Annotated in this window: 49 protein-coding genes and 2 pseudogenes (2 of these 51 cut by a window edge); 16 read left to right on the forward strand and 35 right to left on the reverse strand. The window is 40.3% G+C overall.

The genetic code is table 11. The features are described from left to right. From O3611_RS00280 to O3611_RS00305, 6 genes and pseudogenes are all read right to left on the reverse strand, one after another. Positions 1-665 (reverse strand): annotated as a pseudogene (locus tag O3611_RS00280) (SIALI-17 repeat-containing surface protein); its annotated part reaches 4,579 nt to the left of the window's first position; the annotation flags it as partial. A gap of 240 nt (positions 666-905) precedes the next feature. Further along, a pseudogene (locus tag O3611_RS00285) lies at positions 906-1,013 on the reverse strand (YSIRK-type signal peptide-containing protein); the annotation flags it as partial. Between the two features lie 170 nt (positions 1,014-1,183). Beyond that, complete coding sequence (locus O3611_RS00290; RefSeq protein WP_371607444.1) at positions 1,184-9,232, reverse strand: SIALI-17 repeat-containing surface protein; 8,049 nt, start codon at positions 9,230-9,232, stop codon at positions 1,184-1,186. Positions 9,233-9,469: 237 nt separating this feature from the next. After that, positions 9,470-10,324 (reverse strand): bifunctional methylenetetrahydrofolate dehydrogenase/methenyltetrahydrofolate cyclohydrolase, encoded by an 855-nt coding sequence (locus O3611_RS00295; RefSeq protein ID WP_371607445.1) that lies wholly within the window; start codon positions 10,322-10,324, stop codon positions 9,470-9,472. A 132-nt stretch (positions 10,325-10,456) separates the two neighbouring features. Further along, on the reverse strand, positions 10,457-11,191 hold the full coding sequence (locus tag O3611_RS00300; RefSeq protein ID WP_045762888.1) for an amino acid ABC transporter ATP-binding protein: 735 nt from the start codon (positions 11,189-11,191) through the stop codon (positions 10,457-10,459). Next, a complete protein-coding gene (locus O3611_RS00305; RefSeq protein WP_075231557.1) occupies positions 11,191-11,874 on the reverse strand; it encodes an amino acid ABC transporter permease in 684 nt (227 codons plus the stop codon). Before O3611_RS00305 ends, O3611_RS00300 begins: the two co-directional genes overlap by 1 nt. Before the next feature lie 196 nt (positions 11,875-12,070). Here O3611_RS00305 and O3611_RS00310 point away from each other — a divergent pair, with 196 nt between their 5' ends. From O3611_RS00310 to O3611_RS00330, 5 genes are all read left to right on the forward strand, one after another. Continuing rightward, positions 12,071-12,301: a DUF1797 family protein gene (locus O3611_RS00310; RefSeq protein WP_000443576.1), complete on the forward strand. Its 231-nt coding sequence runs from the start codon at positions 12,071-12,073 to the stop codon at positions 12,299-12,301. 533 nt (positions 12,302-12,834) lie between these two features. After that, positions 12,835-15,087 carry an AAA family ATPase gene (locus O3611_RS00315; protein ID WP_371607446.1) on the forward strand — a complete coding sequence of 751 codons (2,253 nt, stop codon included), beginning with the start codon at positions 12,835-12,837 and terminating at the stop codon, positions 15,085-15,087. An 88-nt stretch (positions 15,088-15,175) separates the two neighbouring features. Then, complete coding sequence (locus O3611_RS00320) at positions 15,176-15,625, forward strand: NUDIX hydrolase (RefSeq protein ID WP_371607447.1); 450 nt, start codon at positions 15,176-15,178, stop codon at positions 15,623-15,625. Between the two features lie 63 nt (positions 15,626-15,688). Further along, positions 15,689-15,988 carry a DUF1827 family protein gene (locus tag O3611_RS00325; protein ID WP_049528781.1) on the forward strand — a complete coding sequence of 100 codons (300 nt, stop codon included), beginning with the start codon at positions 15,689-15,691 and terminating at the stop codon, positions 15,986-15,988. Positions 15,989-16,106: 118 nt separating this feature from the next. Next, entirely contained in the window at positions 16,107-17,492 is a 1,386-nt protein-coding gene (locus O3611_RS00330) for an IS1182 family transposase (protein WP_371607448.1), read from the forward strand. 128 nt (positions 17,493-17,620) lie between these two features. On the opposite strand, the gene metK is transcribed toward O3611_RS00330, so the two are convergent. Together metK and O3611_RS00340 are read right to left on the reverse strand one after the other, a co-directional pair. Continuing rightward, a complete protein-coding gene (gene metK / locus O3611_RS00335) occupies positions 17,621-18,811 on the reverse strand; it encodes a methionine adenosyltransferase (RefSeq protein ID WP_000003967.1) in 1,191 nt (396 codons plus the stop codon). Positions 18,812-19,047: 236 nt separating this feature from the next. Further along, a complete protein-coding gene (locus O3611_RS00340; RefSeq protein ID WP_371607449.1) occupies positions 19,048-19,746 on the reverse strand; it encodes a GntR family transcriptional regulator in 699 nt (232 codons plus the stop codon). Positions 19,747-19,886: 140 nt separating this feature from the next. Here O3611_RS00340 and guaA point away from each other — a divergent pair, with 140 nt between their 5' ends. After that, the gene (gene guaA / locus O3611_RS00345) at positions 19,887-21,449 is read left to right on the forward strand and encodes a glutamine-hydrolyzing GMP synthase (RefSeq protein ID WP_371607450.1); all 1,563 of its coding nucleotides are present in this window, start codon (positions 19,887-19,889) and stop codon (positions 21,447-21,449) included. 70 nt (positions 21,450-21,519) lie between these two features. Here the strand turns inward: guaA and O3611_RS00350 are convergent, their stop codons facing one another. The 8 genes from O3611_RS00350 to rpsO form a co-directional block, all read right to left on the reverse strand. After that, positions 21,520-21,720 carry a hypothetical protein gene (locus tag O3611_RS00350; RefSeq protein WP_316599594.1) on the reverse strand — a complete coding sequence of 67 codons (201 nt, stop codon included), beginning with the start codon at positions 21,718-21,720 and terminating at the stop codon, positions 21,520-21,522. Between the two features lie 182 nt (positions 21,721-21,902). Continuing rightward, positions 21,903-23,246 (reverse strand): DEAD/DEAH box helicase, encoded by a 1,344-nt coding sequence (locus tag O3611_RS00355; protein ID WP_371607451.1) that lies wholly within the window; start codon positions 23,244-23,246, stop codon positions 21,903-21,905. Between the two features lie 156 nt (positions 23,247-23,402). Continuing rightward, complete coding sequence (locus tag O3611_RS00360) at positions 23,403-24,098, reverse strand: alpha/beta hydrolase-fold protein (protein WP_075231219.1); 696 nt, start codon at positions 24,096-24,098, stop codon at positions 23,403-23,405. Then, entirely contained in the window at positions 24,079-25,089 is a 1,011-nt protein-coding gene (locus tag O3611_RS00365; RefSeq protein ID WP_371607452.1) for an ABC transporter substrate-binding protein, read from the reverse strand. The genes O3611_RS00360 and O3611_RS00365 overlap by 20 nt, the downstream gene beginning before the upstream one ends. A gap of 23 nt (positions 25,090-25,112) precedes the next feature. Then, complete coding sequence (locus O3611_RS00370) at positions 25,113-25,868, reverse strand: ABC transporter ATP-binding protein (protein ID WP_371607453.1); 756 nt, start codon at positions 25,866-25,868, stop codon at positions 25,113-25,115. A 1-nt stretch (position 25,869) separates the two neighbouring features. Next, on the reverse strand, positions 25,870-26,916 hold the full coding sequence (locus O3611_RS00375) for a FecCD family ABC transporter permease (RefSeq protein WP_371607454.1): 1,047 nt from the start codon (positions 26,914-26,916) through the stop codon (positions 25,870-25,872). A gap of 151 nt (positions 26,917-27,067) precedes the next feature. Continuing rightward, the gene (locus tag O3611_RS00380; RefSeq protein WP_371607455.1) at positions 27,068-27,688 is read right to left on the reverse strand and encodes a CadD family cadmium resistance transporter; all 621 of its coding nucleotides are present in this window, start codon (positions 27,686-27,688) and stop codon (positions 27,068-27,070) included. 738 nt (positions 27,689-28,426) lie between these two features. Then, complete coding sequence (gene rpsO / locus O3611_RS00385) at positions 28,427-28,696, reverse strand: 30S ribosomal protein S15 (RefSeq protein WP_001018251.1); 270 nt, start codon at positions 28,694-28,696, stop codon at positions 28,427-28,429. A 205-nt stretch (positions 28,697-28,901) separates the two neighbouring features. On the opposite strand from rpsO, the gene O3611_RS00390 reads away from it, so the two are divergent. Together O3611_RS00390 and thrS are read left to right on the forward strand one after the other, a co-directional pair. Further along, on the forward strand, positions 28,902-29,393 hold the full coding sequence (locus O3611_RS00390) for a hypothetical protein (RefSeq protein ID WP_371607456.1): 492 nt from the start codon (positions 28,902-28,904) through the stop codon (positions 29,391-29,393). Between the two features lie 200 nt (positions 29,394-29,593). Beyond that, positions 29,594-31,537: a threonine--tRNA ligase gene (gene thrS / locus O3611_RS00395; protein WP_371607457.1), complete on the forward strand. Its 1,944-nt coding sequence runs from the start codon at positions 29,594-29,596 to the stop codon at positions 31,535-31,537. Positions 31,538-31,742: 205 nt separating this feature from the next. On the opposite strand, the gene O3611_RS00400 is transcribed toward thrS, so the two are convergent. The 5 genes from O3611_RS00400 to O3611_RS00420 all read right to left on the reverse strand — a co-directional run bounded on the left by O3611_RS00400 (position 31,743) and on the right by O3611_RS00420 (position 35,461). Further along, positions 31,743-32,792 carry a DUF389 domain-containing protein gene (locus O3611_RS00400; RefSeq protein ID WP_371607458.1) on the reverse strand — a complete coding sequence of 350 codons (1,050 nt, stop codon included), beginning with the start codon at positions 32,790-32,792 and terminating at the stop codon, positions 31,743-31,745. After that, positions 32,789-33,112 (reverse strand): potassium channel family protein, encoded by a 324-nt coding sequence (locus tag O3611_RS00405; RefSeq protein ID WP_001253404.1) that lies wholly within the window; start codon positions 33,110-33,112, stop codon positions 32,789-32,791. Before O3611_RS00405 ends, O3611_RS00400 begins: the two co-directional genes overlap by 4 nt. 13 nt (positions 33,113-33,125) lie before the next feature. After that, positions 33,126-33,467 carry a hypothetical protein gene (locus tag O3611_RS00410; RefSeq protein ID WP_000397556.1) on the reverse strand — a complete coding sequence of 114 codons (342 nt, stop codon included), beginning with the start codon at positions 33,465-33,467 and terminating at the stop codon, positions 33,126-33,128. Further along, positions 33,392-33,694, reverse strand: coding sequence for a TMEM175 family protein (locus O3611_RS00415; RefSeq protein ID WP_075231213.1), 303 nt, complete (start codon positions 33,692-33,694; stop codon positions 33,392-33,394). The genes O3611_RS00410 and O3611_RS00415 overlap by 76 nt, the downstream gene beginning before the upstream one ends. Positions 33,695-34,411: 717 nt before the next feature. Then, positions 34,412-35,461: a DUF389 domain-containing protein gene (locus O3611_RS00420; protein ID WP_153225430.1), complete on the reverse strand. Its 1,050-nt coding sequence runs from the start codon at positions 35,459-35,461 to the stop codon at positions 34,412-34,414. A gap of 536 nt (positions 35,462-35,997) precedes the next feature. On the opposite strand from O3611_RS00420, the gene O3611_RS00425 reads away from it, so the two are divergent. Next, a complete protein-coding gene (locus tag O3611_RS00425; protein ID WP_371607459.1) occupies positions 35,998-36,183 on the forward strand; it encodes a hypothetical protein in 186 nt (61 codons plus the stop codon). Here the strand turns inward: O3611_RS00425 and O3611_RS00430 are convergent. From O3611_RS00430 to O3611_RS00445, 4 genes are all read right to left on the reverse strand, one after another. Continuing rightward, positions 36,151-38,142: an FtsX-like permease family protein gene (locus O3611_RS00430; protein ID WP_371607460.1), complete on the reverse strand. Its 1,992-nt coding sequence runs from the start codon at positions 38,140-38,142 to the stop codon at positions 36,151-36,153. The genes O3611_RS00425 and O3611_RS00430 overlap by 33 nt on opposite strands. A 1-nt stretch (position 38,143) precedes the next feature. Next, positions 38,144-38,902, reverse strand: coding sequence for an ABC transporter ATP-binding protein (locus O3611_RS00435; RefSeq protein ID WP_006152604.1), 759 nt, complete (start codon positions 38,900-38,902; stop codon positions 38,144-38,146). 326 nt (positions 38,903-39,228) lie between these two features. Next, positions 39,229-40,203 carry an ATP-binding protein gene (locus tag O3611_RS00440; protein ID WP_315639394.1) on the reverse strand — a complete coding sequence of 325 codons (975 nt, stop codon included), beginning with the start codon at positions 40,201-40,203 and terminating at the stop codon, positions 39,229-39,231. Then, a complete protein-coding gene (locus O3611_RS00445; protein ID WP_000548968.1) occupies positions 40,196-40,873 on the reverse strand; it encodes a response regulator transcription factor in 678 nt (225 codons plus the stop codon). The genes O3611_RS00440 and O3611_RS00445 overlap by 8 nt, the downstream gene beginning before the upstream one ends. 95 nt (positions 40,874-40,968) lie before the next feature. On the opposite strand from O3611_RS00445, the gene O3611_RS00450 reads away from it, so the two are divergent. Next, positions 40,969-42,045: a DUF2974 domain-containing protein gene (locus tag O3611_RS00450; RefSeq protein WP_315639395.1), complete on the forward strand. Its 1,077-nt coding sequence runs from the start codon at positions 40,969-40,971 to the stop codon at positions 42,043-42,045. Positions 42,046-42,149: 104 nt separating this feature from the next. Beyond that, complete coding sequence (locus O3611_RS00455; RefSeq protein WP_315639396.1) at positions 42,150-42,779, forward strand: MBL fold metallo-hydrolase; 630 nt, start codon at positions 42,150-42,152, stop codon at positions 42,777-42,779. Between the two features lie 104 nt (positions 42,780-42,883). Here O3611_RS00455 and O3611_RS00460 read toward each other — a convergent pair whose 3' ends face one another. Continuing rightward, a complete protein-coding gene (locus O3611_RS00460; protein WP_153225436.1) occupies positions 42,884-43,648 on the reverse strand; it encodes a hypothetical protein in 765 nt (254 codons plus the stop codon). An 87-nt stretch (positions 43,649-43,735) separates the two neighbouring features. Beyond that, positions 43,736-45,628 carry a M13 family metallopeptidase gene (locus O3611_RS00465; protein WP_371607461.1) on the reverse strand — a complete coding sequence of 631 codons (1,893 nt, stop codon included), beginning with the start codon at positions 45,626-45,628 and terminating at the stop codon, positions 43,736-43,738. Between the two features lie 178 nt (positions 45,629-45,806). Here O3611_RS00465 and O3611_RS00470 point away from each other — a divergent pair, with 178 nt between their 5' ends. The 5 genes from O3611_RS00470 (at position 45,807) to O3611_RS00490 (ending at position 49,691) form a co-directional block, all read left to right on the forward strand. Next, positions 45,807-46,529: a metal ABC transporter ATP-binding protein gene (locus O3611_RS00470; protein ID WP_075231208.1), complete on the forward strand. Its 723-nt coding sequence runs from the start codon at positions 45,807-45,809 to the stop codon at positions 46,527-46,529. Beyond that, positions 46,526-47,374: a metal ABC transporter permease gene (locus O3611_RS00475; protein WP_075231207.1), complete on the forward strand. Its 849-nt coding sequence runs from the start codon at positions 46,526-46,528 to the stop codon at positions 47,372-47,374. The genes O3611_RS00470 and O3611_RS00475 overlap by 4 nt, the downstream gene beginning before the upstream one ends. A gap of 31 nt (positions 47,375-47,405) precedes the next feature. Beyond that, positions 47,406-48,335, forward strand: a complete 930-nt coding sequence (gene psaA, locus O3611_RS00480) for a metal ABC transporter substrate-binding lipoprotein/adhesin PsaA (protein WP_315639398.1) — start codon at positions 47,406-47,408, stop codon at positions 48,333-48,335. Between the two features lie 121 nt (positions 48,336-48,456). Continuing rightward, entirely contained in the window at positions 48,457-48,951 is a 495-nt protein-coding gene (gene tpx, locus O3611_RS00485; RefSeq protein WP_315639400.1) for a thiol peroxidase, read from the forward strand. An 89-nt stretch (positions 48,952-49,040) separates the two neighbouring features. Next, entirely contained in the window at positions 49,041-49,691 is a 651-nt protein-coding gene (locus tag O3611_RS00490) for a metal-dependent transcriptional regulator (RefSeq protein WP_315639402.1), read from the forward strand. Positions 49,692-49,734: 43 nt separating this feature from the next. Here the strand turns inward: O3611_RS00490 and dtd are convergent, their stop codons facing one another. From dtd to O3611_RS00530, 8 genes are all read right to left on the reverse strand, one after another. Then, positions 49,735-50,178 (reverse strand): D-aminoacyl-tRNA deacylase, encoded by a 444-nt coding sequence (dtd, locus tag O3611_RS00495; protein ID WP_049530966.1) that lies wholly within the window; start codon positions 50,176-50,178, stop codon positions 49,735-49,737. Positions 50,179-50,208: 30 nt separating this feature from the next. Then, positions 50,209-52,425: a bifunctional (p)ppGpp synthetase/guanosine-3',5'-bis(diphosphate) 3'-pyrophosphohydrolase gene (locus O3611_RS00500; RefSeq protein ID WP_371607462.1), complete on the reverse strand. Its 2,217-nt coding sequence runs from the start codon at positions 52,423-52,425 to the stop codon at positions 50,209-50,211. Between the two features lie 144 nt (positions 52,426-52,569). Further along, positions 52,570-53,700, reverse strand: a complete 1,131-nt coding sequence (locus O3611_RS00505) for an ABC transporter ATP-binding protein (protein WP_049504000.1) — start codon at positions 53,698-53,700, stop codon at positions 52,570-52,572. A gap of 113 nt (positions 53,701-53,813) precedes the next feature. Continuing rightward, positions 53,814-54,683: a helix-turn-helix domain-containing protein gene (locus O3611_RS00510; protein WP_371607463.1), complete on the reverse strand. Its 870-nt coding sequence runs from the start codon at positions 54,681-54,683 to the stop codon at positions 53,814-53,816. 2 nt (positions 54,684-54,685) lie between these two features. Further along, positions 54,686-55,072 carry a Mini-ribonuclease 3 gene (locus O3611_RS00515; protein ID WP_045763483.1) on the reverse strand — a complete coding sequence of 129 codons (387 nt, stop codon included), beginning with the start codon at positions 55,070-55,072 and terminating at the stop codon, positions 54,686-54,688. Further along, positions 55,065-56,408 (reverse strand): cysteine--tRNA ligase, encoded by a 1,344-nt coding sequence (gene cysS, locus O3611_RS00520; protein ID WP_371607620.1) that lies wholly within the window; start codon positions 56,406-56,408, stop codon positions 55,065-55,067. The genes O3611_RS00515 and cysS overlap by 8 nt, the downstream gene beginning before the upstream one ends. A gap of 228 nt (positions 56,409-56,636) precedes the next feature. Then, on the reverse strand, positions 56,637-57,398 hold the full coding sequence (locus O3611_RS00525; RefSeq protein ID WP_371607464.1) for a nucleoside phosphorylase: 762 nt from the start codon (positions 57,396-57,398) through the stop codon (positions 56,637-56,639). A 3-nt stretch (positions 57,399-57,401) separates the two neighbouring features. Continuing rightward, positions 57,402-57,671, reverse strand: the 3' end of a protein-coding gene (locus O3611_RS00530) for a GNAT family N-acetyltransferase (protein WP_371607465.1). 597 nt of this gene lie beyond the right edge of the window; 270 of the gene's 867 nt are visible here — the last part of the coding sequence; its start codon lies beyond the right edge, outside the window; it ends in the stop codon at positions 57,402-57,404.

The following is a 57,671-nucleotide window of genomic DNA, read 5'->3' on the forward strand; positions in this document are numbered from 1 at the left end:
GTTAACTTCAAGTCACCACCATAGCGCATCAACTCTTCACGGTTTTCCTTGGTCCAAGGATTTCCGTAATACCCTTCGATAAAGCCACGGTTCTTCACTTCTGCATAGTCTTCTACGGTCACATCTCGAAGAACTGGAACAGGACTCTCCTTCAGCATCTGTTTCAAGGTTGTTAGTCCAAAGAAGACAGCATCCGTATCCTTTCCGACGATCGAAATTTTATTGTCCTTCACACGCAAGACATAGGCATCAATTTTATCGTATAGACCAGACGAAATATCTTGGACTTCTTTTTCTGCCAGAGGAGCTTCCCCACGCACTCCAAGGAAAATGTTGGTTGCCCCTTCTGTAGCTTTTGTACTGGTAGTGTAAGACACATTACTAGCTTGGAGAACTTCTTTGGCACGGTTACGTGTATAGATATCTAAGCCATCGCTAAAGACAAGATTTACCTTTCCTTCTAGAGCAGTAACCCCATCGCCATAAGTAACCTTTTGAGGTCTTGGAAATACCGTATATTCCTTTTTAGCTACTTGAGATTTTGCGGCATCAATTTCTGCTTTACTTGCAGGTTTGTCTGCTGTAAATGAATCAGCTTTCTCCACCGTTCCATTTACTTCAGCTGGTTTCGTAGGTTCTGTTACTGCATTGGTCTCAGTAGGAGCTACTTCTGTAGAAGCATTTTCTACGGTGGTACTTTTCTCCTCTACTGTAGAATTTTTAGTTTCTACTGGTTTTGAAGAAGTTTCTTCGAGAACTTGGGACTTAGCCACTTTAGTCTCTGAAACAAAGTCTGCCTCTGCACTTTTAATAGCGCCTGCCAATTCTGGTGATAACTTATCCTCTGGTGGAAGCTGTGTAAGACTTGTTTCTGCTTCTAGTGCGGGCTCTGTCTCTGCAGCTTGTACCATACTGGCTCCAAAGATACTCGCGCCAACCATAACTGAAGCTGCTCCTATTGCAAATTTTCGAATGCTATAATGACAACGTTTCTCAAAAAATTGATGATCCATCTTTCTTCTATTCCTTTCCTCCAACCACTCATCTAAGCGGTTTCATCCCTATTTAAAAAAATGGAGAGAACCTAGAGGTCCTCTCCATATGGTTGTAGCATTTTTCCATCCTATCCACTGGGATAGTCCAAGTATTTCTACAATCAATCAGCAATGTAGAGTTCCAAACTCTATTTTTCTTTACGTTTAACAGTTAGTAGAGCTACTGATAAAACAAGACTGAGACTTGCTAGGAAGGCAGCTGTATCAGATCGACTTTCACCTGTTTCTGGAAGTCTTGCTGCACTTGCTTTTCCTGGATTATTTCCAGAAACCTCCCCATGAGCTTGTTCTACTGGTTCTTGGTTTTGTTCTTTATAGACAATCGCATAAAGTCCTAGATCTTTGGTGACAAATTCAACTGTGTCACCTACAAGCGTCACCTTTTGAACCTGCAAGCCTTGATCTAAGCTCATGTGATAAACTCCTTGAACCTGACCCTTAACTGGTAATCTCACTAGGACAGCACCTTTTGGATCAACCATTTGGCTATCTTTATCCAGCAATTTCACTTGATAAGCATCGTAGTGTTTGACAGCTAATTCTTGGCGTAGAACCTTTTGAACTTGAAGCTTGAGATTAGCATCCAAGTCTTGAGATAGTCCTGCTACCAATACTCCAGTTTCCTTATCAGATAAGATTTGAACCTCTTCGGCTGGTTTTTCCACACTTGGAGCTGGATCATTTCCCACTGTAGCCAATGTTCCTGTATATTCTGGTAATTCATTCTTAGCGGCTTCTACCGCGTTAACCCCACCATCAAATTCTGGGACTTCTACCACTGGAGCTGGTGCGTCGCCTACTGTGCCGATTACATCTGTGTATTCTGGCAACTCATGCTTAGCGGCTTCTACTGCATTGACACCATCTGAAAATTCTGGGACTTCTACTACTGGAGCTGGTTCGTCACCTACTGTGCCGATTGCTTCTGTGTATTCTGGCAACTCATTCTTAGCCGCTTCTACTGCATTGACACCACCTTCAAATTCTGGCACTTCTACTACTGGAGCTGGTTCGTCGCCTACTGTGCCGATTGCTTCTGTGTACTCTGGCAACTCATTTTTAGCGGCTTCTACTGCATTGACACCACCTTCAAATTCTGGCACTTCTACTACTGGAGCTGGTTCGTTGCCTACTGTGCCGATTGCTTCTGTGTATTCTGGCAACTCGTTTTTAGCGGCTTCTACTGCATTGACTCCGCCCTCAAATTCTGGCACTTCTACTACAGGAGCTGGTTCGTCGCCTACTGTGCCGATTGCTTCTGTGTATTCTGGCAATTCATTCTTAGCGGCTTCTAGAGCATTGACGCCACCTGTAAATTCTGGGACTTCATTCTTAGCTGCCTCTACTGCATTGACACCACCCTTGAATTCTGGGATTTCTACTACTGGAGCTGGCTCATCGCCTACTGTGCCAACTGCCTCTGTGTATTCTGGCAACTCGTTTTTAGCGGCTTCTATTGCATTGACGCCGCCCTCAAATTCTGGAACTTCTACGACTGGAGCTGGCTCGTCACCTTTGCTAGTAGTAATGACAGGTTTGACCTTAACTTCAACAATTCGATCTTGCGCCTCAGTCGTATCTGTATGAACAGTTGTACGGTTAGATCCTAAGACTTCAACATAATCAACTCTTTCACCGTTCTTACCTTCTGAGATTACACGACGTTCATCTTGATCTAAATCATTGTTTTCACGTATGATTTCTTTAAATAGAATTGGAGTCTTCACAACTTCTAGACTTGGTCGTTCGAGAACAGGACTTTGGTCGCCTTCTTCAGGAACTATACGGTGACTAGGTTTGAAGTGAATACGATATTCCTTGACAAGACTACCATCCTTAGCAAGAAGACGGACAAGAGTAGGAAGGTTATCCTGACTAGACTCAACAACCGTTGTCACACCGTGACCACTTGCTTGAGCAGTCACCTGTGGTTTAGTTCCATTTAAGTTCACTGTATAATCTGAAACCTCAGGATCAAAGTTTTCTAATGCTTTTCCAGCAACCGAAATGGATACTGAAGGAGTTTCCTCATCTCTTACTTTAGCAGGAGAGTAAGCACTAAATTCGACCATTGCTAGACCATTAGTTGTAGATTTACGAGTCATGCGTGCTCGAATAGCTGTTGTCTGAATCGGATCAAAGGTAAATTCGATTGGTTTACCAGCCACGATTTCTCCAGATGCTTTATAAGGAATTTCTTGCCAGTTTTCTGCTTTATTAAATGGATGATCCGCATTTTCTTCATAACGAGAAATGGTACTTGGTTCTGTATAGGCAGGCCCAACATATCTTTCTAATACCATTGTCGCTGGTGTGTCTGTTCCACTGTCTTTAAAGAACTGAATAGCTACTTTTCCAACAGACTGAGGTGTAATCTGACCATTCTTCTTAAAGAGAATTCCCACAGAAGTTTCTTGGTCTTTCGGAGTTCGAGACCAGTTAGTCCAACGTCCATCCTCGTTAAAGTGACCATCGTTGATATAGAAAATTTTATCCCGAGAAGCTGCTTGTGTATCATTTGTAGTAGACGCAAAGGCTTTAGAATCTGTCGCATTATTGCTTGGATTTTCTGAGATAACTTGATTACCTTTTGTAACAACTGTTACTTGCATCTTGGTTGTTAAGTCTGTTCCTAGAACATGACCAAGCACTTCAAAGTTACCTTCTTGGGCAGTCGCATGTTCTGGAATTGCATCCCATTGGACAGCAAGTTTAGCTTTAACCCAGCCATCTTGTGATGGATAGTAGACTGTTACTTCGGCAGGCAATTGAAGTTGATCGCCAACATTCAAGGTCTGGGCACTATTTTCCGCAGCTACTGGTTGTGTTGACTCTTTTTCGTCATCACGGAAGATACGATATTCTTTAAGAACAGTTCCATCCTCAGCTTTCAAAATAAGACGTGTCGCACCTTTTTCACTTGTTGCAGGAACAACCGTTACCAAACCGTTGTTGCTGGCTGTGGCAGTGATTTCCTTGCTTGTTTGAGGAATATAATAATCTGTCTTAGATGGATTGAAATGTTCGAGCTTCTTACCATCTACTTGGATAGAAATTTCTGAGCTGGTAGCACTTGGAACCTTACTTCCTAAAATAGTGATTTCTGTCAAACCGACACCAGCAGTTCCATCTGCCTTCTTCATACGCATACGAACAGCATAAGTTTCAACCTTGTCAAATGTAAAGTGGTTTGTTTGACCTGCAGATAATTGTCCAGGAGCGTGAAGATTTTCTACAGCCTTCCAGTTGGCAGCATTGTTGAATGGATGCTTGGTATCTCCTTGAGCATGATTGACATCGTTTGGAAGATCTGGAACTTCTTGACCAACATAATATTCGATGACATATTCTTTTGGAAATCCGATAGCTCCGTCTGTGTAGAAATCAACGGATAGATTGTCGACAAAGCGTTTAGTCAAATCTCCTGAATTACCAAACAAGATAGACGCCCAATCATTATCTGTGCCTGTTTGCCATGTAGTCCATCGATTCTTAACATCTGTAGGCGTTCTTGACACAGTCAAGTCGTTCAAAGTATTCGCCGAATCATCACCACCCGTATTGGATACAATAGCAGCTGGCAATTGAGAACCAGTCCACTGTTTAGAGATATTATTTCCAGCAACAACTTGACTAGAAACACGGACATGGGCCTTGGTAGTTAGATGGCTACCCACTAATTGACCCTTGATTTCATAGATGCCTTCAGTCTGACTAAAGTTTTCAGGAACCTTATCCCAAAGGACATCTTTATAGACAGTTGTTCCATTAGAATGATAAGCACGAACACTAGCAGGTAATTGAACAGTTTCACCCTTAGGAAGAGTGAGGCTGATTTCTTCTGCAACCTGCAAACCTTCAACAGTTACATTTGCTACAGCTTCAATATCTGTACCTTCGACATGACCTTTAAGGGTAAAGCTATGATAGTAACCAAGTTCTTTGGCATCTACCTTGTCCCAAGTTACAGTTACCTTACGAGGCAAGCCCTTATCAAATTCTGCTCCGATTTGATCAGGCAAATTCGGTTGCTGATTGATATCTGTAGAGATAGAAACAGGATGTAGTTTGACAATTTTCTTGTCTACTGTATTTTCTTTTATCACAAGTTCAGTTGCTACAGACTGAGTCTTATCAGTTTGATTGTCAATACGAGGAGTGAGGGTTACGCTACCTTTCTTGTAAAGAAGTAAGTTCTGACCATTCACCTCAAGATGTCCACCATCAGCTGACTTAGCTTCCAAATGGATATCTGACGCTGAAAATTCAGTTTGTGAACCATCTTCGTAGTGCCCAATGACATGATAAGGGAGAACTTGGTCTTCTGTTGCAGTCTCTTTTCCTTCAACGCTTACTTCCAAGCGTGTCAAGGCAGGCGCTTCTTTCACAAATTGAATCAAGTAAGTTTGAACCAATTCACCCTTTTGGTCACTCAAAAATACAGAAGCCTGATAATCATTAGCTGCTGAAGCTTGTTGAACTGTAACCTGATAGCCTCTTGTCTGTGCTCCAACACTTGGGATTTTAGCAGTATAAGGAAGGGATACTCGATAATAGGTCTTTCCAGACTCAAAGTTTTCAAGAACCTTATCACCAACAGTGAGACCTGTAACAGTACTTTCTGTTTCCTTATCACTTGCGATAAAGGTTGCCGTCACCTCATAGTCATTGCCTTCCAATTTACCTGTTGCTTCAGTACGTCCACCTTCTTTTGTCAAGGCAGATGGATCTTTCAAGGTCCAAGAAACGACATTCGCATCAACCAAGTTACCATCTGACAAAACAGCCGTTACCGTTTTATCCAAATCTTCTGCTGCTGTTCCCACTGGGACAGTCGCAACTTTAGGCAACCACTTATCGAGTGCAACCACCTTAACAAGGGCTTCAGCCTTGGCTTCGAGTCCTTCCACACTACCAAGGACTTTTTTCTCACCAGCACTTGAAAGGAGATCTTCTGGGATGTCCCAAGTCACAGCTTTTTCTTCGACACTACCATCGCTATAAATAGCTGTCACAGTCTCTGGCAATTTTGGATCCTCGCTGACATCAGTTCTTGCCTTAACTGGAGCATAGGCTACAAAGTGACGATTTTCTTTCTTGCCTGAAACGGTTGTGACTGTTGCCTGATCTGAAGCCAAGCCTGCAGAATCCGCATAAAGAGTGAATTTACCTTCTTTTTCAGTAGATTTTACAATGACAACACCTTTACCATTGAAGGCTTTTCTTTGCCATGTACCATCTTTCTGAGCCTTATAACGTTCACGGCTAGCTTGTTCCCCATTGTCCACACCAACGATTTGGCCTTGGCCATGAAGATTGAAATGAACAAGATTATTGGCAGTTGGTACAACATTGCCGTCTTCATCAACGATTTCATAATGGATATAAGACAAATCTTTGCCATCTGCAGTGATGACATGCTCTTCCTTGGTGAGACGAACTCTAGCTGGCTCCCCTGCTGTTGTCACACTATCACGCGCAATCTCTTTACCATTTTCATCACGAGCAATAGCAGTTAAGGTACCTGGTTTATAGTCCACCAACCACTCAAGATATAATTCACTTGGTTTAGCTCCCTCGTGATAAGGGCGACCATCTTCAGTTGTTTTCTTAACAAATTCTTTCTTACCGAGGGACTCATTGTTCAAGAACAATTCTACACTAGCGGCATTTGAGAAGGTCCGAACTGGAACCTTACCATTGACCAGCATATTACGTTCCTTGAGCGTTTCTTCAGTCCAATTCCAGTGAGGCATGATACGAACAGTTGGTTTTTCTTCGGCACTATACCATTCACTACGATAGAGATAGAAATCATTCTTAGGCAAGCCCGCCGTATCAATGATACCAAAATAAGAGCTTTTTACTGGTGTATTATCTTGGTTATGCCATGGTGTAGGTTCACCGATATAGTCAAAACCAGTCCAGATGAACTGACCTGCATAGCCAGCACGATCACGGTCAAAAGTCCAAGATTCAGTAGCTGTTCTACCCCAGGCTACACGGTCATTACCATAGTCTGATTGTTCATAGTGACGATTTGGGCGATTGTCGTGCCAGAGTAAATGAGCAGGATCAAAATAAGAATCTCGAGTTCGAGTCGCTGAAGAGGTTTCAGAACCATAAATCAACCAATCTGGATGGGCTTTACGAACTGCATCATAATTCCGTTCCCCATAGTTCATACCAACAGCATCCATGATTGCTGCTAATTCTAAGAACAAGCCGCTTGATCTACGACTGAATTTGTTTTCACCCATGGTCACATAGCGTTCTGTATCGATTGCTTTGATGATGGCTTTCAAACGCTTGGCTGTTTCTAGCGAACGCTCACCACCATCTGCTTCATCAACTTCGTTACCGAGTGACCACATAACGATAGATGGATTATTTTTATCACGTTCAACCATGGTTCTAAGGTCAAAATCAGACCACTTCTCACCCTTCTTAGCTTCTGGGTGAGTTGCATCTTGGTCAAAGAAACGTCCATAGTCATACGTTTTCTTGCCACGATACCAAGTATCAAAGGCTTCTTCTTGAACCAAAAGTCCTAGACTTGCCGCAGCATCAAGCAACTGTGGACTTGCTGGATTGTGGGTTGTACGGATAGAGTTAACTCCCATATCTTTCAGAAGTTTTAATTTACGGTAGGTTGCCTTATAGTTTTCTTCTGCCCCCAAGGCACCGTTATCATGGTGGATACTAACTCCATGGAATTTCATTCTCTCACCGTTCAAAGAGAATCCTTCTTTGGCTGTCCAGTTAAAATAACGATAACCAAAAGTATCTTCTGTTACATCAACTAGTTGACCTTCTTTATAAACCTTGGTTTTCAGAACATAGAGCTGAGGATGATAGCTTTTGGTTGTCCAGAGGGTTGGCTTATTAACCAAAATCGTTTGCTTAAAGTCAGCTGTCTCATTTCCTGCTAGGCTCTTAGTTACAGAACGAACCAAATCTGAAACTGCCTTACCTTCCTTAGTAAAAATCTGTTGCTCTACAAATACCTTAGCTAGAGTCTTGGCAGTATTTTTGATCTTGCTTTGAATTTGTGTTTCAACATTGCCATCTTTTTGTTCAGCTAGTTTTGGAGTTGTGATATGATTTCCATTTTCAGCTACCTGCACCTTGTCGCGATAGCTTAAAGTCACATCGCGATAGATACCACTTCCTGAGTACCAACGACTACTTGGTTGCTTATTGGTAACTTGGACAGCAATGGTATTTTCACTACCATCTTTATTTAAAAATTCAGTAATATCGTATGAAAAATGATTGTAACCACTTGGATAATGACCCACAAATTTACCATTTACATAGACCTTAGAGTCCATGTAGACACCATCAAAGTTGATCCGAACATCCTTGTCCTTGGCAGCTTCGTCAACCGTGAAGGTCTTACGATACCAGGCAGTACCCCCGTTTAATTGACCACCCTCATTTCGAGCAGGAGACTTGTGATCAAAATCAAAATAGATACTCCAGTCATGAGGAAGGTTCAACTTAGACCAGTCATGAACATCCACATCTTTCTTAGAAAAGTCACCCTGAGCGTTTAGTTTAAAATACCAGTCTTTGTTGAAATTTTGTTTTCTTTCTTCAAGGAGCTGATTTTCTTTTTCCTTTTCTTTTGTGGCTTGAGGTGATTCACTTGCAGAAGCTTTTTCTTCCTTGCTTTTATCGTCCGTTACAGGTTTATTCTGGTTAGTTGTATCTGTATGTTCTTCTCGAACTACTGGCTTTTCAGCACTTGCTTCTGAAACTGTAGACTCTTTCCCATTCGCTTCAGCAGCAGGTTTTTCAGTTTTTTCAACTTTGTCTTCTTTAGGGCTGACTACTTCTGCTTCCTTTTCTTCCTTAGGACTTGTTGCCTCAGTCACCTTTTCTTCAGTTGCTGGTTTTACGGATTCAACCGTATCATTTCCTTCTTCTTCAGTAGCGGAATCTTGTGGGCCATTTTGCTCAGCTTTTGCAATGGCTACAGCAACCTCATCTGGAAGCTTATCTAAAGGTTGAACTTGATGAATCGTTTCCTCGCTGGGACTTGCTATTTCGGTTTCAGCTGCTTGAGCCACCTGAAGACCAAATATACTAGCTCCAATCATAACTGAAGCCGCACCAATGGCAAATTTACGAATACTATAATGACACCGTTTTTCAAAAAATCTCTTATCCATTATTGTTCCTTTCCAATATTCTAGTAAGCGATTACATTTTACTCCAAAAAATAAACCTCCCTCTAGACGCTTACTTATTTTATCCATATAAACATTGATGCTTTTAATATATCAAAATAGTAGAGTTTTTTCAATAATTTGTAGAAGTTTTACTGTAATTTTATTAAAAGAAGTGCAAGAAAAAACAAGTTCATTTTTTAGAACTTGTTTCTTCACTATATAAAATCAATGCTTGTATTATCTATCCAAACTACGCAATGCAGCCTGATAAGTCTGCTCCATCAGCATGGTAATGGTCATAGGCCCAACTCCACCAGGTACAGGTGTGATATGGCTAGTGATTGGCGCAACAGCATCATAGTCAACATCGCCACAGAGCTTGCCATTTTCATCTCGGTTCATCCCCACATCAATGACAACTGCTCCAGGTTTGACAAAGTCAGCAGTCACAAACTTAGCACGACCGATTGCTACGACAAGAATATCCGCCTTAGAAGCTACCTTGGCAAGATTGTGTGTTCGTGAGTGGGTCAAGGTTACAGTTGCATTCTTAGCTAATAACAACTGGGCCATTGGTTTACCGACAATATTAGAACGACCAATGACAACTGCATTCTTACCTTCTAGTTCAATCCCATACTCGTGAAACATTTCCATGATGCCAGCTGGAGTTGAAGGGATCATAACTGGATGACCAGACCAAAGGCGCCCCATGTTGAGCGGATGAAAACCATCCACGTCCTTTTCTGGATCAATAGCCAATAAAACAGCTTCTTCATCGATGTGTTTTGGTAATGGTAACTGCACCAAAATACCATGCCAAGCTGGATCTTGATTGTATTTGGCAATCAAATCCAACAATTCCTCTTGGGTAATGGTTTCAGGAACTCGCACAACTTCACTTTGGAAACCTGCAGCTATCGCTGAACGTTCCTTGTTACGAACGTAAACCTGACTGGCTGGATTGTCCCCAACCAAAATAACCACCAAACCAGGCACCAAACCTGTCTCTTCCTTCAATTTCGCAGTCTTTTCAGCCAATTGTCCTTGTAGCTTGGCTGCTAAAGCCTTGCCATCAATAATCTGTGTCATGTGTTTTCTCTTTTCTAACAAATATCTTCTATTATATCAAAAAAACACTTGTCCCTCTAACACTTCTTACCTAAGAGACCTTATAGTCTGAAACTATAAGAAAAAGCCCACTTGGAGCTTTTCATGATATTCTTACAAAACCTTACTCAAGAAATCCTTGGTTCTTTGTTCTTGGGTTTGTTCAAAGACTTGCTCTGGAGTTCCATCTTCGACAACAACACCGTCAGCCATAAAGATGACACGGTCTGCCACTTCACGCGCAAAGCCCATCTCATGCGTCACGATGACCATGGTCATTCCTGACTTAGCAAGTTCTTGCATAACCGCTAGTACTTCCCCTACCATTTCTGGGTCTAGGGCAGAAGTCGGTTCATCAAAGAGTAGGACATCTGGTTCCATGGCAAGACCACGAGCAATAGCGATACGTTGTTGCTGCCCACCAGACAAACTTTGTGGATAAGCATCTGCCTTATCTGGTAAACCAACCTTTTCCAAGAGCTCATGCGCTCTCTTCTCAGCAACTTCCTTACTTTCTCCTTTGGTCTTGATAGGAGAAAGCGTGATGTTATCCTTCACTGTCATATTAGGGAAGAGATTGAACTGTTGGAAAACCATTCCCATCTTTTCACGCATGGCAAAGAGGTCATTTTTCTTATCTGTAATGTCTACTCCTTCAAAGATAACCTTTCCTTTTGTCGCTTCTTCAAGGAGATTCATAGAGCGAAGGAGGGTTGACTTACCGCTCCCAGATGGTCCGATAATCACCACAACTTCCCCTTTTTTGATTTCAAGATCAATCCCTTTTAAAACTTCATTCTTCCCAAAGTTTTTATGAAGGTTTTCAATTTTTATAAGCGTTTCAGTCATTATTTTTTCTCTCCTTGTCCCATACGATTTTCAAAAGCTTTCAAGGCTAGTGTCAAGATAGAGGTCATAATCAAGTAGTAAAAGGCTGCAAATAAGAGTGGAGTTAAAGGCAAGTAGGTGGTTGTTGACACCGTAGTAGCTCCATTCCACAATTCCATGACACCGATTGCTGACAAGAGTGAACTATCCTTGATAATGGTAATAAACTCATTCCCCAAGGCTGGCAAGATATTCTTGATAGCCTGTGGCAAGATGACATAGCGCATGGCATTTTTAGGACGAATCCCTAGAGAGTAAGCCGCCTCTAATTGTCCTTTAGGTACTGCATTGATACCAGCACGAACTGTTTCTGATACATAGGCACCACTATTCATAGAGATAATGATAATACCTGGAATCAAACGTGAAAAATCAACTCCCAAAACTCCAATCTGAATTGTCGGAGCATTGATATGCATAAGAGCAAAAGCAATCATGATCTGTACCATCATAGGTGTTCCACGGAAAATCCAAATATAAACATTGGCAAGCCAAGATATGGGCTTTATTTTAGAACGTTGAGCAAAAGCCAAGACTACCCCTAAAATTGTCCCAAAAAAGACAACCAAAACAGAGATCAAGACTGTTACAAGAGCACCATAGTTAAAATATGGCAGATATTTAGGTAAAAAAGAAAAATTCATAAATCCACTACTTTCTAATTTCTAACTTAAAACTTGTATGAGTATAACATGTTTTGAATAAAAATTCAATCTTTTTCCTTTCATTTTCAATAAAATTTCAAAGAAAACAGAAATAGCGAGAAATCTTAGTTTTTTCTAGTCAAGTGGATACTCTTTATGGTAAAATAGTAACGATAAGAAATGGAGGAGAATCAAAATGGAATCACATTTGGTTAGAATCATCAACCGCCTAGAAGCAATGACAAAAGATGGTGGTAACTTAAAACGTAACTTTGAACGCGAGGGAGTTGTTGTAGCTGAAGTTGCTTTTAACCATGATGAAGAAAATGGCCCAATCTTTACACTTCGTGATGTTGAAGCTCGTGAAACATATACTTTTGACAGCATCGACTTGATTGCGATGGAAATTTACGAACTTCTATACTAATAATAGATATACAGAGGTTGGGACAAAAGATCCCGACCTCACTTTTTATTAGCAATCAAACTTTGACGCGGTAGCTGATTGGACTTTTCGTTCGTCTTTTAGACTCCCAAAACTCCTAATCATCTTCGCGGGGCTGGGACTACGAAATCGAGACTTTGTCTATCGATTTCTGTCCCACCGCCTTTCACCAACGAGAATCCTTTTTGCATGACAAATTGGATTTTTTTCTTATACTCAAGACTTAACTATATTTAAGCGAACTCAATGAAAAATCAAAAATTAGCTAGAAGTAGCTCTTAATTTTACTTTTAAATTAGAAAAAACTGATGCGATCCGTAAAAAGACTAACTCAAGTGATGCTGACCTAGTTTAAAAGATTTAAAAAACATTAGCACTCTATCGTTAAAAGTGCTAATACCCAATCTTTTTACTTGAATTGACCAATAATCATGATATAATGAAACTATACAGTCATTTGACTATTTTTGACCTTTCAGATTTAGTCAGTGCTAAGAAAGAAATGAGGTGGCGGTATGCTCTGTCAAAACTGCAAAATCAATGACTCAACAATCCATCTTTATACCAATCTCAATGGTCAACAAAAGCAAATCGATCTCTGTCAAAATTGCTACAAAATTATCAAAACTGATCCTAACAATAGCTTATTTAAAGGAATTACAGATTTAAACAACCGTGATTTTGATCCCTTTGGAGACTTCTTTAACGATCTCAACAACTTTAGACCTTCTTCTAATAACAACAATATCCCCCCAACCCAGTCAGGCGGCGGTTACGGTGGTAATGGTGGTTACGGCCCTCAAAATCGTGAACCAGTTCAAACTCCCCCACCTAGCCAAGAAAAAGGACTTTTGGAAGAATACGGTATCAATGTAACTGAGATTGCTCGTCGTGGAAATGTTGACCCTGTTATCGGTCGTGACGAGGAAATCATCCGCGTCATTGAAATTCTTAACCGTAGAACAAAAAACAACCCAGTCCTTATTGGAGAACCTGGTGTTGGTAAGACCGCTGTTGTTGAAGGCTTAGCTCAAAAAATTGTAGACGGTGATGTCCCTCATAAACTGCAAGGGAAAGAAGTTATTCGCTTAGATGTCGTTAGTCTTGTCCAAGGCACAGGTATTCGTGGTCAGTTTGAAGAACGCATGCAAAAACTCATGGAGGAAATTCGCAAACGCGATGATATCATCCTCTTCATTGACGAGATTCATGAGATTGTTGGAGCTGGTTCTGCAGGAGATGGCAATATGGATGCAGGAAATATCCTCAAACCAGCTCTTGCACGTGGCGAACTCCAACTGGTTGGTGCTACTACCCTCAATGAATATCGCATCATCGAAAAAGATGCTGCCCTTGAGCGCCGTATGCAACCTGTTAAAGTTGATGAACCAACCGTTGAAGAAACCATTATTATCCTGAAAGGTATCCAAAAGAAATACGAAGATTACCACCACGTTCATTATACTGACGGCGCTATCGAAGCAGCTGCTACTCTTTCAAACCGCTACATCCAAGACCGTTTCTTGCCAGACAAGGCCATTGATCTTCTAGATGAAGCTGGTTCAAAAATGAACTTAACCTTGAATTTTGTAGATCCTAAGGTCATCGACCAACGCTTAATCGAAGCAGAAAATCTTAAAACTCAGGCAACTCGTGATGAAGACTTTGAAAAAGCGGCCTACTTCCGTGATCAGATTGCCAAGTATAAGGAAATGCAAAAAACCAAGGTAACGGATCAGGATACCCCAATCATCAGTGAAAAAACAATTGAACACATCATCGAACAAAAGACCAATATCCCAGTTGGTGATCTCAAAGAAAAAGAACAGTCTCAACTTATCAATCTAGCAGATGACCTCAAGGCTCATGTTATTGGCCAAGACGATGCTGTAGATAAGATTGCTAAGGCTATCCGTCGTAACCGTGTTGGTCTTGGTTCTCCAAATCGTCCAATTGGTAGCTTCCTCTTTGTTGGTCCTACAGGTGTCGGTAAAACAGAACTTTCTAAACAACTGGCCATCGAACTCTTTGGTTCTGCTGATAGTATGATTCGCTTTGATATGAGCGAATACATGGAAAAACACAGCGTTGCTAAACTCGTTGGTGCCCCTCCGGGATACGTAGGTTATGATGAAGCTGGACAATTGACTGAAAAAGTTCGTCGTAACCCCTACTCACTGATCCTCCTAGACGAGGTTGAAAAAGCCCATCCAGATGTCATGCATATGTTCCTTCAGGTCTTAGATGACGGGCGCTTAACGGATGGTCAAGGTCGTACTGTTAGCTTTAAAGACGCCATCATTATCATGACCTCAAATGCAGGTACAGGTAAGGCAGAAGCTAGTGTTGGATTTGGTGCTGCTAGAGAAGGCCGTACTAACTCTGTCCTTGGGGAATTAGGCAACTTCTTTAGTCCAGAATTTATGAACCGTTTTGATGGCATTATCGAATTCAAGGCTCTCAGCAAGGAAAATCTCCTTCAAATCGTTGACCTCATGTTAGATGATGTCAATAAACGACTCTCAAGTAATAACATCCATTTAGATGTGACAGATAAGGTTAAAGAGAAACTCGTAGACCTTGGTTATGATCCAAAAATGGGAGCTCGCCCGCTCCGTCGTACAATCCAAGATTATATCGAAGATGCGATTACAGACTATTACCTTGAAAATCCAAGCGAGAAAAACCTCAAAGCCGTCATGACTAGCAATGGTAAAATCATGATTAAATCAAAAAATAAATTGGAAACAGTTGACTCAAATGACTAATTCCACATACTAAAAGAATGTTCTTACTTGACAGTAAGAGCATTCTTTACTATTATAGTAAGAAAGCGCACACATAAAGGAGAAATTTATGACAAATCCAACCTTTGGAGAAAAAAAAGAGGGCGTAACCTACAAGACTCGCTACGGTGTTTATGCAGTCATTCCTGATTCAAAACATGAAAAGATTATCCTCGTTCAAGCTCCAAATGGTGCTTGGTTCTTGCCAGGTGGCGAAATCGAAGAAGGTGAAGACCACTTTGAAGCTCTCAAACGAGAATTGATTGAAGAATTAGGCTTTACGGCTGAAATCGGTAGCTATTATGGTCAGGCTGACGAATATTTTTATTCTAGCCATCGCGATACTCACTACTACAATCCAGCCTATCTCTACGAAGCAACTTCTTTCCAAGAAGTTCAAAAACCCTTGGAAGACTTCAATCATCTAGCCTGGTTCCCAATTGATGAAGCTATTGCTATCCTCAAACGTGGAAGTCATAAATGGGCTATCGAATCTTGGAAAAAACAACATCAAATTTAAGTTAACTTTCCCAATTTTTCCAAAAAGTGCTATAATAGACATAGAAACTCAGGAGGAAACCCTATGAAGCTCATCAACACTACTAATTCACACTCGCAACTTGTTAAAAGTCAGTTAGAAAGCACCGATGCAACACTTGTAGAGGTTTATTCTGCGGGTAATACAGATGTTATTTTTACCCAGGCACCGCTTCATTACGAAATCCTCATTTCAAATAAACATCGCGCTATCCGCGAAAAAGAGATGGAGAAAATCCAAGAATTTTTCTTAAATCGTAAGATTGACAAGCAAAATATCGATGAAGCTAATATCAAGACCCTCTACTCTGAAAAATTGATTGAAATCTCAATCCCAACAAAATAAAAATCAGTTTAACAACTGATTCAGATAGAAGACAAAGTCCTTGGAACTAAAGTTTCTAAGGGCTTTTCTTTGTGTAAAGTCGTATAATAGAGGTAAGAAGAGTTGTGAGGTGTTCCCTATGTTTCACAAAGAAAAACCTGATTATAATCGTAAGCAATATGGTTTCTATACAATAGACGAATTGGTCCCTAAAGATCACTTTCTTCGACAAGTTGATTCAAAAGTTGATTTTGACTTTATTTATGATTTGGTAGAAGATACCTATAGTCCAAATAACGGTCGTCCTAGTCTTGATCCCGTCATGTTAGTCAAAATTCCTTTGATTAAATGTTTTTATGGTATCCGTTCCATGCGCCAAACTATGAAAGAGATTGAAGTAAACGTGGCCTATCGTTGGTTTCTCGGACTAACTTTAGATGATAAGGTTCCTCATTTTACTACCTATGGGAAAAATTACAGTCGTCGTTTTCAAGATAAAGAACTCATTTCTGAGATTTTTTCCCAAGTTCTCAATCAAGCTTTGTATGCAGGTTTAATTGATCCTTCTGAAATATTTGTGGATGGTACCCATATCAAAGCAGCGGCTAATAGTCACAAGTATCGTAAGGAAATGGTAGAGCAACAAGCTAAATTTATGAGTGAACAATTGGCAGTTGAGATTGATTTAGATCGGAAAAAACACGCAAAAAAGTCCTTAAAGCCCGCAAAAGAAAGTGAGGCTAAGGAAAAGAAAATCTCAACAACAGATCCCGAGTGTGGTTGGTTTCACAAGGGCGAACACAAGGAAGTATTTGCCTATTCTGCCCAAGTTGCTTGTGATAAGCATGGTTGGGCCTTATCTTATACGGTTGAAGCAGGAAATGTTCATGACAGTCAGGCTTTCCCTGCCTTATTTTCAAAGTTAGAGCCTTTCTCCCCACGCTATATAATTGCGGATTCAGGCTACAAAACCCCAACTATTGCTCATTATTTATTAGAACGTAATATCATTCCTGTCTTCCCTTATACTCGTCCAAAGGGAGTAAAGGGGAACTTAAGACCTAGTCAGTTTGTTTATGATGCAAGTGATGATTGTTATGTCTGTCCAGAAAATCAAGTATTAAACTATCGCACTACCACTCGAGAAGGCTACCGTGAGTATAAGAGTAATCCCAAAGTATGTGTTGCCTGTCCTTTATTATCCGTTTGTACCCACAGCCAAAATCATCAAAAAGTAGTAACGAGACATGTCTGGAAAGATGCCCTTGAATTTTGTGAGGAGATTCGTCACCAAAGAGAAATGAAAGAACTCTATAAGAAGCGCAAAGAAACAATTGAACGGCTCTTTGGGACGGCTAAGGAGTACCATAATTTAAGATACACTAGAGAGAAAGGAAAGTCCAAAATGGAGGATCAGGTTGGGCTTACTTTGGCATGCTTAAATATCAAAAAACTGGTGAAATGGATAGAGAATATCCCTTTTTATTTTGTTCTAAATCCGATTTTTGAATGGAATATCAGATGATGAGACAACATATTTTTGAAAACAGAAAAATACAAACGCCAAAAATGACGTTTGTCTTCGTTCTGAATCAGTTTAACAACTGATTTTATATGCAAAAAGATTGGTAGTTGTACCAATCTTTTTTAATATTATTTAACTGCTTCTTTCAAGGCGTCAACCTTATCCAAGCGTTCCCATGGAAGATCGATATCTGTACGTCCCATGTGTCCATAAGCCGCTGTTTGACGGTAGATTGGACGTTTGAGATCAAGCATTTGGATGATTCCTGCTGGACGAAGGTCAAAGATTTGACGCGCTGCTTTTTCAAGCTTGCTTTCAGCTACTGTTCCAGTACCGAAGGTATCGATACGAACAGATACAGGTTGGGCTACACCAATGGCATAAGCCAATTGAACTTCTGCTTTCTTAGCCAGACCTGCAGCAACGATGTTTTTGGCAATGTAGCGAGCTGCATAAGAAGCTGAACGGTCAACCTTAGTCGCATCCTTACCAGAGAAGGCACCACCACCGTGACGTGAGTAACCACCATAAGTATCCACGATAATCTTACGACCAGTCAAACCTGAGTCTCCTTGAGGTCCTCCGATAACGAAACGACCTGTTGGATTGATGAAGAATTTAGTTTCGTCGTCAAGATAAGAAGCTGGAATCACTTCTTTGATAACCTTGTTAATCACATCTTCATGGATTTGTTCATTGCTAACTTCTGGATCGTGTTGAGTTGAAATAACGACTGTATCCACGCGCACTGGCTGGTCATTTTCATCATATTCAACAGTGACTTGAGATTTGGCATCTGGACGAAGATAGCTAATTTCACCAGATTTGCGGAGCTCTGCCAAACGACGAACCAACTTGTGGCTGAGTGAGATTGGCAATGGCATGAGTTCTTCAGTTTCATTAACCGCAAAACCAAACATGAGACCTTGGTCTCCAGCTCCAATCAAATCAAGTGGATCTTGATCTGCGTTTCCACGAACTTCCAAGGCTTCATTAACCCCTTGGGCGATATCAGGAGATTGCTCTACCAATGATGGATGAACTCCTACTGTTTCAGCTGAGAATCCATACTCAGTGTTGGTATAGCCAATCTCTGCAATCGTATCACGTACCACACGGTTAATATCTACATAGGCATTGGTTGAAATTTCACCAAAAACATGAACTGAACCAGTATAAACAGCTGTTTCAGCAGCAACGTGGGCTTCTGGATCTTGCTCTAAAATAGCATCCAAGATAGCATCTGAAATTTGGTCTGCAATCTTATCTGGATGCCCCTCAGATACAGATTCAGACGTGAATAATTTACGTTCTGACATAAAAATGTCCCCCCTTAAAAAATATTCGTTATAGAGTTACAAAGTACTGGTAGAGAATCGATAAACGACCTTCACTACCACCTTATCGGGACCATATAACCTAACTATTATAACACGAATCTTTGAAAAATACTCGTATGATTACTATTTTTCTCAGAAGGAAAATATTTTCTAATCCAAACCAAATAAAAAACTCTTAAAGTAGATCTGATTTTACTTCAAGAGTATTGTTAAAACTAATTATTTTCTAGATAAAACTCAAAACGTTCTCCGACGTATTGGCTCTTTACATACTCGAAAGCTGTACCATCATCAAAGTAAGAAACTTGAGTAAGCCCTAAAATTGCATGCCCCTTTTCCACTTCCAGATAATGAGCAATTTTTTCCTTGGCTAAGCGAGCATATATAGTCTGGTGAGATTTACCAATCCGATAACCATGTTTCTGCAAGGTTTGAAAGAAGTGCTTGGTTACTTCTTCTTTCTTAAATTTTTTGATAAATTTCTCAGGAATAGAAGCTACCTCGTAGACTACAGGAACTTGATCTGCATAACGAACACGTTCCATCCGGATAATATTTTCAGTGGCCTTGATCCCTAATTTTTCAACTTCTTGCTCATTAGGGATCGTTCGACGATAGGAAATCAGATGACTCGATGGTGTTTTACCCTGAGCTTTTACAATCTCCGTAAAACTAGTTGTCCCACGCATTTTTTCCTGAACACGAGTACTAGAAACAAAGGTCCCACTGCCCACACGACGCTCCAAGACCCCCTCCTCGACTAAAAGGGAGATGGCTTGACGCAGAGTCATACGGCTAACTTCAAATTCCTCAGCTAAATCTCGCTCACTTGGAAGTCTTTCCCCAATTTTCCAACTTCCCTCATCAATGTCTTTCTTGATTTGGTCGTGGATTTTCATATAAGCTGGTAACATGCTTGATCACTTCTTTTCTTTATTTTTTCCATTGTACCCTATCTCATAGGGAAAAGTCAAACCGCACTTGTTTGGTTGGTAATTCTAACCCTTTTATGATAGAATATTCAAGAAGATATTTCTTTTAAGAAAGGGAAAAGATGAGCAACATTTCAACTGATTTGCAAGATGTCGAAAAGATCATCGTACTGGACTATGGTAGCCAGTACAATCAACTCATCTCACGTCGTATCCGTGAGATTGGTGTCTTTTCAGAACTAAAAAGTCACAAGATTTCGGCTGACGAAGTCCGCGCTATCAATCCTATCGGGATTGTACTTTCAGGTGGTCCAAACTCTGTTTATGAAGAAGGATCATTTGATATTGATTCAGAGATTTTTGAACTTGGAATTCCAATTTTAGGAATCTGCTACGGTATGCAGCTATTGACTCACAAGCTTGGTGGTAAGGTTGTTCCTGCAGGCGATGCTGGTAACCGTGAATACGGTCAATCAACATTGACTCACACAGAATCAGCTCTTTTTGCGGGTACTCCAGATGAGCAACTGGTCTTGATGAGCCATGGGGATGCTGTTACAGAAATTCCTGCTGATTTTGTCCGTACTGGAACTTCTGCTGACTGTCCTTACGCATCTATTGAAAATCCAGACAAGAAAATCTATGGTATCCAATTCCACCCTGAAGTTCGCCACTCAGTACACGGTTATGATATCCTCCGTAACTTTGCCTTGAACATCTGTGGTGCCAAAGGCGACTGGACAATGGATAACTTCATCGAGATGCAAATCAAACAAATCCGTGAGAAAGTTGGAGACAAACGTGTTCTCCTAGGACTTTCTGGTGGTGTTGACTCTTCTGTTGTTGGGGTTCTTCTCCAAAAAGCCATCGGGGATCAATTAATCTGTATTTTTGTAGACCACGGTCTTCTCCGTAAAGGGGAAGCTGATCAAGTTATGGATATGCTTGGTGGTAAGTTTGGTTTGAATATCGTTAAAGCAGATGCTGCTAAACGTTTCTTGGATAAACTTGCTAGTGTATCTGATCCTGAACAAAAACGTAAGATTATCGGTAACGAGTTTGTCTATGTCTTTGATGATGAAGCAAGCAAGCTAACAGACGTGAAATTCCTTGCTCAAGGAACTCTTTATACTGACGTGATTGAGTCTGGTACGGATACTGCTCAAACCATCAAGTCTCACCACAACGTTGGTGGACTTCCAGAAGACATGCAGTTTGAACTTATCGAGCCACTCAACACTCTTTACAAAGATGAAGTTCGTGCCCTTGGTACAGAACTTGGTATGCCAGACCACATCGTGTGGCGCCAACCATTCCCAGGACCAGGACTTGCTATCCGTGTCATGGGAGAAATCACTGAAGAAAAACTTGAAACAGTTCGTGAATCAGACGCTATCCTTCGTGAAGAAATCGCTAAAGCTGGCCTTGACCGCGACATCTGGCAATACTTCACTGTTAACACTGGCGTTCGTTCAGTAGGTGTTATGGGAGATGGCCGTACTTACGACTACACCATCGCTATCCGTGCTATCACTTCTATCGATGGAATGACTGCAGACTTCGCTAAGATTCCTTGGGAAGTTCTCCAGAAAATATCAGTTCGTATCGTAAACGAAGTCGACCACGTTAACCGCATCGTCTACGATATTACAAGTAAACCACCTGCAACTGTTGAGTGGGAGTAAAATCATAATATTAAAGTCTAAAATCCCATCAGAGAATTTCTGATGGGATTTTAATATTTCATGATAATTCTTACCAGAAAAACTTTCGATAAATTCTAGCAATCGTTAAAAAGATAGCATAAAGTATGCCTAAGATAGTTAAAACTATTTTTCCAGTACTCACTTCTGAACCGATGACCAATATATGAAAGAGAGGAGCGAGACCAGTACACACATATATCAAATAAACAATAACATTTATTTCACCAATCCCAGCAATAAAGTCTTTCATTTTTATTTTCATTTACCTTCTCCAATAATCTACTTTTAATTTAAGTATATTATAAACTTCAGAAATTTAAAAGAATGATCTGATTAAATTTTAAGTTTTTAACATCATCTACTTATGAATTCTGACAATCCAGATGTAGAACTATCCAAAACAGTAAAACCACTGGTTCTACTGTTTCATTTTTAAAATGTTTGACGTTTTGCCTTACGCTCTGCACGTCCACGGGCACGACTTTCAGCACGCTTGGTTTTACGGCGTTTTTCATCGACAGCCCACTGGATTTTTTTCTTATAGCCTGGCTTGACTTTTTTCTTTTTCTTTTTAACCAAGCCAATCATTTCGATGTCCAGTTTTTCCTGTTTCTTCTCACGATTAGCACGGCGGTCACGGTCATAAGTATCTTGGAACTCCCCGTCTTTAACCATCTTAGGAGTAAACTTGATTCCTAGTTTTTCCAACTCACGAATATCTGAGTCATCACTAGGCTGATAGAGGGTAATAGCTGTTCCTGGTAGACCATTACGTCCAGTTCGTCCAACACGGTGAACAAAGAAGGATAAGTCTTGAGGAATGGCATCATTAATAACGTGGCTGACACCTTCGATGTCAATCCCACGCGCAGCCAGGTCAGTTGCTACGATATACTCAAAATCAAGATTTTTGACCTGATTCATGATCCGTTTACGTTCACGAGGAGCAATATCCCCATGAATCTTAGCAACCTTCAAGCCTTGGGCTGTTAAGTATGTATGCAATTCATCTGCCCGTGTCTTAGTATTGACAAAAATCATGGCTAAGTATGGCTGCATGACTTGAGTCAACTCATAAATCTGAGCGTTCTTGTCTCGTCCCTTGGTCGAAATCAACCAGTTATCAATGGTATCTGAGATAACTGTTTTGTTCTTGATTTTTTCCATAACTGGATTAGACAAGTATTTTTTCAAGAATGGTTGCAGTTTTTGTGGGATAGTCGCTGAAAAGACCATAAACTGTAAGTCTTTCGAAAGACTTCCTGCAATCTTATCAACTGTTTCCAAGAATCCCATATCCAAGGTCATGTCAGCTTCATCGACTACAAAGGTCTTAGCCTTGTGGATAGCCAAATCGCCTGATTTTACCAAATCATAGATACGACCTGGTGTTCCGATGACGATATGGGGCTGATTGCTGGCAAGTTTTTCAATCTGACGCGCCTTGTCTGTACCCCCAACATAGTTAACGACACGTACTTCTACATCCGAGTGGCCTGCAATTTGACGAGCAGCTTGATAAATCTGTGTTGCTAACTCACGACTCGGAGCTGTGATAACTGCCTGCACGCTATCGCTCTCTTCATCCAACTGTTGGAAAATTGGAAGCAAGAAGGTATGAGTTTTCCCTGAACCTGTTTTTGATTCACCAACCAAGTCACGACCTGCCAGGACAATAGGAATTAACTTATCTTGCACCTCTGTTGGAGTGGTAAACTTCAACTCCTCCAAGGCTTCTTCTATATATTTTTTAAACTTAAATTTCGTAAATGACATAATATCCTCGATTCTATCTATCTACTCATTATACCACATTTTGATGCATTTCAGTTAAACTTTCGGTTTAGATAAACCCACGGAAATTTCAAAACATACCCGATTAAAGATAAGGAAAATACTCTCTGTCCATCATGAACAAAGAGTACTAGATTTTTACGTAAGCTTCCACTCTTTCGTTAGCCAATCACAAAAATGTTGATAGCGTTGGTCGAGAGCTTCATGATGCCCATAAGCATCAAAGGTGGAATAAGCTGAGGGAACTTTCTCTGAAATTAGATTATGAATATCACTTGCAAAAAGGGGAGCCTTAGACAGACGATTGGAATGATTGGCACCTTCTGTCTGACCATTTTGCAGATAAATCAGGCTTTGGCTCTGCATCAAGGTATGTTCCCTGCAAAAATCTGTAAAGTCTGGATACCAGAAAGAACCACAGATAGAAAAGATACAGGTCACAGGAAGATTATTGCTATAGAGACTATAGACAGCAGCAAGCCCCCCCAGCGAATAGCCACCATAAGCAATCCTACTTTCATCAATCAAGTAGTCTTTCTTTAGAATTTTTAAAATTCCTTGAAAGAGCTTTTGATGGTAGTCGTCTACCTTCCCACCAAAGTCTGGTGCCCCTTCTTTCAATGCATCAGACTGCCAGGGTGTAAAGTCATTCAAGCGATTTTCTGGAATCAAACCCACCAAAATTACAGATTGAGATAGGTCTGACAAATAGTCTAGTTCCCCATCATTTAAAAGCACAACTGGATAGGCTTGTTGAGGATCATAGTTTGAAGGAAGGCTGACCCTAACCTGAATCCCTTCCCAGTTAAACTCCTTATTTCTTGATAAAGTCATTGATTTTTTCAAGTGAATCAATTACTGCTGGACCGTAGTCCATCAACTCATCGTAAGAGATGGTCATGATTTTTTGATTCTTGATTGCTGGGACATTTTCCAAAACAGCATTTGCCTTCATCAAATCCACTGCTTTTTCATCCAACTTTTGATTGCGGTCGCTGGTTACATAGATAATCAACTCTGGATCCATTGATACTAGATTTTCCAAGGTCAAACCAGATGTTCCTGTTGCGACATTGGTATAACCAAGTTGGTTGAGCAAACTTTCTTGTAGGGCTGACTTGTAAGCACCAAAGGTTTCGTCATTGTAGGCCACCATAATCAAAGCCTTTTTCTTTTCACCTTGTGTTTCTGGGTTGGCTTTTTTAACCGCATCGATTTTAGCTTGTAATTGTTCGGCATATTGGTTAGCCTTGTCTTGGACATTGAAAATGGTACCAAGATTTTTCACATCTTCTACAATATTTCCTAAATCTTGTTGGATAGTTGAAAGTGAAGCTTTTTGCGTATAAACAGGGATTTTGTTTTCGTTCCAAGCACTAATAGTTCCCATTGACTTTTCAGAGAACATCATGTTGCGTCCCATCAAGGCATCAGGTTCATAAGAAAGAACTGTTTCTTGTGAGACAGATTTTTTATCGCCAATGTGGGGGATAGCTTCAATGGCTTCCTTGTATTTACCAGTTACAGCATTATCAGGATTGAGCATACCGGCAATTTTATCCTTCAAACCGAGTTCAAGTAGGATTTCAGTTGTTGAAAGATTGTTGGTGATGACCTTTTCAGGTGCCTTTTCAAAGACTTGTTCGACTTCATTTCCTTTAGCATCATACGTTTTGATGGTTACGGGATAGCTGGTTTCTGTAGTAGCTTTTTGACTAGCTTCTGTTGTAGCTGGTGCCGTTGCTGTTTCTTTAGATGCGTTACCACAAGCTACCAAAGATAAGGTAGCTACTGTTACGAGCAAAATACTGAGTGATTTTTTCATGTTTTTCTTTTCCTTTTTAATATTTATAAATAGTGAATCATGGCTTGCTGATCTTCTGTCCAAGTTACCTTACTTTGAACGCCATAGACAGCCTGCAATGACTCGGGTGTGATGGTCTCTTTTGGAGTCCCTTGGTAAACAATCTCCCCTTCTTTCATTAGATAGAGATAGTCTGAATAGCGACAAGCCAGCTGAATATCATGCAAGACAGCTAGCACATTGATCTGAAGATTTTTGACAATGGTCAATAAGTCTAGCTGATACTTGATATCCAAATGATTGGTCGGTTCATCTAAGAGCAAGAGGGTCGGCTCTTGGGCCAAGGCGCGTGCCAATAAAACCCGTTGTTTCTCTCCTCCTGACAAAGAAGAGTAGAGTCGATTTCTCTTTTCAAGCAGATCTACCTTGACCAAAGCATCCTCAACCAAGGCAAAGTCTTTTTCTTTTTCCTTTTGTAAGAAAGAGAGATGGGGCGTTCTACCCAGCATAACAATTTCTTCAACCGTGCAATCAAACTGGAGTTGATTAAACTGCGTGATGACGGCCATCTGTTTTGCCGTTTCCTTAACGCTCATTTGGTCCAAGGGTTTCCCATCAAGGGAAATCAGGCCCTGATCAGGCTTTTCCTGTCGATAGAGGAGTTTCAGTAGGCTTGTTTTCCCACTGCCATTGGGTCCTAAAATAGTATGAAATTGGTTGCCCTCAAGTTTAAGTGAGACTCCTTTAAGAATCTTTTTTTCTCCGATTCCAAAGTGAATGTCCTGACACATTAAGTCCATATCAGACTCTCACCTCCCTTCGTCTACTTGCAACCATGTAGATAAAGAAAGGTGCACCTACTAGGGCTGTGAAAATTCCAATCGGTAGTTCAGCATTTTGAATCAAAACTCGAGCAAAGACATCTGCCCAAACGACAAAGAGGGCGCCGAGTAAGGTTGCTATCGGAAAAAGCCTTCTGTAGTTTGTACCCACCAAACTTCTCGCCAAATGTGGGGTAATAAGACCAACGAAGCCGATAATTCCACAGGTCGATACCAAGATAGCTGTCAGCACAGCCACAATAGCCACATAGAGATACCAGTAAAAACGTAGAGGAATCCCCAAAGTCAAGGCTGCCTCATCACCCATCATCATGGCATTAAAAACACGGTATTGGGTAGAGAAAAATAAGAAAGCTATTCCCACTACTACTGTTGGCAAAGTTAAGTGAGCCCAGGAGGTTCCCGCTAAGGAACCCATGGTCCAAAACTTGATAGTCATAACACTATCTGCATTAGCGCCAATTGAGATAATAAAATTTGAAAAAGCCAAAAATAGTGCATTCACGACCGTTCCTGATAAAATCAGGCTGGAAGTTGTCATCCTGCCTTGCATGGAAGCGATCAGAAGGACTGCAAGTGTTGCTAAAATCGCTCCAAGGAAAGAGCCTAGACCAATCATGACCTTAAACCCAAGAATAATACTCAAAGTCGCACCAAAGGTTGCCCCAGCAGAAATTCCTAACACATAGGGCTCTGCGATTGGATTATTGACTGTTGACTGCATAACACTGCCACACATGGAAAGGCCTGCCCCAACTATTAAAGCAAGAAAAACCCGTGGCAATCTCATATTCCAGACAATCGCAAGTGTCGACTTCGAAAGGTCTCCTATATCCAACGGAGCTCCCATCTTACTCAATATAATCCGATAGGTATCACTCAAACTAATTTGAACTGAACCCATAGAAACAGCCAAAAATAGAGAAACTCCCAAAGTTCCGAGCAACAGAGATAGGAGAAAAACATACCGCAGGTTTTGATGGCTTCCAGAAGATTTGGAAATCATAAAACTCTCCCTTAATAAAATTAAAAATTTTGACAATTTTAATAAACAGTATACCACATTTCTAAATCATGAGCAAGACTAGAAAAATGCACACAAAAAAGCCCTCTGAAGCCAGAGGGCTAATTTGAGATCGGGCTAAAATCCTAGTAAACTAAAAAATCTCCACGATCAGAAAAGTCTCTATCGTGCCATTTTCATACATGATGTATAGTCCAAGTAGAATGAATACTAAGGGCGCAATGATTCGCTCATATTTTTCAATTGTCTCGGATATTAACGGCATAGAGGATAGCACACGACTAAGCTCGCAAAAGATAATTATGCCGATTGCAAACACAAGCAACGCCACGAGTGTCTGTGACCAATCTAACGAAGCAAAATAAGGTATATAGATACCTAAATTATCTCCGCCAGACGCAATTGTCAACAATGTAACTGTCCAAAACAGTTGATTTGCCTTGCTTTGTTCTAATCTTTCAATAATTTCTTCCTCTTCTTCCTCACCTTCTCCAACAATTGCAAAGCGAATCCCTAAATAGATAGGGATTAAACCAAGCAATCCAACCATCCATTCTTCAGGCACGAAATTAACGACATAAGCAGCAACTAAACTCGCCCCTACAAGTAAGCCTGTGCCTAGATATTGCCCCGCATAAATATGCCATTTTTGTTTATTCTGTGATAGCTGTGCAAATAAAATAAGTAAAATAATTAAATAATCGATACTGGTGGAAATATAAACACCAATAGCAGATATGATTGTCTGTCCCATAAAAACCTCCTGTATTAGTCAGTAATAAATCAGCAGATTTTAGGAGAGCACAGACACATTAATTTAGCTATCGCTAATGGGTAATGTCGAACGTAGGAAAGCATTTTACTCCTCCTCAAAACGTAGTTACAAAGTAATTTCTAACTGGAATTCGGTGACTACTTCCATGTAAAGTATAACATACTATACTTTACTTCGTAAAGTGTGGGCTCTCCGAGGGTCTTGCAGACTACTACCATTTGAGGGTCTTGCAGACTACTACCATTTGAGGTTTTTGTAGTCTCCAAAATTGTGGCCGATAAAACTTGCCATTATGAAAGCTTTATCAGAGACTAGTTTTTGTAGTCTCCAAAATTGTGGCCGATAAAACCTCAATAAAAAAGCTCCCTGAAGTCAGAGAGCTTGATTCTTGCTGGATAAAACGTTTGTAGACTATACGGCAAGCCAAAGATTGTACAAAAATGTTAGTAAAACAAAAAATCTCCCCGAAGGGAGATCATTCTGATTTATTTTACCTTACAGTGCTAGGAACCGTAACCGAAGAACATACTTGAGTATATCGAGGTAAGGTGACAAAAATAAAAAGCTACTCAACTAGAGTAGCCTTATTTTCAAGATATGCTCAATTGAACACGGCCTAAGCACTTGGCAAAAAAGATAAAATCTCCTAGAAACTGAAGTTTCTTCGTCAATTTTCCTATTTTTGCTTTATGCTTTTGACGGCCTTTGTATCTTGAATTAGCGACGAAGTCCAAGAGAGTTGATCAACTCACGGTAACGGTTAACGTCGTTTTTACGCAAGTATGCAAGCAAGTTACGACGGCGACCGATTTTCTTCATCAATCCACGGTAAGTAGCGTGGTCTTTTTTGTGTTGTTTGATGTGTTCGTTAAGGTGGTTGATTTCCCATGTAAGGACAGCAACTTGAACCTCTACTGAACCTGTATCACCTTCGTGACGTGCATATTGTGCAATGATTTCATTTTTTTTCTCTTTTGAGATTGCCATGATGTTTCTCCTTTTTATTTGGCTTCATCCGAGTGACAGGTTGGCATGCCTGTAACCAAGAAGAAGTTATTTGTCTTTACGACATTTCTTATTCTACCAAGAACTAAGTTCTTTGTCAACTGATTTACCATTCTTACCGCAAAAGTGCTATAATAGTTATAGGAAGGATATCTAAGTTGACATCTTGAAAAGAGAGGTGATTACCATGCGTAAATTCTCGCAATATCTCCCCTACTATCTGGTCATATTTTTCTTTTATTGGCCACTTTATGAGCTGTTATTATGGACTATTACTGAAAACTATATCTTGAAGGAGCTCACCATCGGCAACGTTATTATCTTCTCTCCACTGGTGACTTTCATAGTATCACTATTCTACTCTTATCGTTTCAAGTTCTCAGTTTGGTGGTTAATTGAAGTTGGCTTGCTCTTTTGCTTTACCATCATTACTTTCGGAGAATTTATCCTTCTCTACTTCCTAGCCTATGAAATCTTTGCCCTCGCGGGTATGGCTGTCGGTGTAGCTATTAAGAATCTAGTGCAAAAACTGAAAAGGAAAAACTTTCACAAAATCCTTGAAAAATCTCACAATCATGCTATAATAATGCATAGAGACAAGTCACTTAGCCCCTTTCTACCAGAGAGTGCGTGGTTGCTGAGAACGCATAGGAAGCCTAAACTGATACTACTCTACTGACTTTTATGCAAACATAAAACGGTGGCCACGTTAGAGCCAATCAGAGGTGTCCCTCTTTTTTGAGGAACATAAATGAAGGTGGAACCACGTTGCGACGTCCTTTTTAGGATGTCGCTTTTTGTTTTTCTTGATTTAAGACTGCAAAATAGGGAAACACCTCTGCTTTATAAATAATGGATAACCAATATAAGGAGAAAATCATGATTCAAATTACTTTCCCAGATGGCGCTGTTCGTGAATTCGAATCTGGCGTTACAACTTTTGAAATTGCTCAATCCATCAGCAATTCTCTAGCTAAAAAAACTCTTGCTGGTAAATTCAACGGCAAACTCATCGACACTACTCGTGCGATCACTGAAGATGGAAGCATTGAAATCGTGACACCTGATCACGAAGACGCTCTTGACATCTTGCGTCACTCAGCTGCACACTTGTTTGCACAAGCCGCTCGTCGCCTTTTCCCAGACATTCACTTGGGGGTTGGTCCAGCTATCGAAGATGGTTTCTACTACGATACTGATAACCAAGCTGGTCAAATCTCTAACGAAGATCTTCCTCGTATCGAAGAAGAAATGCAAAAAATCGTTAAAGAAAACTTCCCATCTATTCGTGAGGAAGTGACTAAAGACGAGGCGCGTGAAATCTTCAAGAACGACCCATATAAATTGGAATTGATTGAGGAGCACTCAGAAGACGAGGGTGGCTTGACCATCTACCGTCAAGGTGAATACGTGGACCTTTGCCGTGGCCCACACGTCCCATCAACAGGCCGCATCCAAATCTTCCACCTTCTCCATGTAGCTGGTGCCTACTGGCGTGGAAATAGCGACAATGCTATGATGCAACGTATTTACGGTACAGCTTGGTTCGACAAGAAAGACTTGAAAAACTACCTTCAAATGCGTGAAGAAGCCAAAGAACGTGACCACCGTAAACTTGGTAAAGAGCTTGATCTCTTCATGATTTCTCAAGAGGTTGGTCAAGGGCTTCCATTCTGGTTGCCAAATGGGGCTACTATCCGTCGTGAATTGGAGCGCTACATCGTCGACAAGGAAATCGCTGCTGGTTACCAACACGTCTACACTCCACCAATTGCCTCAGTAGAACTTTACAAGACTTCTGGTCACTGGGATCACTACCGTGAAGATATGTTCCCAACTATGGATATGGGTGATGGGGAAGAATTCGTTCTTCGTCCAATGAACTGTCCTCACCATATCGAAGTCTTTAAACACCACGTTCACTCTTACCGTGAATTGCCAATCCGTATTGCTGAAATCGGTATGATGCACCGCTATGAAAAATCTGGTGCTCTCACAGGGCTTCAACGTGTACGTGAAATGTCACTTAATGACGGTCACACTTTCGTAACACCTGAACAAATTAAAGATGAGTTCCAACGTACGCTTCAATTGATTATAGATGTTTACGAAGATTTCAACTTGACTGACTATCGTTTCCGTTTATCATATCGTGATCCTCAAGATACTCACAAATATTTTGATAATGATGAAATGTGGGAAAATGCTCAACGTATGTTGAAATCAGCTATGGATGACATGGGACTTGACTACTTTGAAGCTGAAGGGGAAGCAGCCTTCTACGGACCAAAATTGGATATCCAAGTTAAGACTGCCCTTGGTAAAGAAGAAACTCTTTCTACCATCCAGCTTGACTTCTTGCTTCCAGAACGCTTCGACCTTAAATACATCGGAGCTGATGGTGAAGAACACCGTCCAGTTATGATTCACCGTGGTGTTATCTCAACTATGGAACGCTTCACAGCTATCTTGATTGAAAACTACAAGGGTGCCTTCCCAACATGGCTTGCCCCTCACCAAGTAACTCTTATCCCAGTTTCTAACGAAAAACACGTGGACTACGCTTGGGAAGTAGCTAAGAAACTCCGTGACCGTGGTGTTCGTGCCGATGTGGATGAGCGCAATGAAAAAATGCAGTTCAAGATCCGTGCATCACAAACTCAAAAAATTCCTTACCAATTAATCGTTGGTGATAAGGAAATGGAAGAGCAAGCCGTAAACGTTCGCCGCTATGGTCAAAAAGAAACAAAAACCATGCCAGTAGATGCATTTGTAGAATTGATTCTTGCTGATATCGCCAACAAATCACGAGTTGAAAAATAAACGATAAAACCTGGGATAAAAATTCCAGCTACATAAAAAAGCAACAACTGAAAACGTTGTTGCTTTTTTATGTAGCCTGAGCTATTAGTGATTGGTCAAACTTCCACAAATGTATCCTCATCAACGATCCTTTCTATCCACTAACTTTTGGATATAGGATATCCTCCCAAGATTTGCTTCCTCGAGTTAGATAAGTTGACTATCCTCAGTCCTTGTCTGCCTCAATTTCTTTTACGATGTCATCTTGTGAATCTTTTTCAGAGAGTTTTTGATCGATATACTTGTCAATGTTTTCGTAAAATTCCTTGATCGTCTCACTATCTAATTTTGTCGAATTGTTGAATTGCTTGACTTTCAATTGAACAGATTGAATACCGTAAGAGGCTTGTTTTTGGCGAATGGTTTCTAATTCTTCTTCTGAAATCGGATCTCCAACAACTGTCAAGACTAATTCATTGCTACTTGACTTGTAGACTTGATTAATGACCGTATGATTGGCGAACTCTTTTCCTACAAACTGTTTGATTCCTTCTTTTCGCGCTTGATCTATCGTCAGAGTGACTGCTGAATAACTAGCTGGAAGAATCAATAATACAATCAAGGAGATCAAGCCAATTCTCATTTTAATATTTAGCTCTTTAAATGAACTTAAGGGAGATTTTCTCATCAAAATTCTTGTTCCAATAATGTTGGCTAGCATGATAAAGACACAGTTGATCAAGAAAAGATAGAGAGCCCCAAATAAAAATCGTACATTTCCGTTAGCTAAACCATATCCTGCAGTACAGATAGGTGGCATCAGAGCTGTTGCAATGGCTACTCCTGGCACGATATTGTTTGCTTCTTTTTTCCTTGACCCAATTACACCTGCTATCCCACCAGCAATAGCAATGAGAACATCCCAAATGGTTGGAGAGGTTCGTGCAATCAACTCGCTACTTGCATAAGATAAGGGGGAAATCCAGAAATACAAAGTCGAGACAAGCAAACTGACCAATATTTGAGTAAATAAAACCTCTAAAGATTGCTTGATTAAACGCGTATCAAAAATAGCTAAACCAAATCCGAGTCCAACAATCGATGTCATAAGAGGGGAAATCAGCATGGCTCCAATAATGACAGCTGTTGAATTCATATTTAAACCTATAGAGGCAATAAAAATCGCACACATCAAAATCACTGTATCTCTTAATCGAACATGAAGATCATCATATAATTTCTCACGGTATTCCCGTGTTGAATAATTGGCAGTCATTTGTCCTCTCCTCTTTCCTTATTTAAATCGGTATAATAATTAATAATAACAGCTGATAAACAGCCAAAAAATATGAGCCCATAAATCGTCAAGAAGACACTGGTAATCCTTCCAATCAAGGTCACAGCTAGGAGATCCCCGTAGCCGACAGTCGTCGAAGTCACAAAAGCATACCAAAGACCGTCTCCGTAATTTGTGATAGCAGGTTCAACTAGGAAAAGCACGCCTCCTGACCCAAAAACAAAGGTCACAAAACTCAGAGCAAACCGAGTAAAACCCGTAACCTGTATAATATGCCATAACATTTTTAAACGTCTCATTTGTTCTCCTTATTCATACTAGCTCCTGACCGAGCCGTTTTTTCCAATAATCAAAGTGAAGATAGGACATGATCTCCATCAGAGAAAGATAGACAAACTGATAGATCTGATTTAAGCTGATTATCAACTGATATTGTTTGAAAAATGACTGGAAGAAAGACCAGATATGACTGTCTTGAATCAGTCCCTTCTTAACATCAGACAGGATATTAGCTAAAGCTCCCAAGGACTGAAACGGTAAATCCTTGACATTTATATAGATCCGGTCCACCACATCATTCAGACTGGTATCTTGGATGGCATGAAATTCTCCAAAGAGAACTCCTGCCGCTCCAAGAGTAGAAACAAATTCCACCAAATAATTTCTGAGGAAATTTTCTCAACCTTTTCCCATAATGTGTTTAGTGCCATCCATAACGATCCCAACCAGAAAAAGAAAAGAAAACAAGCAAAGAAATTTTGCCGTAAATCCCAAAAAGCTTCAAGACTTGGTGTTGTTGGTTTTTCTAACTCTAAAATCAAGATGGTCATAATAATTGCTAGAACAGCATCTGTCAATACAATTAATCTGTCTTTCTTCATCGGATTGCATCCCCTTTCTTTTTTGTAACATTCTATCTTATCGCATAATATTGGATATTCTTTCATAATCCGACTACAAACAAAAATAAACCAAAAAGTCTGTCCCTATTATGCTATATTTAACTCTAGAAGTATTCATCCATCTAATTAATAAGTATATCATATTTCACAATAAATGAATACTATCAAAGATTCATCCCCTTTCACTTCATCATTTAGTGTTGCTTAGATTTATCAAAAACAACCAAATTTGTATTAATTTCAAGTATCACCTAGTTACAAAAATTTGGGGTGAACAGAAAAAGCATCCCGTATTTTTGATACGAAATGCTTTCAATAAGTTTAAATAAGTTTTAACGTTTACTAAATTGTGATGCTTTACGAGCTTTTTTCAAGCCTGGTTTGGAAAGTATGAATTTCAGTTGGACTAAAAACAGCGTAATATCAAGACTTTTCTCCGCTTTTATAAAAGCGTTTTTCCAATCAAATTCAACTAATTTTATCTAAATGGTGTGGATTTTACCCCCAAAATTACAGAGAATGGAGCTGATAAACACTAAACGTTCACACCATTAGTTAAATGATTTTTTTCATCATTTTTCTTAGATGATAGAACTTCTAATTTATTTCTTATTCAAGCAAAAACAACCTGCTATAAGTAAGAAAGAGGAAGATACAAGAAAAACACGGCGTAAAAACCGATTCAGTTCATTGTCCTCAATCCTTGTCTGCTTCATTTTCTTTTACGAGATCGTTTTGTGAATCTTTTTCAGAGAGTTTTTGATCAATATACTTGTCAATGTTTTCATAAAATTCCTTGGTCGCTTCACTATCTAATGTTGGCGAGTTCTGAACTTGATTCACTTTCAATTGAACAGATTGAATACCGTAAGAGGCTTGTTTTTGGTGGAGTGTTTCTAATTCTTCTTCTGAAATCGGATCTCCAACAACCGTCAAGACTAATTCATTGCTACTTGACTTGTAGACTTGATTAATGACCGTATGATTGGCGAACTCATTTTCTACAAACTGTTTGATCCCTTCTTTTCGCGCTTGATCCATCGTCAGAGTGACTGCTGAATAGCTGGCTGGAAGGACCAATAATACAATCAAGGATATCAACCCAATTTTCATTTTAATGTTTAGCTCATTAAATGAACTTAAGGGAGATTTTCTCATAAAAATTCTTGTTCCAACAATGTTGATTAGCATGATAAAGACACAGTTGATCAAGAAAAGATAAAGAGCCCCAAATAAAAATCGTACATTTCCATTAGCTAAACCATATCCTGCAGTGCAGATAGGTGGCATCAGAGCTGTTGCAATGGCTACTCCTGGTACGATATTGTTTGCTTCTTTTTTCCTTGAACCAATGAAACCTGCTATCCCACCCGCGATAGCAATGAGAACATCCCAAATGGTTGGAGAGGTTCGTGCAATCAACTCGCTACTTGCATAAGATAAGGGGGAAATCCAGAAATACAGTGTCGAGACAAGCAAACTGACCAATACTTGAGTAAATAAAACCTCTAGAGATTGCTTGATTAAACGCGTATCAAAAATAGCTAAACCGAATCCCAGTCCAACAATCGGTGTCATAAGAGGGGAAATCAGCATGGCTCCAATAATGACAGCTGTTGAATTCATATTTAGACCTATAGAGGCAATAAAAATCGCACACATCAAAATCAATGTATCTCTTAATCGAACATGAAGGTCATCATATAGTTTCTCGCGGAATTCACGTGTTGAATAGTTTCCGGACATTGGTTACTCTTTTTATTTCATATAATCTTGTTTCTGCATGGATGATGGTAGAGAGACATCTGTCCAATCTTACATATTTTTAATTCTCACCTGTCATTCTTTTGAAAATTATCCTTTATACTCAATGAAAATCAAAGAGCAAACTAGGAAGCTAGCCGCAGGCTGTACTTGAGTACGGTAAGGCGACGCTGACGTGGTTTGAATTTGATTTTCGAAGAGTATTAAATATCCATCAGTCTATCCTTGATATTATATCAAAAATTTTACAGCCTTTCTCTGAAGAAATCAATTAATTTAAAAGATAGAGAAAAGAAGAAATTTTTGTATCCTTATCCGAATAAGAAGAAGAAAAACGATATCTCCTCTGAAAGTGAATACCGTTTTAATGTTTAAACATGATGAGTTTGTAGCAGCAATCCTAGCTGATATCGCCAACAAATCACGTGTTGAGAAATAAGAGATAAAACCTGGTACAAAATTCTAGCTACTAAAAAAGAGGCCGGGACAAAAGTCCTAACCTCTCAATTGTCTTTGGATTGTCGAGCAAGACGCAGTGGTCGAGTGGGCTCTACTACGCTGATTTCATCAGCTTTTACAGCCCTACTCAACTGTGCGGAGGTGGGACGACGAAATCGCATTCTAACGAATTAACGATTTCTGTCCCACTCTCTTTTTTGATGTTTCTGTTTTTACATTTGAACAATTCTACGATAGCTTCTTGAAGTAATCATAAAGATAAGTACGTAGATGAGGGCAAAGATACCACAAATAGAAAGTGTTACACTTAACATCATAGCTGTATCTACTACCCCAATGACCTTAAGAATCAAACTTAACATATGATAGGCAAAAGCCAAGTGTAGGAAAGCAAAGATTACGGGGAGGAAGAAAACAGTCAAGACCTGCTTGTTAATGGTTTGTTTGATTTGTTTTTGGTCCAAGCCCACTTTTTGCAGGATGACAAAGCGTTCACGATCCTCATAACCTTCTGAGATTTGTTTATAGTAGATAACGAGTACAGTTCCAATCATAAAGATGATAGAGAGGAAAATACCAATAAAGAGAACTCCGCCAAAGAGAGCATTCATTTGGGCAATTGCGTCACTCGCAGTATTTCCACCGTATACCATACCACCTTCGCTCTTAAGATTATGACTGAAATTATTCACATACTCATGAAAATCGTCAGCTAGCTTTAACTGTTCCTCTTGACTGGCGGTTACATCCATACCACCGTATAACTGAGTATAAATAGCAGAATCCTGATATTTTTCTAAAAAGATTTGAAGATCTGGTACGACAAGGTAGTTATAATCCGAAATCAAGAGAACATACTGATTTGAAACATGATTGATGATAAAATCTTGCTGGATTTCTTCCTTGATACGATACTCTTGATTGTTAAGACTGAATGTTTTCTGACCTTTTAGTTGGTCATTTTTAGCCCAAAGACCAACTTCGTTATCCGTTAAATGAAGCTTTTGTCCAGTCATTTTCTCATAGTCTTTTTGTTCAAAAACTAGGAAGACTGTCTTAGGCATGACATTGTTTTGCCCTTTTTCAAAGATGGTTAATTTGGTCCCATCTTGACTAGAAAGACCAAAACTTGAAAAGCTGAGAACATCCTTATTGCTGATCGTTAGATTCTTTTCACTGGCATATTGACTCAATAGTTGGTCTAAATCCTCAACTTCTACATTTTGTCCTGAAACTGACATATCGTGAGGATATAGGATTTTTTTCATATTTTCAGATCCGTTGTAGATACTAGTAGCTGCAGACATAGTAACCAAAACCATGGTTGAAAGGATGGCAATTGTTGCTAATCCGACAGCATTTTTCTTCATACGAAAGATAAGGTTAGAAACAGAGATGAGGTTGTTAGGTTGGTAGTAATATCTCTTGTTTTTCTTGAGCAACTGTAAGAAAACTGTAATACCAGCATTGAATAAGAGATAGGTCCCTACAATAACTAACATAACCGCAATAAAGAAAGTAGCGATAGCTTTGAAAGCATCTGTTACGCTTAGTGCTAAGTAGTAGCCACCACCTAGTGCAATTAGCCCTACAAGTGTCTGAAGGACTAGGAAACGCCCCTTCTTCTCACCTTTTGCTTTCTCACGAGAAAGTTGCAGAGCATCCATTCGGATAATGCGGATAGCATTTAGGAAGACAAGGGCTAAAAAGATAAAACCGAATACCAGAAGGATTGAAAGCACTACGGACCATTGGAAAGTTGCAACTAACTCCACTTTCATCTTTGAAAGTTTGAGCAATAAAGCGAAAATCAGATTGTCAAAGAGAGCACCAATCCCAATCCCAGCAGTGACTGTTACTAGACCAAAAATCAGGAGTTCCTTAAAGGTCATACCAATTAAATGGCGCTTTTCTAGTCCCAACATACCATAGACACCCAGTTCTTTTGAGCGATTTTTCATGACAAAACTGTTGGCATAAAGCACGATAATGGCAGATGCAAGTGTCACAACGACAAGCCCTAGTTGTAGGGTAAATTGAATAGCAGATGCACCACGTAAATCCACAATTTTAGGATTAAAGGCTAGGGAATAAAAGAGATAGCTAATTGTGACTGCCAAAATGACAGACAAAGCAAACGGATAATAGAGTTTGCGGTTTTTAATTAAGTTGGATATGGCCAACTTATTGGTTAATCGAAACATACTAGTTCACCTCACTTGCCATAACAGTCAAGGTATCAGAGATTTCTTGGAACATCTGACGATCCGTCTTTTCACCACGGTAGATTTGATTATAGAGAATACCGTCCTTGATGAAAAGAACACGTTTTGCACGGCTAGCCGCTGCTGTTGAGTGGGTCACCATGAGAATGGTTTGCCCTTGCTCGTTGATCTGATCAAAGATATCAAGGAGGGCTGCAGACGATTTAGAGTCTAGGGCACCTGTTGGCTCGTCCGCAAGAAGAATTTCTGGTTCTGTGATGATAGCCCGTGCAACTGCAACCCTTTGTTTTTGCCCTCCAGAGATTTCATAAGGGTACTTCTCCTGCAATTGATTGATGCCAAGATTTTCGGCCGTCACGACCAATTTTTTCATCATTTCTGTAATAGGCTTTCTAGACAATACCAAAGGGAGTAAGATATTGTCTTTAACAGAAAGCGTATCTAACAAATTGAAGTCTTGGAAGACAAAGCCTAACTTTTCACGACGGAAGCTTGATGCTTCAGAATTTTTAATGGTAGCTGTGTCAGTTCCGTTTAGGAAGACCTGACCACGCGTTGGCTTGTCAAGCATAGCAAGAATATTCAGTAGAGTAGATTTACCGGATCCAGATTCACCCATAATAGCAACGTAGTCGCCTTTTTCAACGGTAAAGTGAATATCTTTCAGGGCTTCTACTTGGTTGCCTTGAAAGCGAGTTTTATAAATCTTTTGAACGTGTTTTACATCTAATAGTGTCATTTTAACTTCTCCTTTTTAATATCCCATTAATTGAAACTGAGCTTGCATCATTTCGATGCCGATTTGAACTCGCTCGATATCCTTTGGACTCGGCTTACTTGTATGTTTCTTTTGTAAAATTGTTTTCATGGTTCCTCTCCTTTTTCTTTATGCTCTAAGTTTACTCCAAAAAAAGATGGCTTACCATAACATAACCTTACAAAAGAGGCCTTTAATCTTACATTTTTGTAAGATTACATTTTTATCTAATTGAAGCCTTTTTTCTCACTAGATCAAGGTCTAAAGAAGAGCTTGAAAGGTTTCTTCCAAGCTCTTCACAATTCTTTTCATTCAATCAGTAAATTCACTTCAGAGAACTTAATCCTCACAGTTGTTCCTTGCCCAAGTTCGGATTCTATTTGAATCTGATGTCCTAATTCTTGGCTGATTTTCTGGGTTAGATAGAGCCCAAGTCCAGATGACTGTTGGGTCATTCGACCATTATATCCTGAAAATCCACGTTCAAAGACTCGCAACCGATCACTGTTTTTGATACCAATCCCAGTATCCTTGATGCAAAGTTCTTGATCGTCCATATAGATTTCAATTCCACCTTCATTTGTGTATTTGAGGCTATTTGATAGGATTTGTTCAATGACTACCAACAGCCATTTTTTATCCGTCACAATCCTTCTGTCCAAGTCATGCAGATTAATACTTAGATCTTTCTGGATAAAGAAAATAGCATATTTGCGAATGACTTCCTTGACCAGATCTTCTATATTCTCTTTCTTCAAAACCAAATCATCATGGAAGCTTTCTAATCGTAGATATTGGAGTACGAGATTGGTATATGAATCAATCTTAAAAATTTCCTGTTCCAACTGTTGTTTCAATTGGCGATCTGCCACCTCGCTCACGAGGAGTTTACTGGCTGAAATGGGTGTTTTTATCTGATGCACCCAGAGTGTATAGTAATCCACCAAATCATTATAGCGGTTTTCCGCATCTGATTTCTTTTGGTAGAGTTCCTCTTCACTTTTCTCTAATTTTTCAGTCAATAGAGCCTCCATTGGGGACTTGGCTTCTCTTTTTCCGTAAAACAATTCCTTGCGATAGCGTTGCAATTCTATCAAGAAATCATAGACCAAAAACAGAAGTGTCAAAAATGTAGATAGAAAGAAGAAATAGTTAAAGTAAGGCACTTGGTTATCAAATAAGACCTCAAAGAGAAAAAGTAAACCTGTAAGTAAGAGAATAAAAGCGAAAAAACGGCTGCGCGAACGGATATAAGCTAGAAAAAAACTTTTGAAATCAAGCATGTTTCAATCCGTACCCTATTCCTTTCTTGGTTTCAATAAAACCAATCAAACCTTCTTCTTCCAATTTCTTACGCAGACGGGCGACATTAACGGATAAGGTATTATCATCGATAAAAAAGTCACTATTCCAAAGCTCCCGCATCAAGTCGTCACGCGCTACGATATTTCCCGCATGCTCAAATAAGACACGTAAAATCTGAAATTCATTCTTGGTTAAACTGATAGCTTTGCCATTGACATGCACATCCATAGACTTGGTGTTGAGGATAACTCCAGCATACTCTAGGAGACTTTCATCCCGTCCAAACTCATAGGAACGACGCAACAAGCCCTGTACCTTGGCTAAAAGAACCTGTTGGTCAAAAGGCTTGGTCACAAAATCATCCGCCCCCATATTAATAGCCATCACAATGTCCATAGCCTGGTCTCTCGAAGACAGAAACATAATGGGAACTTTAGAAATCTTGCGAATCTCTTGGCACCAGTGATAACCATTAAAGAGAGGCAAGCCGATATCCATGAGAACTAGATGTGGCTCAGACTGAACAAATAGGGTTAGAACTTCCATGAAGTCTTCTACCATGACTACCTCAAACCCCCATTCAGAGAGCATTTTCCCAACTTGTTGACGGATAACTGGATCATCTTCTACTAGTAAAATCTTATGCATCTGCTCCTCCTTTTTCTATATTATAGCAAAATTCTCCTCACTACTAGCGAAATTGATGCAAATCTGATAAGATAAAAGTAAAGAAAGGAGTTCCCATGTCCAATATTTTCGACTACCTAACTGACGTTCAATACGATTCTTTTTACGATCTTCCCTTGAATGAACTGGATATACTTGCTTTTACAGAGCTGACCTATCTTTCTTTTGATAACCTATTGGACCAGCCTGTCAATCGTTTAAGCGATGTCGCAACACGTGTCCCGCGAGAAAGCACCATGTTGACCAATAAAGAACGTCTGCAACTCTTAGACCAGCTTGCCCAGCACAAACGTTTTAAAAATAGCAAACTCTCTAACTTTGTCAACGAAATTGATACCGAGCAACAGAAACAGTTCGCTGCTATGACCTATCGCCTTGATTTAGATACTTATCTGATTGTCTTTCGAGGTACAGACGATAGTATTATTGGTTGGAAGGAAGATTTCCATATGACCTACATGAAGGAAATCCCTGCCCAAAAGCATGCTCTTGAATACTTGGAGGATTTCTTTACCCAACATCCAAAACAAAAAGTGATTGTAGCTGGACATTCTAAAGGTGGGAATCTGGCTGTCTATGCTGCCAGTCAAATTCGACCTGAATTGCAAGACAAGATATCTGCAGTTTATACCTATGATGCCCCTGGTTTGCAGGCTCATCTGACTGAGACCACTGGTTATCAAGATGTTATTCCAAAAATTCACCGTTTCATCCCACAAGGTTCTGTCATTGGCATGATGCTGGAAGTTCCTGATACTCCTATCGTCGTCAAATCTACAGCTCTTGGTGGCATCGCCCAACACAGCACCTTTAGTTGGCAAACTGAGGATAATCACTTTGTCCAACTAGAAGAAATCAGCAGTGAGAGTCTCCAAATTAAAGACACTCTCAAAGAATGGGTGGACAGTGTTCCTGATGAGGAATTGGAGCTCTACATCGATCTCTTCTTTGGTACCATTCTAGAATCTGGAATCAGTTCCATTAATGAACTGTCTTCTAAAAATGCTATTGACCATGTTCAACAACTTGTTTCTCAAGCCCAGACACTGGAGCCTGAACAAGTTGAAATCTTAAAAAATCTGACACAACTCCTGCTGGATGCTCGTTTCCAAGCCTGGAAGAATCATTTTTAATTTATCAAAAAGTCCTTCCTTTACGGAGGGACTTTCTTGTTGATTCCTTATTTTATTCTTCTGTGTTATACTAGAAACTGTAAATCTTTGAAAGAGGAAATCCTATGAAAATCCATAAAACTGTGAATCCTGTCGCCTATGAAAATACTTATTATCTTGAAGGGGAGCAACACCTGATTGTGATCGATCCTGGTAGCCATTGGGAGGTCATTCGCAAAACTATCGAAACCATCAATAAACCGGTCTGTGCCATTCTTCTGACCCATACCCACTACGACCATATTATGAGTCTAGACTTGGTCAGAGATACTTTCGGAAATCCTCCCGTATATGTGTCAGAAAGCGAAGCTGCTTGGCTCTTTACTCCTGTCGACAATCTTTCTGGCCTTCCTCGACACGACGATATGGCAGATGTCGTATGTAGACCAGCCGAACAGACCTTTGTCTTTCATGAAGAATACCAGATTGAGGAATTCCGCTTTACTGTATTACCAACTCCAGGCCATTCTATCGGTGGAGTTTCATTTGTTTTCCCAGATGGACACTTGGTCTTAACGGGAGATGCCCTTTTCCGAGAAACCATTGGTCGAACAGATCTACCTACAGGTAGCATGGAACAACTCCTTCATAGTGTCCAAACCCAGCTCTTCACCCTTCCAAACTACGATGTCTATCCAGGGCACGGACCTGCTACTACCATCGCTCACGAAAAAACCTTCAATCCATTTTTCTAAAACATAAAAACCAAGGACAATTATCCTTGGTTTTTGTATAGCTTCAATTTCTACATCACTACTTGCTCGGTAGAATCAAAATTGACTAGAAAAATAATTTAAAACTAATTAGTTGGATTCAATTCTTTCCAGTCAATGTTAGACAAATCAAGCTTTTCAGAAGAAATATCTAAAACTTGCTCTGCTTTTTCATTACCACCGATTTGAATAGTTGCTTCTTTAATCTTCTGCACTCCATTTTTATCAAACGAATATAGAGCCAGGTTCATTTCTGGACGAGTTGACTGCCAGTCTGCATAAGAGACTAGACCATTTTCGTAAATAACAAAGCCTGAGCGAAAACCACCTGCAGAAGCTACATAAGCTGTGTGAAGTAAGTTTGGTTTTTGATTTTCCAAATAATAAATGGCTGAAACGAATTTTTCATCCCCAATAAGTAACTCATCTTGCCCATCCTTATTCAAATCAAGAAGGGCATATTTAAAGTCTGGTGCATTTTGATAATCCATTCGAGAGAAAATCATGCCATATTCTTCTGATGCAATCTTGTGTTGTTTATTTTCCTCGTATAAATCTTCTCTATTACCTTGTTTTAAAAGCTCTGTATAGTGATTATAACGTTCAATCACTTCTTTATACAAATCTGGTCCCGTTTCCTTCTTATTTTCAGCAGTTGATTGTGACGCTTTGGTTGACGATTCGCTTGTATTTTCAGTCTTTGCTTCTGTTGATGTACTAGACTTATCGTCTTTGGAAACAGATGATAGTGCAGATGAAGGTTCTGTATTGCTATTATTTTTATTGAGACCACAAGATGCCAAAACTGAAATCGAAAGAATAGATGAGAGCATCATTAAAAATTTCTTCATATTAACCTCGATAGCATTGCATTTTCAGATGTATAAACTTCAAAAATGAATCATTCACGTCAAGTTATACTTGGTTAAGAAATCATTTTACCAAATAATCACACGGTCTTCTGGTGAACGCCACATTCCGTCGCCTTCTTTGACATCATAGGTCGTAAAGAAGTCGTCAAAGTTTGGCACTTGGACGTTAACACGGAGTTTAGCTGGCGCGTGTACGTCAACGCTAGCCATGAGTTTCATCAACTCTGGGCGACCTTTCATACGCCAGATACGAGCAAAGTTATGGAAGAACTCTTCAGCTGAGAAATCTGGCTCTCTCTTAGCAGCTTCTAGCGCTGCAGCGATTCCTCCTAGATCGGCAACGTTTTCGGATACAGTTAATTTCCCATTGATTTTTGCGCCGTAAGATTCTTGGCCATCAAACTGGTCGATAACCTTCTGTGTCTTTTCTTTAAAGGCTGCATAATCGCTCTCTGTCCACCAATCCTTGAGACTTCCATTTTCATCAAAGGAAGCCCCATTTGTATCAAAGGCATGAGAAATTTCATGGGCGATAACCGCTCCGATCCCACCATAGTTGGCAGAAGATGACTGATGCAAGTCATAGAATGGTGCCTGTAAAATAGCAGCAGGGAAGACAATCAAGTTCTTTTGTGGATTGTAGTAGGCATTGACCATATGAGCAGGCATTCCCCACTCCTTGTAGTCAACTGGCTGATTCCACTTACTCCAGCTGTGTTTGATTTCCACGCGCGCAAAAGATAGGGCATTCTCAAAGAGGCTAGCAGATTCGTCCACTACCTTATCCTTGTAGCGAGCTGGTAGTTCTTCTGGATAACCGATATAAGGCTTGATGACATTGAGTTTAACGATAGCTTTTTCTCGTGTTTCAGGAGTCAGCCAGTCGTTCTTAGCCAAGCGTTCCTTATAAACGTCAATCATAGTTGCTACTTTTTTCTCTACATCCGCCTTGGCTTCTGGAGAGAATTTTTCATGGGCATACCAAAGTCCGAGAGCTTGTTTGAATGGTCCTTGCGCTAAGTGGTAAGCAGCCTTGCGTTTATCTTGGGCTTCTGGAACACCTGAAAGAGCACGGCCATAAGCACCTGACAAGATACGAATCTCATCTGTCAAATAGCTAGTTGAAAGGTTGACCACACTCAAGATCAAGCTTGCCTTGAGCAAAGGCCAAGCTTCTTCACTATAGAATTGCTCTGCTGCTTGCCAGAAACGTTCCTCATCTACGATAACCTTATCAGGTACTTGCCCAATCACTGCTTGGAAGAAGTCGTCGAGAGGTAAAGCTGGTGCAAACTTTTTGAAATCTTCATAAGAGTATGGATGATAGAGTTTGGCATACTCTGAACTTTCTTCGTTTGATAGTACAACTGCTGCGATACGGCGGTCCAATTCCAATCGTTTCTCTAAAAGATCTTCGATTTCTTCATCTGAGAAGTTATAGGCTTTGAGGAGATTAGCAGTACTTTCTTTCCAAAGGTTCAATAATTCCTCACGCTGTGGATGGTCTTCCGCATAGTAGGTTGTGTCAGGCAAGATAGTTCCTGGAGCACTAGCCCAGAGAACATTGGTTCTAGCATCCATAAAGTCTGGTGATACTCCAAATGGAAGGAAGTTTGGTTTACCAGCTAATTCAAATGCATCTAGTTTACTTGCGAAATCCGCAAAACTTTCCAAATCTTGGTATTCCTTCAATAAAGGAAAGACTGGCTCAATTCCATCTGCTTCTCGTTTGTCAAAATCTCTGACCATACGATGGTACTTAACAAAATTTGCCAAGATAGCATCTTCTGGAACATCTTCTCCAGCCAACCACTTGTCAGTCGTCGTTAGCATCAACTCTTCGATTTCTTCGTCAAGGTCGATAAAACCACCTGTTCTCGATTTATCGGCTGGAATAACAGCAGTCTTTTCCCACTCACCATTTATTGCATCATAAAAATCATCTTGATAACGTGTCATCTTGTTCTCGCTTTCATTTTTCACTTATTCTTAGCTTAGCAAAAATCCCTGGGGAATGCAATTAAAAATGCCGTCTTCTTCTGATTGTTTTCTAGTTAATATTTTAAATATTTACAAAAATTAACTTGACTTAATTTTTATTTTAAGGTATATTAAAAGATAGGAGGAATATAACTGTATGATACGTATCGAAAACCTCAGTGTCTCCTACAAAGAAACGTTGGCACTAAAGGATATTTCACTAGTGCTCCAAGGACCAACGATTACCGGAATTATTGGCCCAAACGGCGCTGGGAAATCAACATTATTAAAAGGTATGCTGGGAATTATCCCACATCAAGGTCAGGCATTTCTCGATGACAAGGAAGTTAAAAAATCCTTACATCGAATCGCCTATGTCGAACAAAAAATCAATATCGACTACAACTTTCCCATCAAGGTCAAGGAATGCGTCTCGTTAGGACTGTTTCCCTCTATTCCTCTCTTTCGAAGTTTAAATGCTAAACATTGGAAGAAAGTGCAAGAGGCCCTTGAAATCGTCGACCTAGCTGACTACGCTGAACGGCAAATCAGTCAACTCTCTGGAGGTCAATTCCAGCGGGTCTTGATTGCCAGATGTTTGGTGCAGGAAGCCGACTATATCCTCTTGGATGAACCCTTTGTTGGGATTGACTCAGTCAGTGAGGAAATCATCATGAATACGCTGAGAGATCTGAAAAAAGCTGGGAAGACGGTTCTCATCGTCCACCACGACCTCAGCAAGGTTCCCCACTACTTCGATCAAGTCTTGCTTGTCAATCGAGAAGTGATTGCCTTTGGTCCGACCAAAGAAACTTTTACCGAAGCCAATCTAAAAGAAGCTTACGGTAATCGACTCTTTTTCAATGGAGGTGACCTATGATTGCAGAATTTATCGATGGATTGCAAAAATTCCATTTCCTACAAAATGCCTTGATAACAGCTATTGTCGTCGGGGTCGTAGCTGGAGCTGTGGGATGTTTCATCATTCTACGCGGGATGTCACTCATGGGAGATGCCATTTCACATGCTGTCTTGCCAGGTGTAGCCCTCTCCTTCATCTTGGGCCTTGACTTCTTTATCGGAGCCATTGTCTTTGGATTGCTAGCTGCCATCATCATTACCTACATCAAGGGGAACTCGATTATCAAAAGCGATACCGCCATCGGCATTACCTTTTCTTCTTTCTTAGCCCTCGGTATCATCTTGATTAGTGTCGCTAAAAGTTCAACTGACCTTTTCCATATCCTTTTTGGTAATATCCTAGCCGTCCAAGATACGGATATGTTTATTACTATGGGTGTAGGGGTAGCCATTCTCTTGTTAATCTGGATTTTCTTCAAGCAACTCTTGATCACTTCCTTTGATGAACTCTTGGCTAAGGCCATGGGAATGCCTGTCAATTTCTATCACTACTTACTCATGGTACTCCTAACTCTCGTGTCTGTGACAGCTATGCAAAGTGTCGGAACTATCCTGATTGTAGCCATGCTGATTACCCCAGCAGCAACTGCTTATCTCTATGCTAATAGCCTGAAAAGTATGATTTTCCTTTCCTCAACCTTTGGAGCTACAGCTTCAGTTTTGGGACTCTTTATCGGCTATAGCTTTAACGTTGCGGCAGGTTCTAGTATCGTGCTTACAGCCGCTAGTTTCTTTCTTATTAGCTTCTTTATCGCTCCAAAACAACGATATTTGAAACTGAAAAATAAACATTTGTTAAAATAAGGGGCAGAACCCCACTAAATTGGAGGATCTAATGAAAAAATTAGGTACATTACTCGTTCTCTTTCTTTCTGTCATTGCTCTTGTAGCATGTGCTAGCGGAAAAAAAGATGCAGCTTCTGGTCAAAAACTAAAAGTTGTTGCTACAAACTCAATCATCGCTGATATTACTAAAAATATTGCTGGTGACAAAATTGATCTTCACAGTATCGTTCCTGTTGGTCAAGACCCACACGAATACGAACCACTTCCTGAAGACGTTAAGAAAACTTCTCAAGCTGATTTGATTTTCTATAACGGTATCAACCTTGAAACAGGTGGCAATGCTTGGTTTACAAAATTGGTAGAAAATGCCAAGAAAACTGAAAACAAAGACTACTTTGCAGTCAGCGAAGGTGTTGATGTTATCTACCTTGAAGGCCAAAACGAAAAAGGCAAAGAAGACCCACACGCTTGGCTCAACCTTGAAAATGGGATCATCTTTGCTAAAAATATCGCAAAACAATTGAGCGCTAAAGACCCTAGCAACAAGGAATTCTACGAAAAAAATCTCAAAGAATATACTGAAAAACTAGACAAACTTGATAAGGAAGCTAAAGAGAAATTTAACAACATCCCTGCTGAGAAAAAACTCATCGTAACCAGCGAAGGATGCTTCAAATACTTCTCTAAAGCTTACGGTGTACCAAGTGCCTACATCTGGGAAATCAATACTGAAGAAGAAGGAACACCTGACCAAATCAAGACCTTGGTTGAAAAACTTCGCCAAACAAAAACTCCTTCCCTCTTTGTCGAATCCAGTGTCGATGACCGTCCAATGAAGACTGTTTCACAAGACACAAACATCCCAATCTATGCTCAAATCTTTACAGATTCTATCGCTGAAGAAGGTAAAGAAGGCGACAGCTACTACAACATGATGAAATACAACCTTGACAAGATTGCTGAAGGTTTGGCAAAATAAGCCTCTGAAAAACGTCATTCTCACGTGAGCTGACGTTTTTTTCTGCCCATATTTTCAGTCAAACTATTGGAAAAGTCTGAACATTTAATGTAGAATGAAAGAAAAAAGATTGGAGTAGCTTATGACTACATTCCTTGGAAATCCTGTAACTTTCACAGGAAAACAACTGCAAGTAGGAGACAAGGCTCTTGACTTTTCTCTAACAACAACTGACCTTTCTAAAAAATCACTGGCTGACTTTGAAGGTAAGAAAAAGATTTTGAGTGTCATTCCTTCTATCGACACTGGTATCTGCTCACTTCAGACTCGTCGCTTTAACCAAGAATTGGCTAGCTTGGACAACACTGTTGTCCTTACTGTTTCTATGGACCTTCCATTTGCTCAAAAACGTTGGTGTGGCGCAGAGGGAATTGAAAATGCCATCATGCTCTCAGACTACTTCGACCACTCTTTTGGACGTGATTACGCGCTCTTAATCAATGAGTGGCATCTGCTTGCGCGCGCGGTCTTTGTCCTTGATGCTGACAATATTATCCGTTATGTTGAGTATGTGGACAATATCAATTCCGAGCCAAACTTTGAAGCAGCCATTGAAGCAGCAAAGTCGCTTGACTAAAAGAAAGCCCACTTATAACAAGGCAGAAAGCTAGAGAAATCTAGCTTTTTTTGGTATACTAGATGGAGATAATAAACAAGGAAATGCAAATGACACCTAATAAAGAAGACTACTTAAAATGTATTTATGAGATTGGCATGGAACTTCCTAAGATTACCAATAAAGAAATCGCTGCTCGAATGCAGGTATCACCTCCAGCTGTAACTGAAATGATCAAGCGCATGCAATCCGAAAATCTTATCCTAAAAGATCAGAAAAAGGGCTACTTACTAACGGACATTGGTTTAAAACTTGTATCTGACCTTTACCGAAAGCACAGACTCATTGAGGTTTTTCTGGTTCACCATCTAGACTATACCAGCAATCAGATTCACGATGAGGCTGAGGTATTAGAGCATACAGTTTCAGACCTTTTTGTGGAGCGACTGGAAAATATGTTAGGCTTTCCAAAGACCTGTCCCCATGGTGGAACCATTCCTGCCAAGGGTGAGCTTCTAGTTGAGGTTAATAACCTACCACTCTCTGATATCAAGGCAGCTGGAACCTATCTTTTGACAAGAGTTCATGATAGCTTTGAACTTCTCCAATATTTGGAAAAACATGCAATCCATATTGGAGAACAACTCCAAGTCAAGCAGTTCGATGGCTTCTCTAATACCTTTACCCTGATTCACAACAATGAAGAACTTCAAGTCAGCCTCGAAATCGCTAAACAACTCTATGTTGAAAAAATGAACTAAAGTCTTTATCAGCAAAAAACCAAGCCCGCGAGCTTGGTTTTTCTTATCTATTTTTGGTGTCAAGGATGATGGTTACTGGGCCATCATTGACCAGTTCTACCTGCATATCTGCTCCAAAGACTCCTGTCTCAACAGGAACTTCCTTGGCTAGTTCTTGGTTAAATTCTTGATAGAAAGCTTCCGCCATATCCGGTTTAGCTGCACCTGTAAAGGCTGGACGATTGCCTTTTTTGGTATCGGCAAACAAAGTAAACTGAGAGATGGAAAGGATTTCTCCTTGGATATCTTTAACAGAAAGGTTCATCTTGCCTTCAGCATCTGAGAAAATCCGCATATTGACAAGCTTTCTAACTGCATAATCCATATCTTCTTTTTGATCCTCAGGTCCTACACCTACTAAGAGTAAGAGCCCCTGCTGGATTTTCCCATATACTTGACCCTCAATAGAAACTTGAGCTTTCTTGACACGCTGAACGATAATTCTCATTGCAATCCTTTCTGATTATATCAAACCAACTTAACCATTGGTCCGTTTGACTGAGTAAACTTCTGGTACACTCTTAATCTTATCAACTACAGTGGTCAGCATTGAAAGGTTTGAAATTCCAAAGGAAACATGGATATTAGCAAATTTCATATCCTTGGTTGGTTGGGCATTAACCGTTGAGATGTTTTTAGTTGTATTTGACAAGACCTGTAAAACATCGTTCAAAAGTCCAGTACGATTGAGACCGTAAATATCGATATGAGCGATATATTCCTTGCTTGAGAATTGGTCTTCCCATTCAACATCGAGTAGACGTTGTTCGTAGTTTTCCTGTGAACGAAGGTTCATACAGTCTACACGGTGGATGGCAACTCCGCGTCCTTTGGTAATATAGCCGACGATATCATCACCTGGAACAGGGTTACAACATTTGGCAATCCGGATCAAGAGCCCAGAAGCACCTTGGATGACTACTCCACCCTCATGCTTAACCTTAAGCGTGTCCTTGTTCTCCACCTTGACTTCGCCACCCTTGACCAATTCTTCAGCCTCTGCCTTAGCCTTGGCACGCTCTTCTTCACGACGTTCCTTCTCCGTCAAACGGTTAAAGACAGTGATGGCTCCGATTTCTCCAAAACCAATGGCTGCGAAAAGGGCTTCTTCTGTTTTGTAACTAGTTTTTTGAAGGACTTCATCCATGTGACGTTTGTCCATAAATTTATTAGCCACATAGCCGTTTTCTTGGAGCTGATTAATCAGCAATTCACGACCTTTATTGATGGACAATTCTTTGTCTTGGTTTTTAAAGAACTGACGAATTTTATTTCGAGCCTTGCTGGTCTTAACCATGTTGAGCCAGTCACGGCTTGGTCCAAATGAATTTGGATTGGTGATGATTTCAACCTGGTCACCTGTTTTTAGCTTGGTAGTCAATGGTACCATGCGACCATTAACCTTGGCACCTGTTGCTTTTTCCCCAATTTTAGTATGAATCTCATAAGCAAAATCAATCGGGCCAGAATCTTTTGGAAGTGAACGAACCGCGCCATCTGGAGTAAAGACATAAATCTCCTCAGCCAGGTAGTTTTCTTTGACAGTATCTACAAATTCCTTGGCATCATCTGCTTGATCTTGGAGCTCCATCATCTCCTTGATCCAATTCATCCCAATGGTAGATTCCTTGCTATTAACTTGACCCTTGATTCCTTTTTTGTAGGCCCAGTGAGCCGCAACACCGTACTCAGCAACCTCATGCATTTCCTTGGTTCGAATCTGGAATTCAATCGGTCCCTTTGGCCCATAAACAGTTGTATGGATGGACTGGTAACCATTGGCCTTACGGTTGGCAATATAGTCCTTGAAACGACCTGGCATTGGTTTCCAAAGCTCATGAACATAACCTAGCATCGCATATACATCACTTTGAGTGTCTAGGATACAGCGAATGGCAATTAGGTCATAGATCTCCTCAAAGCGTTTTTTCTTGTCCTGCATCTTGCGATAAATAGAGTAGATATGCTTTGGACGGCCATAGATTTTCCCTTTAAGGTGGCGCTCAGATGAGTATTCCTCAAGTTTCGTCACAACTTCATCGACCAAGGCTTCGCGTTCTTGACGTTTTTCCTTCATCATGTGACTAATCTTGTAAAATTCAGTTGGATTCAGATAGCGGAAAGAGAGGTCCTCTAGTTCCCACTTAACACTTGAAATCCCCAAACGGTGAGCAAGCGGTGCATAGATTTCCATGGTTTCTCTAGAAATACGCTCCTGCTTGTCCTTACGAAGATGTTTGAGGGTGCGCATATTGTGCAGACGGTCAGAAAGTTTGACCAAGATAACACGGATATCCTCTGACATGGCCATAAGCATCTTGCGGTGGTTTTCAGCCAGCTGCTCTTCGATAGACTTGTACTCAACCTTACCAAGTTTGGTAACACCGTCCACAATCACTCGAACATCATGGCCAAACTCACGCTCTAAGTCATCCAAGGTAGCTTCTGTGTCTTCTACCACGTCATGCAAAAAACCACAGGCAACTGTAACAGCATCTAGCTTAAGTTTAGCCAAAATTCCAGCTACCTGAATGGGATGAATAATGTAGGGCTCACCTGATTTACGATACTGGCCACTATGGCATTCAACAGCATAAACCAAGGCCTTATGGACAAAAGCCACATCTTCTTTCGATAAATATTTTTGCGTTAAAGCGACGACTTCATCGCCTGAATAAATTACTTCTTTTGGCATGCATACTCTCCAATTCTTCCTACCATTTTAACACTTTTTTGAGGATATGAAAACTAGAAAAGCTTCTTCTGTAAGAGTTTGCTAAACTTAATAAAAAAACACTACCAGAAAAACTCTAGTAGTGCTCATTGATTCAAATCTATCTTAGTAAACTGTTCTTTCAGTTTCTACGTCGAAGAAGTGTGCTTTGTTCAAGTCAAATCCAAGTTCAACTGTTGCACCTGCTTGCAAGTAGTCACGAGCGTCAACTTTTGCAACGAACTCATCTTTACCAACTTGGCAGTATAGGTGAGATTCTGAACCGAGCAATTCTGATACAGAGATTGTTGCTTTCACAACTGATTCTGGGAATGTTTCAAGAAAAGCAGGTTCTGCATTTACGTCTTCTGGACGGATACCGAAGATCAATTCTTTTCCTTCGTAGCCTTTTTCACGAAGAACTTTCAAAGCACCTTCTGGAACTTTCAAAGTAAATCCGTCAGCAACAATGCGGTCACCGTTCAATTTAACGTTGATGAAGTTCATAGCTGGGCTTCCGATGAATCCTGCTACGAATTTGTTAACTGGGTTTTTGTAAACTTCTTGAGGAGTACCGATTTGTTCAACACGTCCGATAGTACCTGTACCAGCAGGGTTTTTAGTTGCTGACATGATAACGATACGATCTGCAAGTGTCATCGCTTCTGTTTGGTCGTGAGTTACGTAGATAGTTGTAGCTCCGATACGACGGTGGATTTTAGCGATTTCAGCACGCATTGATACACGAAGTTTTGCATCCAAGTTTGACAAAGGTTCGTCCATCAAGAATACTTTTGCATCACGGACGATCGCACGACCCATGGCAACACGTTGACGTTGACCACCTGAAAGGTCAGCTGGTTTACGATCCAAGAATTCTTTCAAACCAAGAATTTCTGCTGCTTCTTGTACACGTTTGTCAATGTCTTCTTTGCTATATTTACGCAATTTCAAACCAAAAGCCATGTTATCGTATACAGTCATGTGTGGGTAAAGAGCGTAGTTTTGAAATACCATGGCAATGTCACGGTCTTTTGGAGCCACATCGTTGACAACCACGCCATCGATAGATGCAGTACCTTCTGTGATGTCTTCAAGACCTGCAATCATACGAAGAGTAGTTGATTTACCACATCCTGAAGGTCCTACGAAAACGATAAATTCTTTGTCTTTAATGTTCAAGTTGAAATCTTCAACTGAGTAGTGTTCGCTATTTGGATATTTTTTGTAAATATTTTTAAGATTTAATTCTACCATTTCGGTGAACTCCTTTTGTCATTTGATAGTTTTATTATAGATGAAAACGCTTTACATTTCTATGGCAAGGTGACCAAAAAAATAAAAAAGTTCTGTGCAACTTGCACAAAACTTTAGATTATATCTGGTAAAATCAACTGATAACACAAGGTCAAATCTGTCAATTCTTTCAACTGCAGTCCTGTCAGTTCTTCCCACTTATCAATCTTGTATTGGAGAGAATTGCGATGTAAATACAGTTGCTGAGCTGTCTTCGTAAGGACAGCACTGTTTTCCCACAGTGAAAGGATGATTTCCTGAATCTGATCCTGGTCCACAATCATCTGATGCAGATATTCCTTGACAACTCGGAGATCCACAATTCTTCCACCCATACTCCACAGATAGAGTTGAGAAAAAGTATGGAACCCTTGATGCCCTTGTCGCCACCAGTTTTTGAACAAGTCACGTTCTGCTTTGATGAGATCTGACAGAACCTGATGTCCTGTCTGTGACCAGACCTGACCTAACATGATGGATAAACGTACTCCAAAGTCATATTCTACAGCTTCCAAGGTATCCATCAAGATAGAGCGAACGGATGTGTACTTATCCTGTTGGAGAACAAAAATGTAATCCTGCGCTCCCACCTGAAGCACCGTTTGACAATTTGGAAAGAGAGTTCCCATCATCTCTAACCAAGACGTTAAATTTTCCTGTTGGAAATAGGATAGGTGACAATAGACAAGCTGCAATTTTTTAAAGTTTTGCGGTGCCTGTCCTTTGCCTTCAATGAGATAACTATACCAGGGATTGAGGGAAATGGTTTGCTCCTGCTTGGTTAAGAGAGCCACCAGTTGTTTTTCACGCTCGCTCAGACTAGCTTCCTCAAGCAAAAGCCACTGATAATTTGACAGAGGTAGACTTAGATAACCCTCTTTATCAACTGGCTGATCTAAGATTTTACCATCAGGAAACCAATCCAATAGTTCTTTTGCAATCATTTCTAGCCCTCCACTTTTTGGATGCACCAAGAAATCAAGGTTTCGAGGCGTTCCACATTTTCAGTCATATGAAGATAGCCCATGACCGCTTCAAAACCCGTGGACATACGGTAGGTTACCACATCCGCATTCTTAGCCTTGGTATGGCTGTTGGTATTGCGACCCCGTTTATAGATTTCTTCTTCTTTTTCCGTTAGGACTTCTTCTTCCAGCATGAGGGAAATCAAATGTGCCTGAGCCTTGGCCGACACATACTTGGTTGCCTCTTGGTGGAGTTTATTGGGCTTGGTCATGCCTTTGAGGATGAGATGGCGACGGATATACATAGAATAAACTGCATCTCCTTCAAAAGCTAGAGCAATCCCGTTAATGAGATTGACATCAATCACGTGTCCACCTCACTCCATCCTTGGTGTCAAGTAGCTTAATCCCTTGTGCAGCTAGTTGGTCACGGATTTGGTCAGCTGTCGCAAAGTCTTTATTAGCACGCGCTTCTTGGCGTTTTTGGATCAAGGCTTCAATCTCTTCATCCAAAACTTCTTCGACAAAGACTACTCCAAAGACTTCTAACATGGCCGCAAGAGCTTCCTTAACGGTTGCATCATAGTTGCCTGAGTTGATCCATTTGGCCATTTCAAAGACAACTGTGATTCCATTAGCTGTATTGAAATCCTCATCCATAGCAGCTACAAACTTATCTTTAAATGCCTGTAACTCCTGAGCATCTACAGTTCCAGTAAATGGTTGTTCATAGGTGTTCTTCAAATACTTGAGATTTATCTCCGCATCACGCACTGCTTTTTCCGTAAAATTGATAGGCTTACGGTAGTGCTGAGTCGCAAAGAAGAAACGCAATACTTGACCGTCGATAGTTTTGAGAGCATCGTGTACCGTAATGAAGTTTCCCAAAGACTTAGACATCTTGACATTGTCGATATTGACAAAGCCATTGTGCATCCAGTAGTTGGCAAAGGTCTTGCCTGTTTTAGCTTCAGACTGGGCAATTTCGTTAGTATGGTGAGGAAACTCAAGGTCAGCTCCACCACCGTGAATATCGATAGTATCACCCAAAATCTCCGTTGACATGACCGAACACTCGATATGCCAGCCTGGACGACCAGGTCCCCAAGGACTGTCCCAAGAAATCTCGCCTGGTTTAGCAGTTTTCCATAGAGCGAAGTCTACAGGATTTTCCTTACGAGCAGTTTCTTCATCTGTACGACCTGAAGCACCTAGCTCCAAGTCTTCCAAGGTTTTATTGGCCAACTTAGCATAGTTATGAGATTTTTCTACACGAAAATAGACATCTCCTTGACTCTCATAAGCATAGCCCTTTTCAATCAAGTCTTCTACAAAGCGGATGATATCAGCCATAAACTCTACAACACGTGGATGACGAGTCGCAGGTTTAGCACCCAAAGCTGTCACATCTTCACGAAAGGCAGCGATATACTTGTCCGCTACTTCCTGAGGTGTGATACCTTCTTCCTTGGCACGGTTGATAATCTTATCATCCACATCGGTAAAGTTTGAAATGTAGACAACCTCATAACCACGGTACTCAAAGTAGCGACGAATGGTATCGAAGGCTACTGTTGAGCGGGCATTCCCCACGTGGATATAGTTATAAACTGTCGGCCCACAGACATACATCTTAACCTTGCCGTCCTCGATTGGGATAAATTCTCGCAAATCACGAGACATAGTGTCATAGATTTTAATCATAAAATAATAGTCAGGAAAGCTAAAATTCATAAACAGATAGTTTCATAACTAACTGTTCAACGAAATTTTAGTCCGATTGCCTGTCACAAATCGGATTTCCTTGCTCCTTTCTAAACATAAAAGAAGAATGAAGTAAAAAGATGAAGGGAGTCACTACGGAAGTTTTATTTCTATGTTTTCCGTTAGGCTCCCTTCCTTTCTTTTTTCGAATTTATCGTAAAGACTAGTCTAAACTAACTCTTGAGCAATGACTAGGGCAATCTCAAAGAAAGTCATAGCATCCGCTTTTCTATCCTCGCGTCTAGCATCCCATTCATGATTGTGATGGTCGACATAGTCAGCTGTGTAGAAAAATTGATAGACATTGGCTTGGCGATATTGGGCCCAGGCCATGATAGCTGAAGCTTCCATATCTACAACTCTAGCTCCTGCTTCTAGTCTTCGTTTGACTTTAGCAGCTGTCTCACGATAGAAGGCATCTGTGGTCCAAGACTTTGTTCGAATATGCTCAATACCAGCTTTATCCAAGGCTTTTTCCATAGTTAAGAGTAGAGATCGCTCATAGGCTATTTCATCACTTGCTGGAGCATAGTGATAACTAGTACCTTCATCACGTAAAGCCGAGCTTGGTAGGATAATCTTATCTACTTGAATAGACTGGTCCAGAACTCCACAAGACCCTAAAACGATAAAGTTCTTAAATCCTCTTGCTTTGAGTTCTTCTAAGAGTCCAACAATCATTGGAGCACCAATCGTAGCCATAGCAACTGCTACCTTACTCCCATCTTTTTCATAGATATACCATGGCAGTTTGCCATTTAGATTGGTAAGATAGCCACCTTCGTAGACACCATCTATCTGCTTTACTCGTTCAAGGATTTCTCCATTAAAAGACAAGATAATGGTATCACAGATTTCTCCACCACTAAGAAGGCTTCGATCAGTTGGCTCTATAACAGCAGGTACATTTTCAAATTCTTCTAATAGCATTTATTACTCTTTCGCATTCAGATAAACCACTTGGGTTTGTTTGACAAAGCCAATCTTTTCATACAAACGTTTGGCACCTACATTGCTATCTTCCACAGCAATCTGAAACTCCTTATCATTTTGCTCAATCAGTTTGTTGACGAGGGATTTTGCTAGATAGCTTCCGTAGCCTTGCCCACGTTCAAGCTCAGTTATTGCTAAACCATAGAGGTAATTCGTATTAGTCGATAAATCAACTGTACAAGTTCCAATAACCTGACCGTTTTTTAATAA

Source organism: Streptococcus sp. 27098_8_91 (assembly GCF_041432385.1).
Lineage (GTDB): Bacteria > Bacillota > Bacilli > Lactobacillales > Streptococcaceae > Streptococcus.

What these genes read in the sequence shown, in the direction of transcription:
- O3611_RS00290 (WP_371607444.1), bottom strand. Translation starts at nt 9,232, where the DNA reads ATGGATAAGAGATTTTTTGAAAAACGGTGTCATTATAGTATTCGTAAA.
- O3611_RS00295 (WP_371607445.1), bottom strand. Translation starts at nt 10,324, where the DNA reads ATGACACAGATTATTGATGGCAAGGCTTTAGCAGCCAAGCTACAAGGA.
- O3611_RS00300 (WP_045762888.1), bottom strand. Translation starts at nt 11,191, where the DNA reads ATGACTGAAACGCTTATAAAAATTGAAAACCTTCATAAAAACTTTGGG.
- O3611_RS00305 (WP_075231557.1), bottom strand. Translation starts at nt 11,874, where the DNA reads ATGAATTTTTCTTTTTTACCTAAATATCTGCCATATTTTAACTATGGT.
- O3611_RS00310 (WP_000443576.1), top strand. Translation starts at nt 12,071, where the DNA reads ATGGAATCACATTTGGTTAGAATCATCAACCGCCTAGAAGCAATGACA.
- O3611_RS00315 (WP_371607446.1), top strand. Translation starts at nt 12,835, where the DNA reads ATGCTCTGTCAAAACTGCAAAATCAATGACTCAACAATCCATCTTTAT.
- O3611_RS00320 (WP_371607447.1), top strand. Translation starts at nt 15,176, where the DNA reads ATGACAAATCCAACCTTTGGAGAAAAAAAAGAGGGCGTAACCTACAAG.
- O3611_RS00325 (WP_049528781.1), top strand. Translation starts at nt 15,689, where the DNA reads ATGAAGCTCATCAACACTACTAATTCACACTCGCAACTTGTTAAAAGT.
- O3611_RS00330 (WP_371607448.1), top strand. Translation starts at nt 16,107, where the DNA reads ATGTTTCACAAAGAAAAACCTGATTATAATCGTAAGCAATATGGTTTC.
- metK (WP_000003967.1), bottom strand. Translation starts at nt 18,811, where the DNA reads ATGTCAGAACGTAAATTATTCACGTCTGAATCTGTATCTGAGGGGCAT.
- O3611_RS00340 (WP_371607449.1), bottom strand. Translation starts at nt 19,746, where the DNA reads ATGTTACCAGCTTATATGAAAATCCACGACCAAATCAAGAAAGACATT.
- guaA (WP_371607450.1), top strand. Translation starts at nt 19,887, where the DNA reads ATGAGCAACATTTCAACTGATTTGCAAGATGTCGAAAAGATCATCGTA.
- O3611_RS00350 (WP_316599594.1), bottom strand. Translation starts at nt 21,720, where the DNA reads ATGAAAGACTTTATTGCTGGGATTGGTGAAATAAATGTTATTGTTTAT.
- O3611_RS00355 (WP_371607451.1), bottom strand. Translation starts at nt 23,246, where the DNA reads ATGTCATTTACGAAATTTAAGTTTAAAAAATATATAGAAGAAGCCTTG.
- O3611_RS00360 (WP_075231219.1), bottom strand. Translation starts at nt 24,098, where the DNA reads ATGACTTTATCAAGAAATAAGGAGTTTAACTGGGAAGGGATTCAGGTT.
- O3611_RS00365 (WP_371607452.1), bottom strand. Translation starts at nt 25,089, where the DNA reads ATGAAAAAATCACTCAGTATTTTGCTCGTAACAGTAGCTACCTTATCT.
- O3611_RS00370 (WP_371607453.1), bottom strand. Translation starts at nt 25,868, where the DNA reads ATGGACTTAATGTGTCAGGACATTCACTTTGGAATCGGAGAAAAAAAG.
- O3611_RS00375 (WP_371607454.1), bottom strand. Translation starts at nt 26,916, where the DNA reads ATGATTTCCAAATCTTCTGGAAGCCATCAAAACCTGCGGTATGTTTTT.
- O3611_RS00380 (WP_371607455.1), bottom strand. Translation starts at nt 27,688, where the DNA reads ATGGGACAGACAATCATATCTGCTATTGGTGTTTATATTTCCACCAGT.
- rpsO (WP_001018251.1), bottom strand. Translation starts at nt 28,696, where the DNA reads ATGGCAATCTCAAAAGAGAAAAAAAATGAAATCATTGCACAATATGCA.
- O3611_RS00390 (WP_371607456.1), top strand. Translation starts at nt 28,902, where the DNA reads ATGCGTAAATTCTCGCAATATCTCCCCTACTATCTGGTCATATTTTTC.
- thrS (WP_371607457.1), top strand. Translation starts at nt 29,594, where the DNA reads ATGATTCAAATTACTTTCCCAGATGGCGCTGTTCGTGAATTCGAATCT.
- O3611_RS00400 (WP_371607458.1), bottom strand. Translation starts at nt 32,792, where the DNA reads ATGACTGCCAATTATTCAACACGGGAATACCGTGAGAAATTATATGAT.
- O3611_RS00405 (WP_001253404.1), bottom strand. Translation starts at nt 33,112, where the DNA reads ATGAGACGTTTAAAAATGTTATGGCATATTATACAGGTTACGGGTTTT.
- O3611_RS00415 (WP_075231213.1), bottom strand. Translation starts at nt 33,694, where the DNA reads ATGAAGAAAGACAGATTAATTGTATTGACAGATGCTGTTCTAGCAATT.
- O3611_RS00420 (WP_153225430.1), bottom strand. Translation starts at nt 35,461, where the DNA reads ATGTCCGGAAACTATTCAACACGTGAATTCCGCGAGAAACTATATGAT.
- O3611_RS00430 (WP_371607460.1), bottom strand. Translation starts at nt 38,142, where the DNA reads ATGTTTCGATTAACCAATAAGTTGGCCATATCCAACTTAATTAAAAAC.
- O3611_RS00435 (WP_006152604.1), bottom strand. Translation starts at nt 38,902, where the DNA reads ATGACACTATTAGATGTAAAACACGTTCAAAAGATTTATAAAACTCGC.
- O3611_RS00440 (WP_315639394.1), bottom strand. Translation starts at nt 40,203, where the DNA reads ATGCTTGATTTCAAAAGTTTTTTTCTAGCTTATATCCGTTCGCGCAGC.
- O3611_RS00445 (WP_000548968.1), bottom strand. Translation starts at nt 40,873, where the DNA reads ATGCATAAGATTTTACTAGTAGAAGATGATCCAGTTATCCGTCAACAA.
- O3611_RS00450 (WP_315639395.1), top strand. Translation starts at nt 40,969, where the DNA reads ATGTCCAATATTTTCGACTACCTAACTGACGTTCAATACGATTCTTTT.
- O3611_RS00455 (WP_315639396.1), top strand. Translation starts at nt 42,150, where the DNA reads ATGAAAATCCATAAAACTGTGAATCCTGTCGCCTATGAAAATACTTAT.
- O3611_RS00460 (WP_153225436.1), bottom strand. Translation starts at nt 43,648, where the DNA reads ATGAAGAAATTTTTAATGATGCTCTCATCTATTCTTTCGATTTCAGTT.
- O3611_RS00465 (WP_371607461.1), bottom strand. Translation starts at nt 45,628, where the DNA reads ATGACACGTTATCAAGATGATTTTTATGATGCAATAAATGGTGAGTGG.
- O3611_RS00470 (WP_075231208.1), top strand. Translation starts at nt 45,807, where the DNA reads ATGATACGTATCGAAAACCTCAGTGTCTCCTACAAAGAAACGTTGGCA.
- O3611_RS00475 (WP_075231207.1), top strand. Translation starts at nt 46,526, where the DNA reads ATGATTGCAGAATTTATCGATGGATTGCAAAAATTCCATTTCCTACAA.
- psaA (WP_315639398.1), top strand. Translation starts at nt 47,406, where the DNA reads ATGAAAAAATTAGGTACATTACTCGTTCTCTTTCTTTCTGTCATTGCT.
- tpx (WP_315639400.1), top strand. Translation starts at nt 48,457, where the DNA reads ATGACTACATTCCTTGGAAATCCTGTAACTTTCACAGGAAAACAACTG.
- O3611_RS00490 (WP_315639402.1), top strand. Translation starts at nt 49,041, where the DNA reads ATGACACCTAATAAAGAAGACTACTTAAAATGTATTTATGAGATTGGC.
- dtd (WP_049530966.1), bottom strand. Translation starts at nt 50,178, where the DNA reads ATGAGAATTATCGTTCAGCGTGTCAAGAAAGCTCAAGTTTCTATTGAG.
- O3611_RS00500 (WP_371607462.1), bottom strand. Translation starts at nt 52,425, where the DNA reads ATGCCAAAAGAAGTAATTTATTCAGGCGATGAAGTCGTCGCTTTAACG.
- O3611_RS00505 (WP_049504000.1), bottom strand. Translation starts at nt 53,700, where the DNA reads ATGGTAGAATTAAATCTTAAAAATATTTACAAAAAATATCCAAATAGC.
- O3611_RS00510 (WP_371607463.1), bottom strand. Translation starts at nt 54,683, where the DNA reads ATGATTGCAAAAGAACTATTGGATTGGTTTCCTGATGGTAAAATCTTA.
- cysS (WP_371607620.1), bottom strand. Translation starts at nt 56,408, where the DNA reads ATGATTAAAATCTATGACACTATGTCTCGTGATTTGCGAGAATTTATC.
- O3611_RS00525 (WP_371607464.1), bottom strand. Translation starts at nt 57,398, where the DNA reads ATGCTATTAGAAGAATTTGAAAATGTACCTGCTGTTATAGAGCCAACT.